We start from the raw sequence: 57,671 nt of genomic DNA, 5'->3' as shown, positions 1-57,671 counted from the left end.
CTTCTGTCACTTTCATCACCGGAATGTATAGCATCGAAACCGATGTCACTACGACCGAGTAAATGCTATTGAAAATAAACATCTTCCCCAGTTTCATCCAGCCTATGATCAAAATCGGGATGTTCAAAACAAACAGCCAGATTCCGGCATTGACGGGGGTCATCAAACTGAAAATCATGGCAATCCCTGTAATACCGCCTGATAAAATTTCATGCGGCAGCAATAACATATTAAACGCAAATCCAAGCAGCACCGATCCTGCGAAAATGACTAGCGCGCTGTAAAGTTTATCCATACATAATTCTCCGTTCTTTCTTTTGCTCATTGCCTAAAAAAGCCATAAAAAAAGATCGCGCATATTCCGCTTCGACCTTCCGTGGCTGTGGCACAATGTAACAAATTATAGAGGTTTGTGTAGCAGGAATGCAAGTTTTCTTGACGCATATTAAGCGACTCGTTTTTTCGTGTTTTTATTTTCGCCATATATAGAAGATCTATTGATTGGCGTTATACGCTAATACTAATAAGTAACTTTTCAGGTGCCTTCTTAGAACGAAAAAAGCATGAAAAAGCCCTCAAGATTAGTAATTCTTGAAGGCTTTGCCGCTATACTTATTTAAATACCTCAAACGTTATTCCTTATAAAGAGCCGCCCGTTCCCGGCGTCTTCTTGAAATTATCAGTCTTCCGGAAATTACCCATAACTTCCATCGTCTCGCTGATGCTGACAAAAGCGTTTGGGTCGACTGCTTTGATCAGCGGCCGGACATAAGCAAGTTCATAGCGTGAGATAACGCTGTAGAGCACTTTGACTTTATTGCCCGAATAAGCGCCTTCACCGTCCGTCACAGTAATGCCACGATACAGATTCTCAAGCAGTTTCTTTTTGACGTCGTCTCCTTTGCTCGTCACCACCATCAAGGCCAGCTTGATATGGCGTGTGTGGATCCGGTCAATGACCAATCCAGTGATGTAAATCGAAGCCATCGTATACATCGCAAGTTCCCATGAAAAGATGAAGCCCGATGCAAAAATAACAAGGCTGTTAAGAGCGAAGATTAAAAAGCCAAGCGGAATGTCGCGCTTCATCGTCAAAAGCAGGCCGATAATATCAAAACCACCGCCTGAACCGTAGAAACGGATGATGAAACCAGCACCAGCACCGACAAGAACTCCTCCAAATACAGATGATAGCAATACATCTTCCGTCACTTTCATGACCGGAATATACTGCATGGAAATCGATGTCACTGCCACCGAAAAAATGCTATTAAAGATAAACACCTTGCCTAATTTGAACCATCCCAGTATAAAGACCGGAACGTTTAGGACAAATAGCCAGATTCCGGTATTGACTGGTGTCAGCAAACCAAAAATCATCGCTAGCCCTGTGACGCCGCCTGATAAAATTTCATGCGGCAGTAAAAACATATTGAAGGCAAATCCAAGCAGCACCGATCCTGCAAAAATAATTATCAAACTATAAAGTTTGTCCATAAATCAGTCTCCATTCTTCAGTAAATTCAACATCAATGAAAATCAAAAAAGGCCATCTGTAATTCCGTTCGGCCTTTTAAAGTTCTGGCATAATGTTTCAAATTATAGGGGACAATATGGACGGAACGCAAGTTTTATTTCTCTAAATATAAGAACTTATTTTTATAGAACTATAATATTATGCTTATTGATTTTGTACAGCTACTTTACAGCAAAGCAAAAGCGTTTCCTCTTACTCTTATGAGCAGTGGAAACGCCTTTCCTTTATGCAGTCCCAAATCAGCGTCAAGGACAGCTTTTCAAATTTACATTTCCGCCTCTTTTACTTTAAACGGATTCTACTTTTCCTTTATCCAGTTCATAGACTTCAGATTCGTCATACTCTTTCACCCAGAAGTCTGCGTCTTTAAACCCCAATTTTAATGGATCGAAAACAGGGTCTTTCCCTTCTTTTTTCTGTTTTTCGTAGTCTCTCAATACTTTTAAAGCAGGCTTTGTAAGGAGTAAAATGGCAACAAAGTTCAGCCAAGCCATACTGCCCATCCCAAGGTCTCCTAATGCCCAAGCAAATTTGGCACTTGCCACACTGCCGTAGAAAGTCATAGCCAATAAGACAACTTTTAACACATGTTTTGGCCACGTTAAATCAGCTTTCGGATTCCGGCTTATGAAGACCAAACAGGTTTCTGCTTTATAGTAATAAGACATAGCAGTAGTGAAACAAAAGAAGAACAGCGCTATGGCCAGGAAAGCAGCACCGAATCCAGGTATCACAGATTCCACTGCCAATTGTGTATAGGCAGACGGTTCGGCATCTCCAAGGTTATTGACAATTGGAGCTCCGCCTTCCGGTTGAACATTATACATGCCAGTCAGCAGAATCATAAAGGCTGTAGCTGAACAGATGAGGATGGTATCAATATAAACTGAAAATGATTGAACAAGTCCCTGCTTGGCAGGATGAGATACTTCTGCAGCGCCTGCATCAAATGTTTCACTGCCGATTCCTGCAGCATTCGAGAATGCTCCCCGCTGAACCCCCCATGAGATGGCGGAACCAACAATTCCTCCAAACGCCGCATTGGCACCAAATGCACTTGAAATGATAAGTGAAATGACTTCAGGCAATTCGGTAATGTTTAAGACCAGAATAATCACAGCCATCAAGACATAGATGAATGCCATAATAGGTACGATAATTTCAGCGGCTTTAGCAATCCGTTTGACGCCTCCAAAAATAATGACTCCGAGAATTGCCACTACCATAATGCCTGTGATGTAGGGTTCAATTCCGAATGCATTTTCCATTGCGATCGCGATGGTATTAGCTTGCAGTCCCGGCCACAGCACGCCCATGACAATGAGTGTGATTGCTGCGAACACTACCGCAAACCATTTTGCTTTCAATCCTTTTTCTATGTAATAAGGTGTGCCTCCACGATATTCGCCATTTACTTTGCGTTTGTACACTTGCGTCAGTGTAATTTCAATAAACGAAGTGGCACCACCTAAAATCGCCATAACCCACATCCAAAAAACGGCTCCTGGTCCGCCAAATGCGATAGCAGTCGCTACACCAGCGATATTTCCGGTTCCGACCCTGCTTCCCAGTGACATTGAAAATGCTTGGAAAGAAGACACTCCCGCTTTCGATTTATCTCCTTTGAAAACCAGCTTCACCATATCCTTGAGAAGCCTTATTTGCAAGAAACGTGTTGCAATCGTATAAAACAACCCTACTATCAAAAAAAGGTAGACTAATGCCGAACTCCAAACGATTCCATTCATCCAATCTACAAAATTCTCCATGTGCCCTCCTTCGTATACCGGCTTTTCGGTGATACTTCATTAAATTTAGTGCCAATATAACTTCATCTCTAAACGCTCCTGTTCGGCGTTTTCCAATCCAACTATTTTGCTGTCGTTTGGCTGTTCAGCTGAATAGCATTTTTAAATCCGCCTCATGGAAAGTGGCGGAAATCCGATATTTCTTATGTATTAATGCTGCTGCGCATTATTCATTTCCACCAGTCAGTTCTTGCAACAGTTCTAAGATTAATTTTCTTATGTCGCCGCACAATATATTTCTCCTAGATTTATATCTGCAATAAGTATGGTCCTTCTAACCCCTCCCTATTAATTGATCTTAAAGCGTTTACTGTTTTATTTTCTAAAATACTTTTGGTATTTTAAAATATCTTTAAACAGTGAGTTCAAATCTACATATATTGATACAGTAATGTTCCCTTGCTAACAATTTATAAACGGAATTCTAAGAAGTTTTTGGAGAATCATAATTTAGTCATGCATGCAGTAATATTTTTTTGTGTATAAGGAACCATTCGAAGCCATGATTATCATAATGTTCCCCATTTATTTTACAAAGTATTTTGATTGAATGAAAAAAGCGGCAATCGTATTAAAAATCGGATAGATAAATTCATAATATTTTTATTTTTACAGAAACAAGTGTTTATCTGTATAATCATAAAGTGTAATCATTACTATTTAAAAGGAGTGTTAATAATGAAAAATTCATTAAGTAAAGGCATAGCCATCTTGTCAATCAGTTCCTTGCTGGCGGCTGGTTGTCAATCTGCAAAACTAGCTGAGGCTGAACAAGAAACCACATCTGCTTCAAGCATTTCTGCCAATTCCGCTGAAACACAGGAACAAGCAACGGAAAGCCATTCAGAGGAAAGCAGCCATGAGCACGAGCATGACCATGCCTCTGTTCATAGCCATGAGCTTGACGAAGCAACCCAGAAAATCTATGATGGATTTTTTGAAGACAGCCAAGTAAAAGACCGTCCTCTATCCGATTGGGCTGGGTATTGGCAGTCAGTATATCCATACTTAAAAAGCGGAGAACTTGATGAAGTGTTTGCCGATAAAGCTTCGCATTCAGACAAAATGACTGCTGAAGAATACAAAGAATATTACACCACTGGCTATAAGACAGACGTCGACCGAATCATTATTAAAGAAGATATTGTCACGTTCGTCCAAAACGGTGAAGAACTTTCAGGCAAGTATGTCTATGACGGCTATGAAATCCTTACATACGAAGCAGGCAATCGAGGCGTTCGCTTTACCTTTAAGTTAGAGGAAGAAACAACAGGTCTTCCAAAGTTCATCCAATTCAGTGACCATAGCATCTTTCCAACCGCAGCCTCCCATTACCACCTGTATTGGGGCAATGACCGCCAAGCTTTGCTGGATGAAGTCGTAAACTGGCCGACTTATTATCCTTCTACTATGGATGGGCATACGATTGCGCATGAGATGATGGCGCATTAATGCGGGAACTAGCCCTAGCTGGAATATGAATAAAAAAAGCCCATCAAGCAGGAAATCGTTTTACCTGCTTGATGGGCTTTTCGATTAAACTAATTTTTGCCCGCAATTCGGGCAGAACTTCGCACCTTCGTTTTTCTGGCCGCAATTCGGACAGAAATTCGGTGCTGCTGCATCGCCGTCCGCTGCTTGTGAGGTTTGAGTGCCTGCAGCGGCCTGATTTTCCGAACCGCTTCCTTTTTGATTGTCCATCATTTCTTTGGCGATATTCATCCCCATCATCATGCCGGCCATGTCGGACGCGGTATTGGAACCGGAAGATTTGCCCATCGCATCCGCAACGGAGATTTGCTGGTATTTCGAAATGTCGCCCACCATGCCGTGGGAAGCGCTTTTGTTGATCATATCCTGGATTTCCTGCGGATAGTTGAAGCTCATAACCTGGAAGCCGGTGATTTTCATGCCATCATCCATCAATTCCATATTCAAGTCATCTTGTATGCCAGCGCCAATTTCATGGGCGTTGGCCTGCAGATTGAACATATTCTTGCCTTCTTTGGTGATCCATTTCATCAGGAGCTGATCGAGAATTGCGGTAATCCGGATCTTTACTTCATCCACCAAATAGCTGTCCCGGATGCCCGCAATTTTATCGATCAATGCCATATAGTCATTCACTTTAAACTGGAAAGTGCCATTCGCCCGGATTGGCATGCCGCCTGGCAGCTGAGGCGCCGGAATATTGATGGGGTTTTTCGTGCCCCATCTTACGACGAACTCTTTGGTATTTACAAACAGCACTTCAACCCGCATGCCGGAGTTGAAACCGAAACGGAATCCTTTTAACGTCGATAAGAACGGCACAATTTCGGATTCGATGTCATACTCGCCGTCGTCTTCAAAAATCCCTTCGATTTTACCGTTATTCAGGAAAACGGCATCCTGTCCGGGACGGATGATCAGCTTACTGCCTTTTTTGATTTCCTGGTTGGTCCACTTCCAGAAAATCATATCTTCTCTGAATTCGTCCCATTCCACTACATCTGAAAATTGATTGCCGAAAAAGGCCATATTGTTCATTCCTTCCTTTAATTCGATTAGCGTTTAGAAATTGCGGCCGCCTCCGCTGAAGGAACGTCCGCCTCCAGTTGAACCGCCACCGCCGAAACCACCGCCGCCGCTATTGCTTTTCGGAATTCTGCGCCGCGATACGGTCTTATTCCGGAATTGGTCCCGTTGGCTTCTCACCCGCGTATTGTTGCCGTCAAAGTAAGTGCGGGCTGTTGTCGTGACACGTCCGCCTGCGTTTAAGACCATCGAGCCGACAATGACGCCGCCAAGCAGCAAAGATACCGCCGCCTGAAACCAGGTTTTCAAGAAAATGTTCTCTGGATTTACGCCTGGCCGGTATTCCATATAGCGGCTTGCTGTCGTCACTGTCTCACGGAACGCGCCGCCGTAATCGCCGCTCCGCATAAATGGCATGATGCGGTCGAGCACCATATCGACCCGTTGATTATCAAGCGACGTTTCCGCTGTCCCGAAACCGGCGAGGTAGACTTGCCGCGTCCCGATATCGATTGTCAGCAAGACTGCATTTTCCTGATTGTTTTCTACTGCCCATTGGTCAAAAAAATCGCCCATATATGTAGTAATAGGCAAACCACCCATGTTCGAAGTGGTCAAAAACAGAAAATCGGCTCCGTGTTTTTGGCTGTGCTCTGCTGCAAGGGTTTCAAGTTCCCTTATGTCCGCTTCACTTAGCAAGCCCGCGTTATCATAAACATGCTGGTCGGTCTGGGCTGAAACCACCAGTCCACCAGTTAATATTGTAAAAACCATCAACAGAAACAAAACCGGTGCTTTTAGATTCCATAATCTCACCAAAGAACACCTCCTATGACATACGAAATGGCTTTCATCACTGCGAAAGTGCCTGCAGCGATGGCAGTGAACCAGGCGGCTACTTTGCCTCCGCTGATCGGCGGCTTGCCGACCACTTTCCCGGTCTGTCCATTCATCGCAAAGGTGTGTTCCTTGTTTTCAAAGTCGTAGTACACCATCCACACAGGGAATAACGTATAGTAGACATTTTTTTTATTCGCCTGAATTTGTTTATTGGTATAACTGACGGTCGAGTAGCCCGAAATCGTGCCATTAATATACGCATCGATGTACGGCACGATTTTCGATTCCACTCTTGAGAATAAAACCTCATCGTCGTAATCGTATTTTTCCGCCAAATACCCGGCGAGATAGGGCATCTTAAAATCCTTAAGCTCCTGGTAATCATAAGGTTCTAGCTTGTCCATCAATTCATCGTCCATTTTTTCCGACGCATCCGCTGGCACTTTAAGGTAACTGAGATCGATTCCCCGGTACACATCGTAAAAGTCCGTCTCCGTGTAGATGGTATCGCCTCGCTGGTATTGATGCACGCGCGTCCCGATCGCCGCCACTTCAGCAGTTCCATCAATATCATAAAGCCAGAACGGCACATACATCCCAGTCATTTTCTTGATCCGGTCACCATTCATGAAGCCTCTCGGCGTCAACCGGCCGTTCCGCGTCCATTTCTTAAAAGCGGCGACAGCTTCTTCTTTAGTGATCGTGAAAGGAATGACTTTCGCGGGGGCGAACTCACCCGTAAGCCGGTCCGATAGCACAACCGGCGCGCCGCAGAAACTGCAATGGGTGGCTGTTGTACTGGCTTCTGTCAGAATTACGGCACCGCAGTTTTCGCAATGGTATTCTTTTGCTTCATCCATTTCAAACTTCTGCTGGATATTCTCTTCTGGAAACGTTTCAATATTATCTTGTCTTCCACAGCTGGGGCAGGACAATGTGCCCGAATCCGCGTCAAACGCCATATCCGATCCGCAATTGGGGCATTTATACTGAACAACCAATCCCGCTCTCTCCCTTCTGCATGCAGGAAATCATTTTCCTCTTCGTAGCCATTATTCGCCTTTACTAAGCTGGGATTTCAGCGCCTCCAGCTCATCGTCCACATTGATTCCACCTTTAAGCGATTCCAGTTCACTGTCCACATTCGTATCGGTCTCGTATTTCGCGGCCAAATCTTTGATATCGGTGCCTGAACTTTTATTCAGCTCTGACATGGCCATTGCTTCATCAAGCTGCTGGTTGATCTTCTCTTCCATTTTATCGAACGCGGAAATCCGCTCACCTGTGCTGCTCACAGAAGAATTCAAGTTGTTCATGCGTTTTTGCGTCTTCGCGACAGATGCTTTCCCTTTCAGTTCAGCACGGCGCGATTCCAGCTCCCCGATATCCGATTCCAGTTTGTCGTGCATTTGGCGCATCTGTGCGGTGTTGGTTGCTGCCAGTTCCACAGACGTCTGCATCGTCTTTTCCTTTTCCGTCAGTTCCGCTTTGCGTTGAAGGAACTTCCGGGCATCGTCTTCGTTTTGCGCTTCCAGCGCTTTCACTGCGTAGCGCTGCATATCGTCGATTTCTTTTTGCAGCTCCGCCAGTTCCCGGCGCTCCCGCTTCTCAGCCGCCATAATTGCAGCCGTCTCCGATTTCACTTTCCCAAAGTCGCTGTTCAAATCACGCAAATACTGGTCAATCATTTTCTCCGGATCCTCCGCTTGATCCAGCATTGCATGAATATTGCTTGCCATAATGTCTCTGAAGCGCTTTAAAATCTCCATCATCATTCTCCTTTTTTTCTGTATTTATCGGACTGCTCGGCAGTTCCTCTTATAAGGAGAGATTACCCTTAACTGCCGGTGAATAATCATGTGGGAATCTTAGCGCAGGTTCAGTCGACACTATAGTTTTTGCAGTCAGGAGAAGTTTTCAATTTGTACTATGTGAATTGTAGAACGTCGATAAAGATTTTAATGATACCGGCTTTTCGCCAGCGAAAGGCAAAAGGCATTGCCAATAAATCCATAGGATTATTGCCAATGCCTTATTACACATTTAACTTAAATCAATAAAAAAAGGTGCTTATTTAAAATATATTTAGCTTATAAATTTTTAAAATTCCTATCAGTTTTTGTTTCTATTCTTATCTCTTCTTAATTCAAACCAAACTTCAATTTTACTCTTCTCACAATATCCGCTTCCTTGCTTTGGATAAATTCATTGGCAATTTGTTTTACCATGCTGTTGATTTCTTTGTTCATTTCTTTCGTTATTTCTTTCTTCATAAGTAGCTGATCGATCACTTTGCCGTTCGGCATAAACTGTCTGCCGGTTAACTCATCAAGGGAAACACTATACAAGTCTGCCATCTTCATTAGAAGTTTAAGATTCGGCTCCGCACTTCCCGCTTCATATTTAACGTACACGGCTTTTGTGATTTTCAAATGCTGCGAAACGAGCTGTTGGGTCAACTTATTCTTTTCTCTGAATAATTTTAGGTTCTCAGCTAATTTTGGCATGGACCTTTCCCTTCTTTCTTAAATAATTTCTTTAATAATTCTATCACCATTAACAATTCTAAGGAAAATTATTAATTATTAAGACCTAACACTAATAATCCAATAGTAACATATTACCATTTAAGTTATAATCAAAATAACATTGATTTTTTAAAATTATTTTAGAGGAGGACCACCAAGTAATGATTAAAAATCTTTTAAATAAACTGCTCTCCAGCAGCACTGCTTCCAGTACTGCGAACACTCCACCGGTTGCCCAATCAAATAAAATATACCTCTTTGAATCGAATCAATACGAACTTGAAAAAGTCCTGGCATCACCTGATCTTCCAGGCAAGGCTCCAGGTTATGTATATTTTGTCCAGGAGTACATGAACGGATCTTTTAAAATTGGCAAAACCAAAAATGTTGAAAAGAGAATGAACGTTTTCGGCGTGAAACTCCCTTTTGAAAACAAACTTATCTATTTAATCAAAACCGGTAACCATCACCAAACAGAAGTCGCCTTTCACAGGCATTTCGCCGATCAGCGGTTAGAAGGCGAATGGTTTTCTTTGAGCAAAGATGATATTGCCTGGATCAAAGAAGGAAAATACACTTCTGAAATCAATGAAACGATTCAAATCCCAGAACCGCCAAAACCAGCCCCAACAATAAACGAAAATAAAGAAGATAAATTGCTAACTGCTAAACAAATCGAATTCGCTAAAACCTTGCTTGCCAAATTAGAAGACCAATATGAATTGGTTGCAGATTATTCTCTTCTGACTCAAAAAGACTTGAATCGATTGAGCGGTTATTTCCGTTTCAAGAATAAAGGAGCTTTGAATAACTTAGTGGCAGCAGGGGTTTTAAAAGAGAAGTAATTCTATGGACTTTTAATAGGACACCTCTAAAAAAAATACAAAAGGCCGACTTCTTCAAGTCGGCCTTTTCGCATATATCATCGCAATACCTTTTTTTCTTTCGCTTCTTTCAACCATTGTGGAAACTCATCCAGTAACTGATCGTATAATTCTTCATCAGTCACTTTATTTACATCTTCTAAATGAAAGAAGTTTGCGTTATCAATAAAACGCCCTTCCATTTAAATTTCCTTTTGGACTCGAGAACCGCCACTCAGGGTTCCGTCCTATGCCAGCACATCAAATCGCTTGATTTGTCAGCCCGAAACGCTGTATTTGTCGAAAGACTTCCCGATGATTCATTCCAGGAAGTAAAAGAAATTGTCTTTAGCCAAATTCTTTAAGAAAACAGCACAAAAAGCCCTCTTAAGATGATTCTTAAGAGGGCTTCTCACTTACTATGCTTTCAAAGATTCATACTGCCGAATCACTTCTTGAGTGATTTCGCTGTCTTCTTCCAGCCCGCTTACTTCTTTCAACACCGATGCAGGGCCGTTTTCCTGGATCATGCTTTGAATTTTCATTGCATCTTCATCTTCTGGATTGTCGAAAGCTAACGCAGCTGCAATCGCTTTGGCCAGATAGGTATAAGACAATCCAGCTTTTTGCGCTTGCGTCGCCGGCCGGATAAAGCGGTCATCCGGTCCTAGCTTGCGGATAGGTGCCCGTCCTACTCTTGTAACGCCGTCATTTAAAAACGAATTCTTGAAGCGCTCGATGTTTTTATTGATATAAGCCAAGTGTTCTTCTTCATCAAGGCCGTACTCTTTTATCAGATATGCGCCTGTTTCTTTCAGCGTTTCCCGCACTTGGTCTTCAATTTGCTTATCGGCCAAGGTTTGGTCAATTGTCGGCTTGCCGGCAAGATAACCAAGGTACGCAATCACGGCATGCCCTGTATTAACGGTAAAAAGCTTCCGTTCGATAAAAGGTGCAAGATTCTCGACAAGGGTCATGCCTGTTACCGGTGGAATTGTTTCGCTAGTTTCGACTACCCACTCGTAATAAGGTTCCACGAGTACATCGAGTGAACTGCTGTCTTGAATCGGCACGATCCGATCGACTGCGGAGTTGAAAAAATAAATTTTGCCTTCCAGCTTGTTCTTCGTTTCCTCGTCGAGATTGTCCAGAATATGCTTTTTCAAGATATCGGTTGCTCCAATTTGGTTTTCACAAGCGATGACATACAATTTTTCATCGGTAGCCTGAAGGCGTTCCGCAATGCCTCGGGCAATCAACGGTGCAATTCGCGGCAAGATATTCGGGCCAATTGCGGTGGTCAAATAAGTCGCTTTTTGGATAACTTCGATAACGCCGCCTTCATCTTTCATATTATTGACGCCTGAAACATTTTCAATTGTAATCGTTTCTTCTTGCGCTTGTGCCAGTTTTACGTTGTACTTTTGTTCTTCATTTAATTTATCGATAATCTGGTCTGCAACATCCACGAATGTCACATGATAACCGGATGCGGAAAATAACGCCCCGATAAACCCTCTGCCAATGTTTCCTGCTCCAAAATGAACGGTTTGTTTCAATGGGATCATTCCTTTATCAAATTATTTTGTAGGTAATCAAAAAATAAATCTTCCAGTTTGTTTCGGATCATGCTCTCATTGGAAGATGAAAAAATCATCATGGCTGCGTCGCTTTCGATCAAGCTTGAACTGATGAGGCTCAATATTTCCTGTTCTCTGGCACTCATGTCGAGCGGTGCCAGCATCAACAGCAGATTTCTCATCTGCACCCTTCCGCCGTCCATCCCTTTGACCGTGGACGGGGTATCCAAATGCACTATTTGAAACAAGAGCTCCCGAATAGATTCATCGCGGCAATGGTAAAGAGCCATATCGGTATTCGGAATCCCGAGCCCGCCTTTTGCTTCCCGCTCTTCTAATTGGCGCATGGCGACATCGGCACTGGCGACAAGCCCGTCCCGTTCTGCCTGCTCAAGCACTTCATTTAAAACCTTCCAGTGATCCTTGACCTGCTGTTTTCTAAACACCATAAAATTGGTTAAAATAGCATCCATGCTGGACTGCACATCTTTTATTTCCCGCAGGAGATTCTGTATGTTCGGCCGATTGTTCTCAAATCGGACTTCGTCCGGGTTTCCAAAATTCAAGTATTGCTTTTTCCTGGTGATTTTCTCTAAATTGTTCTGCAAGTAACTTTCGATGGATCCGATATCTTTGTCACTGAGCAATGGACTCACCATAATATAATCGACCTCTGTAATCGGCAGCCGAATCGTGGAAATCACCAAATCATAATCCTGAAAATGAGCTGTTTGAAAATCGTTGATCGATAAAATTTCTACCGAACTGATTTCCGTCAGCTCTTTTTGAATGCGGCTCGCCAGCATCTTGGAAGTTCCGATGCCTGTCGGGCAGACGACTACTGCATTGATTTGCACTCTTTCTTCGTTCATCAGCAAAGCCGAACCGAAATGCAGGACAATAAAAGCGACTTCATCTGCCGGAAACTCCAGCTTCTTGAATTCATTTTCCAGGCTCTGCTTTACTGCCATAAATAAGACTGGGTATTTTCTTTTGATTTCGTCGGTCAATGGATTAAAAGGTTCCAGGTTTTGCTTCAAGCGGAAAATGGATGGTCCCATATGCGCGAGCAAGCCTTGATACAGTGAAAAGTCATCGGTCAAATCGATATGCAACTGGGCTGACACATCATGAATGAGGTTTTTGATCAGCTTGCCAAGCAGCACACTGTCGTAATAGACCAAGTCAGCCGCCTGTACTTTTGACCCTTTTAAAATGACCGTCAAAAAATGCACGTCTTCCGTAGTCAGCGCTATGGCAAGCTGTTCGCTTAACTCTTCGCAAATCGCTTCCATCAATTGATGCTCTCCAGCCGATTCACTTGAAACCCCTTCACCTGGTTCCAGCAGGAATTGCTGTTCCGTCCGCTGCAGCGTCAAGCATATATACACCACTAATCCAATATAATCACTGTCCGCCAATCTTGTTTGTTCTTTATTGATTTTTTGGTTCACCAATCCATCGATCATGGCCAGATACTGCGGTGAAAAATAGCCGAGAATTTTCTCTTCCGGGTTTTTCCCTTGTTGCAGGAAATACAAACTTTCTATGAGTTCTTCGTAAAAATAAACAAGGAAGTAACTGGCCAGTGAATGCCTTTTATTGGCTTCCTGGCCGTCCACTTCTATCCCGACGCCTCTTCTCCTCGACAAAGTAACCGAAAACTTATGCAGCCATTCGGTCAAATCATCCAAGTACGACGTCAGCGTTGCAGTGCTGATCCCCACTTGTTTGGCTAGGACCTGCTTTTTGAAAGAAGAGCCTTCATGCAGCAAAATGATCAGCAAACTTAACTTCCGCTCTTCCGGCGTTTCGTCGGTCGGGCTGACACTGATCAAGCGCTGGATCAGCCGGTAGACTTGATCATCATTCCCTTCAATGAAGAGTCCTTCATTTGCTGTGCGCTTTACTTCTAAATCAAATTGCTTCAGCAGCTTCTCTACTGACTTCAAATCCCGCTGGATTGTTCTGGCACTGACATTCAGATAGGTAGATAGGGAGTGTACCGTATGCTTTCCAGATGTTCTGACAATCAACTCGATAATGGACTTTTCCCTAAATGTAATAAACATCTATTTCACTCATTTCACTTTTAAGATTCCTTCAAGAGCGAGAAATGCAAAATAGATATGTTGAACTAAAGAGCTTACCTTTAAATACCGCTTCGGCCGCTTTGGGCAGGACTTCCGCGATGAGCCGAGAAGAACACTCGACTCATCACTCCATCTCGCCCGTGGACGCGCCTGCACTTTATACGCTTTTTAGAAAAAAGAGGATTATTGATATAGCTTTTTGATGATAATTCTCTTAGATATGGAGCAAAACAGCGGAGACGCCTGCGGCAAGCCTATCTGTTTGGCAGAATATCGACAAGCAAAAACCCATTGGTTCAACATATAGGCAAAAAGGCAGGAAATCCTGCCTTTCTATTTGAAATATTTAGTTGCTGTTTATAATCTCTAATAATTCTTTAGCGGATTTTGCTTCCGCCAGCTGATCGACGTTGTCCTGTTCAGCACAAATGACTGCAATACCTGAAAGGATTTCCAAGTGAGTGCCGTCTTTGCCGGCGATGCCAAAGATCAATTTTGCATTTTCTCCATTAAAGTCTACTCCATTTGGAACCTGAACAACAGTAAAGCCTGATTTGTTGACCGATTTTTTGGCTTCTTCGGTGCCGTGGGGAATCGCAACATTGTTGCCCATATAAGTTGTCGTGATTTCTTCACGCTTCATCATTTCATCGACATAGGATTCTTCCACATAGCCAGCATTCACAAGTGCTTGTCCGGCAAAGCGGATCGCTTCTTCTTTATTGCTGAAGCTTTGGCCGATAAAGATGTTTTCTTCAAGCAGCAGCTGATCTTCTTGAGTTTCATGTGGTGCTTCTGTTGCTGCAGCTTCGCTTTCTTCCACCAGCTCCACTTGCTCGCCTATCACACCATTTTTCAGCCGATCGATCAATTTATCGTATTCCGGGCTTGATAGGAAGTTAGCCACTGAAATATGATAGGCGTTTGGCACTTTGCTTTGCGCCCGCGGAGTCAGTTCTTCCTGTGTGATGACGATTGGAGAATCGGAAGGAATGGTGCTGATTGCCGTATTCGTTACTTTAACATCCAGTCCTGCTTCTTTTACTTTCTTGCGCAGAAGAGAAGCGCCCATCGCACTCGATCCCATTCCGGCATCACAGGCAAAAATAATTTTTTCCACGTTTTCCGGGAATACACCTTTAGCCGTTGCTGCAGTCGCTCCTAACTCTCCAGCAATTGAGCTTTTCTTGCCTTTCATTTGTTCCATTTTCTTTGTCGCTTCGTTAATATCTTCATCTGTTTGTTTGCTCGATTTCAGAATGACAGCGGAAATCAGGAACGAAACGGCTGTTGCAACAAATACCGCTGCAAAGTTAGCCAAGTAAGCCATTCCTTCAGGCGGTGTTACTGCTGCAATCGCTAGAATGCTTCCTGGTGATGCAGGAGCCACCAAACCTCCGCCCATCAACACAAGTGTAAAGACGCCGCTCATACCACCTAAAATGACTGATACCAGCAACATCGGCTTCATCAGCACGTACGGGAAGTAAATTTCATGAATCCCGCCGAAGAAATGGATGATGGCCGCTCCTGGAGCTGATTGTTTCGCCATTCCTTTTCCAAACAGCATAAATGCAAGCAACACACCAAGACCTGGTCCTGGGTTTGATTCCAATAAGAACAGAACTGATTTCCCGGCTTGCTGAACTTGCTCCAATCCGATTGGCGACAAGACGCCATGGTTGATGGCGTTGTTCAAGAACAGAATTTTTGCCGGTTCGATTAAAATACTCGTTAACGGCAACAAGCCTGCTGCCAATAACCAGTCAACTCCTGAAACTAGCACTTCTGTAAATGCTTTTACAGCCGGGCCAACTCCGAGGAACGCCAGGATAGCAAGTCCGCCTCCCAAAATACCGGCAGAAAAGTTGTTGACCAGCATTTCAAATCCGGTCCGGACCTTACCTTCGATCAATTGATCAAATTTCTTAATGACAAACGCCCCGAGCGGCCCCATAATCATAGCCCCTAAAAACATTGGTGTATCCGGTGCCCCGATAATAACCCCCATCGTTGCAATCGTACCGACTACGCCGCCCCGCTGGTCATAGATTAGCCGGCCCCCTGTATACCCGATCAACAGCGGCAGCATATAGGTAACCATCGGACCGACCATTTTGCCGAGTTCTTCATTCGGGAAAAAGCCCGTTGGAATGAACAATGCCGTGATTAATCCCCAAGCGATAAATGCGCCGATGTTCGGCAGCACCATCGAACTCAAGAAGTTGCCGAACTTTTGTATGGAAACTTTAATTGCTGATTGATTCATCTCATTCATCCTTTCTATGAAAAAAGCCTTCGCTTTTTTAATCTTACTTAAATCATAGAGGATAAATGGAAGCGCATTCAATAACATTGAAAGTCAACTTTGTCGCCTGTGCCAGGACAACCCTTTCCTTTCTATATTTATATAGAAGAAAAAGCGGTGCCAGCAACTATAAGAGCTGCTGGCACCGCCTTATTAACCTTTCATTTTTAAATCGTTCTTCTTATACTCCTTAAAGCTTTTTGCAATGAATTTCTTGTTGCTCATCATCTCTTGCCATTTCTTATTTTCATTGCCTCTTTAATTAATTTAACTTGGTTTTGATAAATCAATTGCAGACGTTTAAGATTCATTTCTAAAACCAAAGGCGCTTCCAGCGATAAGGAGGGAAGGTTCTCCTCTATGTATTTATATAAGGCTTCTTTTTCTTTAAGCGTCGGAACGATCGGGGCTGACGGCAAAGACAATGGGCTTTTTTTAGCAGCTAGATCTTCTGCAGTTTTAAAGCCGATTCCAAAGAAATGATGCCGCTTTATTCTTTCTTCCTTACAGGTACCTGCCTCTTTTCCTTCTGAACTTAATACAAGCCGGTCAAACTCCACAACAAGTAAATCATATGGTTTTTTATTTCTTGTTTCATAATAAAGAATAACTTCCAGAACTCGTTGATTGGCTAACTCTTCTATTCCTTCATTTCCCTCATCCTGGGAGTGGGCAACTTTAAATACTCTTTGGTCATTTGCCAGGAACAACCTTCTTATGCCAGTCATCGGCTTCTCTCCTCTTTGCCTTTGTATTGTAGTTTTGACTGTCAGGAATGCCTTACTTATGCAATCTATTGGATTCGTTTTCGCATTCCAAATTACCTACAATTTTTTCACATTTTTTTATCCGTATACTTTCGTAGTTATATGTACCTTTTATAGTAGCATATCGCCATCATAATTATCATAGTTTTCTGCACATTCGAAATAATTAGTGCCATTTGCTTCTTCCTGTTAATACTAGATGCTACAAATGATACAACGCAAAAAAAGCCGCAGCTGAAAAACCGCTCTCCGTTGTTAGTCATCTCTAACTACGGAAGTTGCGCTTTTTAGCTGGGGCTTTTAAAATATGCATTTGCCGTAAACTTACTGGCCTTTCTTTAACAAAACGATCTTATTAACAATAAAGATGTGATTATTTTTTAATCGTTTCAGCTGGGGAACCAGCCATTTGGTTCAACATTCAGTCTCGTGTTAATTTGCTTTACCTCTTGGAAATCTTCCATGCCGTATTTCCCGAGGCTTCTGCCAATACCGCTTTGTTTATATCCGCCCCATGGGCCTTCCACATAAGTTGGATGGTAATCATTTATCCACGTAATGCCAGCGCGGATTTTCTTAATGACGCGCAGCGCTTTTGCTCCGTCATTTGAGAATACGCCGCCTGCAAGACCATAGTCTGTATCATTCGCCAATTGAATCGCTTCTTCTTCTGTACGGAATTTTTGAATGGTCACAACAGGGCCAAAGATTTCTTCGCGAACTATGCGCATGTCATTTGTAACGTCTGTGAAGACGGTAGGTTTGATGAAAAACCCTTTATCAAGGCCATCTTCAGTTAAGCGATAGCCGCCAGCCGCTAATGTGGCACCTTCCGCTTTGCCGATTTCGATGTAGTTTAAAATACTGTTCATTTGTGCTTCGCTGACAATTGCCCCTACATCATTGCCTTCTTCTAATCCAGGGCCGACTTTGATTTTATTGGCACGTTCCACGTAGCGTTCAACATATTTGTCGTAAATGCTTTCTTCCACTAAAATGCGGCTTCCCGACGAACATACTTGTCCGGCGCCCAAGAAGATTCCAAACAAACCGTAATCCACAGCTGTTTCAAAATCAGCATCTGCAAAAACGATATTAGGCGATTTGCCGCCCAGTTCAAGCGAAATTTTCTTCAGGTTGCCAGCTGCTGCCCGCATGATTTCGCGTCCCACTTCTGTGCTTCCAGTGAAAGATACAACATCTACGTCCATGCTTTCAGAAATGGTTTGGCCAATAATTGAACCACGGCCCAATACCATATTCGCAACCCCTTTAGGGACTCCAACTTCTTCGAGGATTTCAAACAGTTTCATTGCTGTAACCGGTGTTACTTCAGCAGGTTTGTACACGATAGAGTTTCCTGCTGCTAGTGCAGGCGCGATTTTCCAAACGCTCATAAGAAGTGGGAAGTTCCAGGGAACAATCAATCCTGCCACGCCTACTGGCTCTTTCACTACCATTGCCTGTACATTGTCAGGCACCTGATACGTTTCGCCTTCAGGATGCAGGATCAAGCCGGCATAATAACGGAAGCAAGTTGCAGCATCCGCGACATCAGCTGCTGCTTCATCTTTGCGTTTGCCGTTATCCATCGTCTCCAGAACCGTCAATTCTTCTGCCCGCTCATCGATTTTGTCTGCAATCGCATTGAGAATGGCTGCACGTTCATGCGTCGTTTTGCCGGACCAAAGACCGCTTTCAAATGATGCGCGCGCAGCGCGGATTGCTTCTTCCGTCTCTTCTTTGCTTGAACGCGGCGCATGGGCGATCACTTCCTGGTTTGCCGGATTGATGACCACACTCGTTTCGCCGGATTCAGCCAACCGCCATTCTCCGTTAATATAATTTTTCAATTCCAATACACTTGTTAATACTGTCATTTTATTTTCCCCCTTTATTATTTTGAGATTAAATTTTAATCGCGATTTTTCCGGATTTGGCGCGTGAACAGCAAGCGATAATAGAGTTTCGTTTTTGGCGGTCATCATCCGTCAAGAAGATATCACGGTGAAGAACTTCACCTTCTGCGACTTCTAATTCACAGCTGCCGCAGCCGCCTATTTTACAAGCGTACGGCGCGTCAATTCCTGCTTTTAACAGCGCATCCAACAAGGTTTCATTCTCTCCTACATGCAGCGTTGTTTCACTGTCGATCAGTTCGGCAATGAATGCATTTTTTGGTCCATTATCCTGGCCGCTGGAGAATAACTCGAAATGAATGGCTTTTGCCGGGTATCCATAGGATGCTGCTGCATCCCGGTATTCTTTTACCATGCTTACCGGTCCGCAGAAATAGACATGCGTGCCGATGCGGTGATCCAGCATGGAAGCCGGCGACATCTTTTGCGGGTTATCGCTGCGTGAAAAGTGGAAATGGCAACGGTCCCCGTACTGTTCTTTTAATTGTTCATAAAATGCACATTGTTCTGCCGTACGGGCAGTGTAATGGAGTTCGAAAGTCTGCCACTCCTCCAAATCTTTCGCCATTGTCAGAAACGGCGTGATGCCTATGCCTGCTGCATAGAACACATGGTGCTTCGCCTGGTAGCTCAATGCAAAATGATTTCTCGGGAAACTGATTTCGAGTTCTGTACCAACCTCGACTTCCGTATGCCAATAAAGGGATCCCCCTGTTGAATAATCATCTTGTCTGATCGCTATTTCGTAGAAATTCCGTTCTGTAGGCGGGCTTACAAGAGAATAAGCCCTTTCTAAAACCTCGCCATCTTTTTTCAGGAAGGTTTTTATATGAGCTCCTCCTGCAAATGCCGGCAACAGCAAATTATCGGTAGGAGCAAAGCGGAACCGCTTTACAAACTCTGTCTCTCGTGTAATTTGAACAACTTTTACTTGAATATTCCCTGCGACTCTCATCTCTATCAACTCCCCACTGTTTGTCGCTGTTCGACAGGTATAAAAGGATAACCAATATAACCTTTTCTAAACTTTGAAAAGAATGGCCCAACTTCTAAATGAGCGCTGCACTGGCATTGAACAGCTGACTCATTGACCGGAATTTCAGAAGTGCTGAAACACTTCATGCAGTAGATAAAGCGCTTTTTTTGACCGATAATGAGTGTTTGGATTTCCTCTTCTGATGCGCCTTCGTCAACAGCAGCAGAAAAAATCCGATAAGCCGTATCCCATTCGGCGATAATGCATAATTGGGTTCCCATTTTTTGAGAAACAATGAATTCACTGATTGTCTGGCTGGACGTGCTTTCTGAAATCAGAAGCGCAGTTGCAGGAATATTCCCCACTTTTTCCAACAAGTCTTCTGCTTGCCATTTTCCGCTTTCATCAAACAACACCGCAATTTTTGTGCGTCCTTGCAACAGTGAAAATTTATCGGCTAATGTAGGGGATTGATCAAATAATACCGGACGGCTGTACATAAAATCCTCTCCTTTATGCTCGGCTTTCTTGATTTGCTTTCATTTTTTCATCTTCTCTGCGCAAGTATTCAACCGTTTGCGGCAAGTAAGGCGCAATCCCTTTATACTCTGCCATCGGTTCTGGAATATCCTGCAAAACGCTATAAGTTAAATCAAACCATTCCTGGCGTAATTTCATGTCTTCCATTGGCAGGAACTGCGTATTCAAAACAAATAAAATCGCATTGCTTCTTGGCATCCGGTAAAACTTCTGCTCTTCTACCCGAAGGCGGACCAGTTCGCCGGCATTTTCAGCCGTGATTAAATCTCTCTCTGGCGCCCAAACATCCATTGTTTCGTAGTTAACGTCCCAGCGGTTAGCCATTAAGTTCCAATTGATGCGCGTCCAAGGTTCCCCCGCTTCAATCGAGTGCAAGAACTGGCGGACCCGATCTGCCAGCTGATCGCCTTTTCGCGATACGAATGGAACAGGGCCATGAATTTCATTAAAAGACATCCCTTTATTCCAATGAGCTGAAAACAAAGCGGCGTAAGACACTTGTCCAACTTCCAAGTAATAATTGTCATCGCGCTGCACCATCAAAACAAAATCGTTATGGAAATGGCGGCCAATATAATCCAAAGGCTCTAGCTCCAACGTGCTGGAGTCTCCAAAAACAAACGACTCTTCTTCTGCTAATATGTTGTTTTTGAACGTCCAGTTGGAGCCATCCTTCGTCACTTCAAAATGCTGTGGGTAACGGCTGACCGCCATGTCGACCAGCATTTCCAGCACTTCCCATTGCATTTCATGCGTATGTGGAAAAGATTGAAAACGGACATCCGGCTGTTCTTCTAACAGGCGTCTTTTGGCTCGGATCATCAACTCATACTCTGGAGTGATTTCCACGCAGTTTATATTTTGCAGTTTTTTCAAGTCGTTGGAATAGCGGTAATTCCCTGAAGTAAATGGAAACGGAAACGTCGTTAAATCGGTCGTTTTAAAATCCATGCTTTGTGTGAACATATTAAATTTCCCCTTTCGAGATTAAGGTACTTGCTGTTTCTTTAGTGTTTACAACAATAGTGCTGTTAACTTGATCAACTTCATATTTGAAAATATATTTAGCGGACACATAATACGAAATCAATGCTGCAAAATAAGTCGGGATTCCTGCTGACATGTATAAAAATAAGGAACTTGAGTTAAACGTAAGCGGATTATACAGCCCCCAGTAAACCAGGACACTGACGGCAATCGCGACAAGTGCGGATGGGTTTACCCCTTTCCAATACGTATAGGCGCCTTCTGTATCGTAAAGATGCCTTAAGGAAATCTTTTGCTTTTTAACAAAGAAGTAATCGGCGATAATAATTCCGCCAAGGCTTGCCATGATAAATGAAATGACTGCTATGAAAGACCCGAAAGCGTTATAGAAAGTAGCGCTTAATAATAGGAATACCGCAGGAATCGTAGTTGCCATTGAAAATAGCCATGTCTTTTTCGGGAACAAAGCTTTGAAGCTGACCGCTTGCGAATACATAAGGAAAATCGCTGCACCTACGTTGGCTACTGTCAGCATCACCAAACCGATAAATCCGGCGTATGGACCTGCGATTGGCATCATCCAGCTTGCCGGTGCCAGTGAACCTGCGATCAATGTTGAAAAAGCCGCGACAATCGATGCCAAAGAAACGATGACACCAAAACTATAGAAACCAGCTTTAAAAGCGTGCTTTTCATTTTTAGCAAGCCTGCTGTATTGCCCTAAATAAGGGAGCCACGAGAACCCTAAACCGATATTGATTTCAAGGGCGATGGCAAGTGAACGTGAATTGGTTTCAAATGGTTCAGTAGGAAGCAACGAGTTCAAGGCCGGAATATGTTGACCAAACAGGATAATCGCGACCAGCCCTACCAGAAAAATAATGAAAGCCGGAACTGCAAAAAGATTGAATCTCCGAATGGCTGCAGGGCCGCGCACCGTAATCATAAACGTGACTGCAAACAGGAATATGGCAAAAAACGGTGTACCGGTCCCGGGACTGGCAAAGAAAGAAGGCATACCCAGCCAGACAGCCACTTCAACCAAAGCCTCCCCTGCCATAAACAAAGCAATCGCAATATAGCCGAGAGTTAGAACCAAAAAGATGAAGAAAAATCCGTATGCGCCTTTATAACCCAGAGAACTGCGGAAGCCGACAAATGTATCGATCCCATACCTGGCGAAGAATAGAATAATGGGTGCGATCAAAAACATTGGAAAGGCATTTCCAAAGAGCGTGGCTGCCAAGGATTCGGATGACCCCAACATGGTTCCTGTATAAGCGCCGGTCAAGAGACCGAAAGCTGATAAACCAATGACAACTTGGACAAGCAGTAAATCCCCGAAATTGAAAATGCGCCCTTTTTTATCTGTGGGCAAAAATCCGAAAGCCACGTCATTTGTTACAGCCGATGTTTGTTTTGGCATAAAACCCCTCCTTCTTAACTGTCATTTTCTAGTATTGGTAAAACATTTTTTGCATGGTATTCTAGACTCTATATAACTGTAGCAACTAAGAGGATGGTAATCAGGCTCATAATGGCTATTACTCCCGTGGCATCTTTCCATTGGGTATGTTCTGTCTTGTCGTTTTCGCTATTTTCATAAACTTGGATTCTTTGTTCCAAGTCTTCATACATGCCTCGGATAAATGGGTCATCAGATTGAAGATTTTGTTCGTATTTGCTCTTCTCTTTCATAATTAACCTCCCATTTTAAAAATATTTAAATGTATATTAATTTATATAGCAATAAGCGTGCCAACTATGAAAGCGCTTTAATTCTTGCTTCACAAGAATGGTTTTCCGTAACTTCATTCATTAATGAAATATAAATTCAATTCTGAAATTTCGAATAGGAGCATTGCAAATGGAATGGAAATCTGTCTTACTTCAAATTTATGATTACTTGATTGTGGCCACCAAGGACGGCCATATTTGCTCAGCAGACGGGGAAGGCGCTGCCTTTCCGGATAATATTTCTGCATATAAAACAATAAATGAACTGGAAATCAAATTATTCACGGAAGGGGTTTATTCCCAAATAGAAGCAGGTTTAGAAAAACAGGTTTTCCGGCAAACCACCTGGATCGGGCTCGATGTCCTGACCACGGTCTTTAAGGATCAAAATCATTTCTACTTTGCTTATACACATCTGGTCCCTTCCTATATAGAGAAAGAAAAAACCGAATCGATTGATTTCAAATCTTCGTCTTTTATCGTGAACAGCCAAGCAATGCAGGAAGTCGCTTCTAAACTGCAGAAAGTTGCTGCAGTCGGAGTAACCGTCCTCTTGCTCGGGGAATCGGGGGTCGGAAAAGAAATGGCGGCAAAAACGATCCACCGAATAGGCAATCGCGCCGATAAACCATTTGTTTCCATAAACTGCGGAGCAATTCCTGAGAACTTACTGGAAAGTGAATTATTCGGGTTTGTAGATGGGGCTTTTACGGGAGCTAAAAGAGGCGGTGTCGAAGGGAAATTCCGCCAAGCGCATACTGGAATTCTGTTTTTGGATGAAGTCGGTGAATTATCGCTGTCACTGCAAGTGAAAATTTTACGGGCACTTGAAGAACGGGTCATTACGCCTATCGGCAGCAGTCAATCGTATCCAGTAGATATCCAAGTCGTTGCGGCCACCAACAGACCCCTTGAAGAAGCAGTGGCAAAAGGAGAATTCCGGGAAGATTTATATTACCGATTAAATGTAGTACCGGTAATGATTCCCCCTTTGCGGGACCGAGTGGAAGAAATCCCTTCCCTGATCCAGCATTTCATCCAGAAATTTAACGCACGTTACCATAAAGAAATCAGTTTTTCTCCAGATGCACTTGATTATTTATGTTTGCAGCCATGGCCTGGCAATATTCGAGAGCTGGAAAACATGGTGGACCGTCTGATTGTCCTCTCCAATGACTCCGTTATTACGAGCTCATTGATTGAACAAATCATTCCTCCGAAATTTCCATCCCGGGTCACCAGCCCTATGATTAGCCAATTGATGCCGCTCCAAGAAGCTGTGGAAATGGTGGAAGAAGAGCTGATTACAATGGCGATGGATCAATACAAGTCGGTCAAATTGGCTTCGAATATCCTGGGCATCAGCCAGCCCACCATGAGCCGGAAATACAAAAAAATCAGGGAAATGCAAAATAACGGAGTCGGCCAGCTCAGTAAGCGGAGAATTTTGGAAGAGCAGTTAAACAAACATTTGCGTTCTATCACCGTTGTCACAGCCGTGACCATTTCTCCCGAAGAAGTGCGAAATGCGATGAAAGATACAGCGAACGCAGCACTCCAAGCACCTCTTTCCCAGAAATTCACGGCAATCCATCAGCAAGAAGGCGGAATCAAATGGGTATATGTATTCCAGATGCAGCCGGATGGAAAAGTGCTCCATGTGGCAGCATCTAATGATTTTGTCATTGAACCCGGCGAAGAATATATCGGACCGCCTGAAATGATGAAAGTAATTTATGAGGCCTTTAAAGGTAAAAGCGGAGTCACGCCTTTATATGAAGATGAATACGGGGTATGGAAGAGCAGCGCCGCTCCACTTTACGATGAATTTGGCCAAATCATAGCAATAATCGGATTCGATTACAGTGAAGAATACGTCAACAGCGAATTGCAGCGGCTCAGCAAGCAGTTGAATATCACTCTATAAGCTTTGGCTAATAGAAGACTTGTGCAGAAAAAAGAAGGTAAAAGTATTGATGGCATATCCACCCATCAATCTTTTACCTTCTTTTCATGTATATTCTTATAAATTCATCGGCTTAACTGTAGGGTACCCTCTTCGCTGAATTGCTGATCAACAGTTCTTCTCTGTATTTCGCCACTGTTCTTCGGGAAATATGGACATTCTCCTCTTTCAATATAGCGGCCAATTTTTGGTCGGAATATGGTTTCCTGCTATCTTCCGACTCAATAATTTCTTTAATCCTTGCTTTAATATGGGAAGTGGACTCTGTTTGGCCCTCCGTATTCAGGAAACCTTTGGCGAAAAGCGTTTGCAGCTTAAAAACTCCAAAAGGTGTTTGGATGTATTTGCTGTTGACCGCTCGGCTAATCGTGGATTCATGGACTTCCAACAGTTCCGCAACATCTTTTAAACGCATAGGTTTTAAAGCCGCTAGCCCTTTTTCGAAAAAACTTGTCTGCACTTCTACAAGCAGTCTCGCCAGCCGATAAAGTGTTTGATCTCTTTGTTCCAAACCTTGGATCAAGATGCTAGCATCTTTTAAATTCGTTTTTAAATACTTTTTTGTCTCATCATCGCATTCTTTCATCATGTGCGCGTAATATTCATTGATCGATATTGTTGGTATATGCTTTCTATTAACGCTTACCACCCATTCGCCCCCCACTTCATCCACAATGATATCCGGGATGACATACTCCACCGCGCTTGAAGCCACTTCCTGCAGCGGCTTTGGTTTGAGCGTTCTGATGAAATCAACAGCAGCTTGTACTTCCGCTTTAGGCACTTTGCATAAAACTGCAATTTTTTTCAAGGCACCTTGCGCCAAATCATCAAGATGATGGGCAACAATTCGATAAGGCAAACAAGTTTCGGAGTAGGTTTCTACCATTTGGATCAACAGACATTCCTTCAAGCTTCTTGCGCCAATGCCAGCCGGTTCAAAGGTATGAAGAATCCGCAGGACTTTTTCCGCTGACTCGATTTCCACACCAAACTTGTCAGCCGCAGTGTCCAAGGCAACATCCAAATATCCCGACTCATCTAAGTTATTAATATAGAAAAGAAGGACTCTTTTTTCGATATCACTCAAATCGACATTAGACGGAATTTGTTCCACCAAGTACTTTTCTATATCCTCAACATCCTGGCTTACCGGTCTTTTGGTATGTAAATAATCCTCGCTTATATGTTTAACCGAAGTGGCTGAACCCGAATGATTCTTCAAAAGAGCCATCTTCTCTATTTTTTTAAAGTCCACTTGATGATCTTGGTATTCAATATTCAATAAAGGATTTTCCGACACTTTCTCTGCTAAACTTGCTTGCAGTTCCACTGCCGACATTTGGAGAACCTGCAGCGATTGTTGCATTTCCTGCGTCATTTTTAATGCTAAACTCTGTTTGATATTAACTTCTAGCTGCATGAACATTACCACCTTTTAAAACATTGTTAATTGTATGATAATACACATCAGCAACTTTTACTGCAATTTATTAAAAATATGTTTTTAAATCCATTCTGTTATAACAGTAAAGGCCGTGAAGAAGCCGAAGACGTTTTGATTGCTGGTCGATTTCATTTCGCTCCAGGGCGGACGCTTTCCGAGGGGTGCGGCCCTAAGCCTCCTCGCTCGCTGGCAAAGACCGTGTGCTCCTGCATCGCTGCGCTAGCTTCGTCGCAAATGAACGGGGCAAACTGCTTTTGCCCCATTCATTCCCTGCGGGGTCTCAGGGCTCACACTATTCCCACAGGAAAGGCATCAGCCAACCATAGTTGGGTGGTGCCTTTGCGACGAAGCGCCTGGCGCTGCAACGCCCTTTCATGTTTCGAAGCTAGCGCAGCGATGCAGAAACAGGAGCGTAAGCGACGAAGCGGCTTGGCGCTCGCCCGCGGCTGAAACCCTATGCTCCTGCAGCGCTGCGCGCTTCGTCGCAAAGACATGGCCTCACAGACCTCGGCCAATGTCTTCGCAGCTGGTTGGCGGAATATCGGTTAAGTAAGATGTATAATCTTTAGCTTTCTCAACAAACCGAAAACAGATAATCCGCAAAGGGATTATCTGTTTTTATTTGCCTGTATTAAGTTCTAGCGGTGATTGCGCTTCAGCTATGAAAGACTGCTTTACAGAAGTTCATATACTCTTAAAGTGCAGCTACCGCTTCGTTCAGGTTTTCTTCAATTGCTACATATTGATAGCCATGCGCTTCAGCTACCGCTTTATAAGTGACTTTCCCATCGACAACGTTGATGCCTTTGGCAAGTGCTTTGTTCGCTAATGCAGCTTGTTTATAGCCTTTATTGGCAATCTGCACGCCGTATGGAATAGTGACATTCGTCAACGCCATTGTTGATGTACGCGCTACCGCTCCTGGCATATTCGCTACGGAATAATGGACAACGCCATGTTTGATGTATGTTGGATCGCTGTGCGTCGTAATATGGTCAACCGTTTCAATCGAACCGCCTTGATCAATTGCCACGTCCACAATAACGGCTCCTGGCTGCATGGTTTTCACCATTTCTTCCGATACGAGCATTGGCGCCCGAGAACCCGGGATCAACACTGCGCCGACAAGCAAGTCAGCTTCTTTTACAGCATTGGCAATATTGAAAGGGTTGGAAGCCAAAGTCTTCAATCTTCCGCCGAACTGGTCATCCAGCTGACGGAGCCGGTCAATATTGACATCAAGAATTGTCACATTCGCTCCTAAGCCGACAGCCATTTTCGCAGCATTGGTTCCAACGATGCCGCCGCCGATGATGACTACATTACCTGGCGCTACGCCGGGAACTCCGCCTAAAAGGACGCCTCTGCCCCCTTTTGGATTCTCAAGGAATTGTGCGCCGATTTGAACAGACATCCGCCCGGCCACTTCGCTCATTGGTGTTAGAAGCGGAAGCGCTCCACTGTCAAGTTGGATCGTCTCATAAGCAATAGCCGTCACTTTGTTGTCGATCAACGCTTTAGTCAGTTCCGGTTCCGGAGCCAAGTGCAAGTACGTATAAAGAATCTGGCCTTCACGGAAATACTGATACTCCTCAGCTACCGGTTCTTTTACTTTGATTACCATTTCAGCTGACCATGCCTCTTCTGCTGTTCCAACAATTTTTGCCCCTGCGTTTTGATATTCTTCATCCGTAAAACCGCTTCCTGATCCTGCGGTTGTTTGGATCCAGATTTCATGGCCGTTCTTTTTAAAAGCGGTTACGCCTGCTGGTGTTATTCCCACACGGTTTTCGTTGTTTTTAATTTCTTTTGGCACTCCAATTATCATTACGTCCACTCCCAATTAATAATTTTGATTGAACACGACAAGCTTAAGTTCGGTCATTTCTTCAATAGCGTATTTAACGCCTTCACGCCCAACTCCGCTTTCTTTCACCCCGCCGTAAGGCATGTGATCGACACGGAACGTCGGAATATCATTCACCATTACGCCGCCGACATGCAGCTTTTTCGTCGCCATTAACGCCGTATGGATGTTTTCAGTGTAAATCCCTGCCTGTAAGCCGTAGCGGGAATTGTTGACTTGGTCGATCGCTTCTTGCACGGACGCGACTTTGTTGATGACAATAATCGGCGCAAACACTTCCTGGCAGGAAACTTTCAGTTCGGCATCGACACCGGTTAGAATGGTTGGACGCAGCATGTTTCCTTCTGCCACGCCGCCTGCCGCTATGTTCGCTCCGCCTTGTTTCGCTTCTTCAACCCATGCAAGCGCACGTTCTACATCTTTCGGGCTGATCAATGCAGAGACATCTGTTGATGGATCTTGTGGATCACCGAGTTTCAGCTTATTCGTGGCTGCGACCATTTTTTCGACGAATTCTTCATACAAGTCTTCGTGGACATAAGCGCGCTGCAGTGAAATGCAAACTTGGCCCTGAAACGCAAAAGCTCCGGCCACACAGCGGGCAATAATTTTATCCAGGTCGATTCCCCGGTCAATGATGACAGCCGCATTGGAACCCAGTTCCAGCGTTACCCGCTTTAATCCGGCTTTATTGCGAATGCCGATGCCGACTGCCGGACTTCCGGTAAATGAAATTTTCTTCACTCGGTCATCTTTGACGAGCACTTCGCCGATAACTGCCCCACTGCCTGTAACGACATTCAATGCACCTGCTGGCAAACCGGCTTCCTGGAACACCTCTGCTAAAAACAAGGACGACAAAGGAGTTTGGCCCGCCGGCTTTAGGACAACTGTGTTTCCAGAAGCGATTGCTGGACCCACTTTATGGGCTACCAAGTTCATCGGAAAGTTGAAAGGTGTAATCGCCCCAATCACTCCGAGAGGTTCACGGACCGTATACGCGATCCGGTTTTCCCCTCCTGGAGCCGCATCCATCGGAATGGTCTCGCCGTGAATGCGTTTTGCTTCTTCGGCTGCAAATTTATAAGTGGCAATCGTCCGGCTCACTTCTGCCTGTGCTGTTTTGATTGGCTTGGCTGCTTCACTGGCAATAATGGCGGCCGCTTCATCTGCACGTTCCTCAAAGATTCTTGCTACGTTCTCTAAAATTGCGGCGCGTTCATGCGCAGCCATTTCAGCCATGATGTCCGTTGCCTTAAATGCTGCATTGATTGCCTTGTCCACGTCTTCTGCAGTCGCAGAAGGAACCTGAGCAATTTCTTCATTGCTATAAGGTGAATAAAGAGGTTTATACGTTTCCGTCCCAACCCATTCCCCGTTGATGAATAATTGTTTTTTCGCTGCAATCGTTTCTGTCTGTGCCATATATTCCGCCTCCTTATACTTTTACGAGATTCTTGCCAACAACTGTAAACACTTCGTCAAGGATGTTAATCATCGCGTCCACTTCTGTTTGGCTGATGACTAACGGTGGAGCGAACACAAGTGTATCTTGCCCATCAAATACGACCGAACGGAAAATCAGGCCTCTATTAGCGGCCTCGGCAACGAGCTGCGGCACTAATGGTGATTCAAATCTTTCGTTTGTCTGTTTGTCTTTGACTACTTCGATTGCCCCTATCAAACCAAGAGCTCTCACTTCTCCGATAATGTCATGGCGTTGTTGAAGCTTTTTGAATCCTGCAAGCATGGCTTCACCCATTTGCTTGGAATTGGCGATTAAATTTTCCTGTTCAATGATTTCGATATTCTTCAAAGCGACTGCACAAGCCATTGCATGGCCGCTATATGTGTAGCCGTGTAAAAGTGTCCCAGTCGAAAGCTCAGCAAATTCTTTGTGAAGAGTCTCGGAGATCATCACGCCGCCTAATTGCGCATATCCGCTTGTAACGCCTTTTGCAAAACACATCATGTCCGGAACCACATCATAATGTTCGATGCCAAAGTAAGTTCCTGTACGCCCAAATCCTGTAATCACTTCATCAGTGATGAACAAAATGCCATGCTCATCGCAGATTCTGCGAACTTCTTGGAAGTATCCTTCAGGAACAATGTGGACGCCGCCTGCACCTTGTACCGGTTCAGCTATAAAAGCGGCAATGGTGTGCGCACCTTCACGTTCAATGACTTCCAGCAACGAGTCAGTTGAGAAGTTTTCGGCATAATGGAAGTCAGGTGCGATTGACGTGTTGAAATCCCGGAACGGTTTTAATCCCGTCGCACTTGTCGCTCCCATCGAAACGCCGTGATAGGACTTGGTGCGTGAAATGATTTTCTGGCGATTTGGCTGTCCTTTCAGTATCCAGTAATGGCGCGCCAGTTTATAGGCCGTGTCGTTCGCTTCAGATCCGCCTGAAGTGAAAAACGTCGCTGACAAGTTTCCGGGCGCAATTTCCGCAAGTTTTGCCGCTAAACGGATTGCGGGTTCATTGCTGAATGTGGCAAAGCAAGAGCTGAATGCCAGCTTCTTCATTTGCGCAGCAGCGACTTCACTGATTTCTTCGCGGCCGTGGCCAATATTGACATTCCAAAGTGACGACATGCCATCGATCAATTTCTTTCCGCTCATGTCAGTTAAGTAAATGCCTTGCCCTTCTGTAAAGATGAAAGAAGGCCCTTTTTCTTGCTGCTGCCCGATTGGCGAAGTAGGGTGTAAAAAGTGTTTTTTATCTAATTCCATTAATTCCTGGATTGTATTTTCTGTATTCATTAATAACATCTCCCTTTGATATCAATAATTTTTGTACTTATTATTTATATAGCAAGTTCCGTGCCAACTCTTTTTTGCAGAGATGGATAGAATATTTTCAATTTATTGATTCATATTTGAATTAAAATGTTATATTTGATTCATATTTGAATTATTCATTGAAATTGATTTATTTTTGAATCAATGTTGAATGATTTTTAGAGGAGCGATTGCATGCAGATTGATTTATTGCAAACAGAATTGGACAAGATTATCGAAACGTCGAATAATAACATCACCATTACGGATCAAGACGGCATCATTTTGCGTTCAAATCCCAATCACTGGTCCATCTATGGAATTGAACCGGATCAGTATATCGGGAAATCCGTTTATCAATTGCAAGAAGAAGGAATTTTATCCCCTTCCATTCACGCAATGGTCCTTGAAAGCAAGAAACCGGTTCAGATTCTGCAGAAGACCAATACTGGGCGAACCGTCATGGCTACTGGATTTCCTGTATTCAGCAATAGCGGCGAAATCATCCGGGCCATCAGCTACAGCCAAGACCAAACCGAAATATTCAATTTACAGGAACAATATAAAGATCTGGAAAAGAAATTGGTCAGCTATCAGAATGAAGTGGAGGAACTGAGAGGAAAAGAGTCGGATTACCACGGCATCTTGTATCGAAGTTCTTCCATCGAACAAATTGTACGAACGATTTACAGGGTCTCTAAAACAGATGCTTCTGTCCTTTTGCTCGGGCCTTCAGGCGTAGGAAAAAGCACATTCGCCCGCATGCTGCATGCCCAAAGCAGCCGAAAAAACGATCCTTTCATAGAAGTGGACTGCAGCACGATCCCTGAAACCCTATTTGAATCGGAAATGTTCGGCTATGAATCCGGCTCGTTTACCGGAGCCAGCAAGCAAGGCAAACAAGGGTTGATCGAGCAGGCTGAACAAGGAACTCTCTTTTTAGATGAAATCGGAGAATTGCCTTTAGCGATGCAAGCGAAGCTGCTGCGTGTGCTGCAAGAAAAAAAGGTGATGCGGATCGGGGGAAAAAAAGAAAGACAGGTGGATTTCCGGTTAATTACGGCAACGAATAAAAATATTGAAGAAATGGTCGAAAAAGAGGCATTTCGCTTGGACTTATTTTATCGCATCAATATCATCCCGCTTCAGATTCCTCCATTAAAGGAACGAAGAGAAGACATCCCTATTTTAGTCCAGCATTATGTACAAACGATCAACGAAAAATACAGCATGTCCAAAAAACTTCATGCCGTGACTTATGATATTTTGACCCAATACAATTGGCCAGGAAATGTGCGTGAGTTAGAAAATGTCATAGAGCGCGTCATACTGACAGCTGATGAAGAAACGATCCACCCTGAACATTTGCCCATCAATTTTAAAAATATCAGTCTTCCTGTTGAAGCTCATGCAACTCCAGAAATCGAACATGGCGTTTTTGATGATGCAGATTGGAAAACCGCCATTGAAAAAACTGAAAAATCCCTGCTGCTTAGAGCTCTGGAACGCTGTAAAACGACTTATGAAATGGCCGATTTTCTCAGCCTCAGCCAGCCGTCTGTGGTCCGGAAGCTGAAACAATACTCGATTGTCCGGAAAGGGTAAAACCGCACAGAAAAGCCATAGAGATATTCATCTCTACAGCCGCAAACGGTTTTAATTTTTATCAGCTTTTTGAAAATACGATTCACTACGCCTGAAATACGACCAGTAGTGAAGGAAATACGATTTAAAAGGTTTTATTCCATAAAAAAAAGCCCTTGAAGGGGCTTTTTCTTCACTATTTGCCATCGGTCTCCCTTGCCGGCGGATTTTCCGTTGCCTTCTTTGAATATTCTTTTGCGGCTTCCATTTCATCTTCGACATCTTCGTAATCAGTCGCTTCATTGTCGCTGTCTAAAGCTTGTTTTGTTTTATTGATTGCTTGGTCGATTCCCGATTCGGTTGAGCCCAATTGTTTTTTTGACATTCGTCCTGCTGTTCCTTTTCTAGCCATTGCCAATCCCTCCCGTTTAAAAATAATTAACTACAGTTTACCCATTGCGGCTAATACTAATCCTATTTAAATCAGCTTCAGGATTCACTTGTCCCGCAGAAAGAAGCAACAACAGCTGCCATAGCTTTCGCACTGATCAGCAGGCTCTTCTCGTCAATCTCGAATTTCGGATGATGATGCGGATACCAGTCTTTGCCTTCAGGTTTGGCGCCCACGTAGAAAAAGCAGCCTGGCTTTTCCTGCAGGTAATATGCGAAATCCTCGGACGGCGGCTGAGGCGCAACTTCCTTGACGGCATCCACTTCTGGAATCGCCGCTTGGATCAGCGCTTGGCGGACGCGTTCCGTCATTTCCGGATCGTTATAAAGTACAGGATAATCATTTACGTATTCAAGCGTTGTTTCAACACCGAAAGACTCTTCCAGTCCTTTGGCAAAATGGCGTACTTCCGCTTCCACCAGTTCACGGGATTCCTTCGACATCGTCCGTACGTCTCCTTCTAGAGCTACGGCGTCTTTAATAATGTTAAATTGCCCTTTCCCATCGAATGAGCCGATCGTGACAACCGCGGTATCGAAAGGATTGATCCGACGGCTGACAATGGTCTGGCAATTCATCACAAACGAACTTGCGGCAACTATGGCGTCATTCGCCATATGCGGAGAAGAGCCATGGCCTCCTTTTCCTTGGACAAGCAGCTTGAAGCGGGCTCTACCGGTTTGGGTATTGCCGCTTCTGTAAAAGATCTGGCCGGTATCCATCGTTGACATGACGTGAATTCCGAAGACGGCATCCACTCCTTCGAGAACGCCCGCTTTGACCATACCAATCGCTCCGCCCGGCGGCATTTCCTCAGCCGGCTGGTGAATGATTTTAACCGTCCCGGCCAATTGCTCTTTCATTTCTGCCAAAGTTTCAGCCAAAACCAGCATATAGGCGGTGTGTCCATCATGGCCGCATGCGTGCATGACCCCTTCGTTTTTGGAAGCGAACGGCAGCTCTGTTTCTTCCTGGATCGGCAAAGCATCAAAATCGGCACGGATTGCGATGGTCTTTCCGGGCTTTGTGCCGTTGATCGTCACGACAATCCCCCGGTGTCCTCCTACATTAGTATCGACCGTATCCACCGGCAGCTCTTTATAGAAATTTTCGATATAAGCGGATGTCTTTTCCTCTTCGAATGAAAGTTCCGGATGCTCGTGGAGATGCCGGCGTATCTCAATGATCCGCTGTTCTTTTTCTTTTAATTTATTCATCAATTCTGCAGTTAACATCAGAAAACCTCCTTTCCCTGATTCTACCCGTATCTTAATAAAAAAATGCTTTCCGCCTGCGATTTCCTCTTAAAGTCGCAGATGGTTGGAATGCAGCTTCCGATACTTCTTTATAATGGGCAGAATTTCTTGTTGCCAAGTCCTGGTTCATGGTCCAAACTTTGGACAAGTTCCACTCGTCTAAGTAATGTGTGGCATCATTACCTAAAAAAGCGGGCATCCCTTTGAAAGTTAAAGGGATGCCCGCTTTTAATGATCTTTTAGACGCCTTCTGTCAATTCGTTTTCACGATTCATTTTTTCTTGTTTGACTTTCAATTGCGTCATTTCATCTTCTGTCAAAAACTGTACTTTATAACCGACGAGTGCCATGATGATTCCGATGATTGGAACTGCATAATTGAGTACCGCATAAGGAGCATATGCAAAAGGATGGACTGCCAATGTCGCTAGGATAAAGACTCCGCATGTGTTCCACGGAACAAGAGGTGACGTTAAAGTTCCGCCATCTTCAAGAGCACGTGATAAGTTTTTCGAATGCAGCCCTTTTTCCTGATATGCTCTGGCATACATTCTGCCTGGCAGAAGAATCGAAATGTATTGTTCTGAAGCCGTGGCATTTGTGAAGAATGCCGAAACGATGGTTGCAGCGATCAAGCTGCCAGCCGATTTCGCCACTTTCAAAATTTGTTTAACAATGGCTTTCAGCATGCCGGTATGCTCTAGGATTCCCCCAAAGACCATCGCGAAAATGGTTAAGGAAACCGTAAACATCATCGCTTCAATACCGCCGCGGTTAAATAAATTATCAACCATATCGTTTCCTGATGTAATCACAAAACCGTCATGGAGCGTGTTGACCGCATCTCCAATATTTCCGCCTTGAACAAGAATCTGGCACATAAAGCCGAGGAATACCCCCGCCATCAACGCAGGCAACGCCGGTACTTTTAGCATTACCATGATGACAATCGCTAAAGGTACAAGCAATAGCCAAGGCGAAATGACGAAACTGCTGTTGAGTGCTGCCAAAATATTTTGGATATTTTCTTTATCAATCTCGGCTCCGCCGAATTGACGGCCAAGGAAAAAATAGACGATCAAAGCAAGGACAAGACCCGGTATCGTCGTATATGTCATATGCTTAATATGGTCGAATAGATTTGTTCCCGTAATGCCGGCCGCCATATTGGTGGTATCAGACAGCGGTGACATCTTATCGCCGAAGTACGCACCTGAGATAACCGCACCTGCCACCATTGCCGCCGGAATTCCCATACTTATGCCAATTCCCATGCCCGCTACACCGATCGTTCCCATTGTTGACCAGGAACTGCCGATTGCGAGTGAAACAATTCCACAAATGATGCAGATGGTCATCAGAAACAAAGAAGGTGTGATGATTTGTAACCCGTAATAGATCATAGTTGCAATTACGCCTCCACCAATCCAAGAAGCAATAATCATCCCCACAACAATGATGATTACCACTGCCGGAAGAGCCAGACGGATTCCTTTATAAGCCCCTTCTTCGATGTCTTCCCATTTATAGCCGAGTCGCCAAGCGATAAACGCAGCAACCACTGCCCCTACTGCTAAAGGCACATGCGGACTGCCTTCGAATACGATAACGGTAATAGCCATTAACGCAATCATGACAATCAGTGGAATAAGTGCTAATAAAAATGGAGTTTCAATCTCTCGTTGCTTTGTTTTAATCTCTTGCTGCTCCGTTTGCATCTTATGCAACCCCTTACATTTAAAGTATTACTTTATATTACATTAAAACTCAAAATAATCTAGAAAAAGTTTTGATATTAACTGTTTATTTCCTAAGTTGGTGAAATTTTTAAGAAATTACTTGTTTGGTTGAAAGCTGGGAAGCATATTTAAGGACGGTTTGCTATCGGGTCCGATGCTCCAGAATATAAATTGCAGCGGCTAAGTAAAGCCTTGAGGCAGAGAATAAAAATGGCTAGCCGATGAAGGCTAGCCATTTTTTAATTAATTTTGCAGAATCCCTTTCAGGTTTCAAGAGGCTTTTCTTTTTTCACTTTCTGCTGTTCTGTATCATAGGGCGGTGAATCTTCAGCTAGTTCTGATGCCGGTAACCCATCGCTTTCGTATTTTGATACTTTATGAGTATCAGGAACGAATAAGCTCAATACCAGCGAGACGGCTAATCCGGCCATCATGAAACCTCCAAAGACCCAAGGAGATGATCCGTAATTATCACCCATTACCGCCCAAAGCATAGGGCCGAATCCGACGATCGCTGCAGCCATTTGATAGCCAAAAGAAAGACCGGTATAACGCACTTTGGCAGGGAATAATTCTGAGAACAAAGTTCCTTGTGTAGCAAAGATCGATGCCCAAATCACACCTAGCATTCCAGCTTGCATATAGTAAAGCCACGTCGCACTTTGTTCGATAAGGAAAAAGTAAGGAACAGCTAAAATGAACATCAGTACCAAACCGGTAGTGTAAATGATTTTCCGGCCAATGAAATCCGAAATATATCCGATTGCCGGAATCGTAAGGATCATTGTTGCACAGCCGATGGTTAAAGCTGTCAATGCCACTTCATTGGAATAATCCAAATACGTGGTGGCATAGACTAGAACGAACGACATAAGGAATACGTTGAAAAATCCATCGCCCAGTTTAAGGCCGATTACATGGAAAAGGCTTTTGCGGTGATAGCGGAATGTTTCAGCAATAGGCACTTTTGCGATTTCCCCGCTATCTTTCTGCTTTTGGAAAGCGTCTGTTTCAGGCACCCCGCCACGGATCCACAACGCCAAAACAATCAGGACGGCACTGAATAGAAATGGAATCCGCCAGCCCCATGCCAGGAACTGAGCATCTGTTGTCAAATATGCGATAAAAGTCAAACTGAACGATCCAGCGACCAGTCCAAGTGGAACACCTAATTGCGGAATTGAGCCAAAGAGGCCCCTCTTTCCTTTTGGAGCGGATTCGGTTGCCAATAAAACCGCTCCTCCCCATTCGCCTCCAAGTGAAATCCCTTGGATTAATCTTAAAAACACCAGCAAGATAGGGGCAAGCAATCCAATTTGCCCGTACGTCGGCAACAATCCGATTAGAAACGAACTTCCTCCCATACCGATAAGCGTCAGCATTAATGCAGATTTCCTTCCTATCCTGTCGCCGTAATGGCCAAAGATCAGGCTTCCCACCGGTCTAGCTGCATAACCGATCCCAAACGTTGCGAAAGCTAAAAGAACCGAGATAGCCGGGTCCTGATTTGAGAAAAAGAGCGTTGTAAACACTAAGCCTGTAGCGGTGCCATATAAATAAAAGTCATACCATTCAATAACAGATCCTGAAAGACTGGCCAGCAAAACGCGTCTGTTTTTCTTCATCATATGCATCTCCTTTTTTGTGGACTTACTTTGTTGTTGAATTTTTCAGGATTGCTGACTGGATATTTGAGAATCCATTTTCCGCAATATATGCTTTTGGATTTTCCCAACTGAAGTTCTTGGGAAATCTTCTACAAATTCAATCATGTCCGGAACTTTGAACTTCGCCAGCCGCGTTCTGCAATGTTCAATGAGTTCTTCTTCTGCAACTTCAGCGTGTTCCTGGAGAATGACGAATGCTTTGATCGCTTCATCTCTTATCTCATCAGGGATGCTGACAACCGCCACTTCGTATACTCCTGGATAATCCGCTATGACGCTTTCAACTTCATTTGCTGCCACATTCTCTCCTGCCCGCTTGAACATGTCTTTGATGCGGTCCACAAAATAAAAATATCCATCTTCCCCGACCATTCCATTGTCTCCGGTATGCAGCCAGCCATCCTTCAATGTTTCCGCGGTGGCAACCGGATTCTTGAAATACGCTTTCATCAAAGTTCTTCCAGGTATTCCTTTAACAATAATCTGGCCTGGTTCTCCTTGCTTTGTTTCATTTCCTTCGGCGTCAATAATTTTTACTTCGTATCCTATTGTCGGCCTTCCGATGCTCATGTTTTTGCGGACGCCGTCTAACGGATTCATCAAAGGAACTCCGACAGTTTCAGTCATTCCATACATTTGCAGCAAGGGGACATTATATTTTTCTTCAAACTCGTTTAATTGTTCTTCTGTTACAGATTGGGCAAACCAGATGACGCGCAACGAATGCTCTCGGAAAGAATGTTTGTATTTCTGCGCCATAATCATGCGAATCGGTGCTGCAAATAAAGAACCGACTGTAGCCCCTAACTTTTCAGCCTGTACAAAATAGCGGGAAGCGCTGAATTTTTCTGTGATCGCGATGCTTCCCCCAACAACCAAAGCTGACATAGTGGAATAATATTGGGCATTTCCATGGAATAACGGCAGCACGATCAATTGCCTGTCATCAGGCGTCAGCCGAATGGATTTCGACATCACTTCGCCGGTATAGAGATAATTTGCATGGGTCACTTGGACGCCTTTTGGCTTTGACGTAGTGCCTGACGTATAGAGCATAGCCGCAACATCCTCGGTATCGATTGAAATATCAGGAGCGCTTGCTTCCGAGCTTTCCATCAACTTCGCCATATCTTTTTTGGCAAATTGGCTGCTTTTGGTCCGTGCCAGCACGATTTCTTCCAAATGCGGCAATTGTTCAGCAGTTTCTGTAAACTTGTCCAAATAATCTTCTTCTGTAATAAGCAGGACAGACTCTGAATGATTCAGTATATATTCCATTTCATCCCTTGTAGACAAAATATTTGTCGGAACCATAATGGCTCCTATATTTGCCAGCGCAAACCACGAAGTCATAAATTCCAGGCAATTAGGGAGATGCAAAGTTACATGCTTTCCTTTGGAAACCCCTAACCGGAGAAACGCATTACTTAAACGATTGACAGATTCTGAAAATTCCCGATAAGTCATTTCTGAAATTTCGTGCTCTAAATCCTCAAAAAGCAAAATGGTTTTGTCGGGATAACGTTCCGTCTGTTCCCTCAATACATCTTTCAAGGTTCTATTGCCGATAATATCCATATGTCAACTCTCCTTCTTCCCTTAAAGCTTGCCGACATTTGTAGAGAGCGCTTTTATAAATTCTTAAAAAGCAGGCTCTAGATTAATTTCACAAACTACAGTCTTTGAAATTAGTATAGAGAGCCCTTTCTCATTCGTCAATCTATTTTTCGGAATCTTCAAAACTATTGTTCAATACCTCTTTGTTCTATTCCGCTAATAAGATTAGCTCCATGAAAATATGTATAATAGATGATATCCCCCATAAACCAGCTGAAAGCCAGTACTGCACCTGACAAAGGAGGACTTGAGTATGTCATCGCCTACATCCAGACAGATAAAATCTCAGCAAACAAAAAAGAAAATTTTAGAAACCGCCTTAAAACTTTTTAGCGCAAAAGGCTTTAATGATGTAACAGTTGATGAAATAGTAGAAGCCAGCAAAACTTCAAAAGGCGCCTTCTATGTCCATTTCAAATCCAAATATGAAATATTCATTGAAAAATTCAGAGAAATCGATGAGTTTTACGCAAACTTTATAAGTTCAATGCCGGGGGATTTAACAGCCAGTGAAAAGATTTTATTGCTGGCAAAATCCCAAATGACTTACTTTAGAGATGATTTAGGAAAAGATTTAATGCGGACCGTCTATGTCAGCGCATTGATTCCCAACCAGCCTAAATCACTGTCAGATACCGACCGGCTTCTTTTTAAAATCATCCATTCACTCGTTGAAGAAGGCCAGGCTTCAGGAGAATTCTCTGCAGATATCCCCACCAATGAAATCACTATGCTGATCACTCGTTGTATGCGCGGGACTTTATATGACTGGCTGATATTCGGGGAAGACTTCGATTTGGTTGAAGAAGCGCAGAAGTTCATTAAAACACTTTTATTAGAAAATATTGCTGCCAAAACAAAAAGCCTTTAAAGCATTTTTCAATGCTTTAAAGGCTTACCACTTTCTATGTATTTAAAAATGATTTCTTGGCAATCGTTTTATCATATATAGTGATACTTTTTCATCCGCTGATTAAAGCTCACTAATCTTTTTATGCCCAAATCTTTTAACTTCTCGCTATTTTCAGCTGTATAATTTCCAAGATCGTCCGGATAATGGCTATCGGATGACAAAGTGAATTCGACTCCCCGCTCCGCTAAAGTTTTTAAAAAGGATGGTCCCGGGCACATTTCCTTCACCGGATACCGGTAATACAGCCCAGCATTCACTTCGGTGGCAGTTTTTGTTTCGACGAGCGCATCCGCTATGGCTTCGTGCCATTTTTGATTGAACGCCACATCTTCCACCTGATAGTTAAAGACTTTTAAATTATCCAAATGCGCTACAAAATCAAATAACTCTGACCGGATGGCGCTTTCCACAGTGGCATAAAATTGATTGTATAAATCCTTTAGATCAAACTTCTGGAAAGCATAGGCGGTTTGAGGGTTATCGAATCCCCATCCGTCTATAAAGTGAACGGATCCGATAACGAAATCCCAAGGATATTCTCCTAACAGTTCCACCAGCTCCGCTTCGCAGCCTTTAAAATAATCCGCTTCGATGCCGAGCTTCAATTCAATTCCTTGCAGTTTCCATTTTTCTTTTTCCCTTACGATTGCGTCAACAAAATCATCCATTTTCTCCGTCATGACCTGGTCCAGCCAGTCTGATTGAACTTTCCCGATGGGATGAGAATGATCGAGAATCATATTTTTTTCAAAATAACTCCGTGTTTCTTTAAAGCGATATAAATGGTCAACGATGCCGACTTCCTTCAAGCCTAACTGCTTCGCTTTTTCCAAATACAAGTCCAGCCAGAAACTGCTAAAGCAACCGTATGCCATCCGGTCTTGTAACTGCTTGACTTGCCAGATCATAAATTCCTTCGAGCCTTTCTTCAAATCACTTGGCGTTTCGAAGGACGCAAAGGTCTTAGAAGTGCGTTCCAGCCAGTTCAATGTATAGGGTCCTTCTTCCAAATGAACGTGATAATCCATCTTCATCATTCTATTCCTCCTTCAACTACCGTCCATAGCTGCTCGTATTCCGGCCAGTCTTTTGGGCATGGCCCATCACAGAGGACTTCGCTTAGTTCATCCATGCCGCAAATGCTGTAAAACGATTGCTGCCCGATTTTAGAAGCATCTGCCATCAAGATCCGGCTGCCGCTCCGCTCCAGCATTTTTGACGAAACCAGCGATTCGTCCATGTCAAAGTCAAAGACGGTTCCATCTTTTATGCCGCCGCAAGATAAAAAGGCTTTATCCAGATTCATTTTATTTAGCCATTCGATAGTTATGGAACCGGCCACTGAAGCTTGTGCCGGGTTTGTAATGCCTCCCAGCAAAATCACTTTTCCGGTTATCCGCCCTTCTTCCAATGCGAGGTTAAAACGCTCAGCAGCAGCGAGTGAATTGGTGACTACGGTCAGGTTATGCAAGCCGTCTAAATAATCTGCCAGGTATACCGTCGTACTGCCAGTGTCCACTCCGATGGTATCGCCATCTATAATCCGGCTGGCAGCAACTTTGGCAATTTGCCGTTTTGCTTCTTTCTGCATATCCATTTTCCGTTTGAATTGCGGTTCAACCCGAAGATTAACAAAATGGACAGCTCCACCGTGTACACGGGTCAATAATTTTCGCTCTTCCAATTCTCCCAGATCTCTCCGGATAGTTTCCGGTGCGACTTCCAATTGTTCGGCAATGTCCCCAACAGATATTCTCTGTTTTTCCAGCAACTGATTGAGTATATAATGGAATCTTTCGAGTTTAGAAAAAGTCATGTTAAATCAATCACATCTTCCGGCGCGACATAACATTCGTATTCCTTTCCAACTTCAATCGAATACCCGCGGTGATGCAGCTGTTCTACAGAAAACTCCCGCTTTCCTGACTGGAATACGGTGCGAATGACGTTTCCGCTCATCACTGATTTTTGGGCGACCGCTTTTAGACGGTAGTCCGCAGCATTTCCTTCAAACGAAATCGCTTCTGGACGAATCGCCAGTTTGTCTCCTATTTTCGCTACTGTTTCTCCTAGCAGCCCTTCCAGTTCCATTTTTTCGAAGACATTGTAATGGCCGATGAAGTTTGCAATAAACTCTGTTTTGGGCTTGGTATAGATTTCAGTGGGCGTTCCCCATTGGGCAATTTCCCCTTTATTCATGACAAAAATCTTATCCGATACAGCCATTGCTTCTTCCTGGTCATGCGTTACGAGAATCATCGTAATTCCCATTTTCTTTTGGATGGAACGCAAATCCGCCTGCAGTTTTTTTCGGATTTGGGCATCCAGCGCGCTAAGCGGCTCATCCAGCAGCAGCACTTTCGGTTTGACGATCAAAGCCCGCGCCAATGCCACCCGCTGCTGCTGGCCTCCGGATAATTCATGAGGGTAGGCAGCTCCTTTATCGGACAGATGGACAATCTCCAAGATTTCCCGCACTTTTGTTTCTATTTCTCCTGCAGGCATTTTATTGATTTTCAAGCCAAAGGCCACATTTTCATAAACCGTCATATTGGGGAACAACGCATAGGATTGGAACACCATGCCGATTTCACGTTTTTTAGTCGGCACTTTTTCCATGTTTTTGTTTTCGATTTTTACTTTGCCCGATGTGGCTTCCGTTAACCCGGCAATGATGCGCAAAATGGTGCTTTTGCCGCAGCCACTCGGGCCAAGAAGCGTAACGAATTCTCCTTTTTCAATCGACATATCAATGGAAGAAAGAACGGTGGAGGCACCGTAGGTTTTTTCAAGGTTTTCTATTTGGACATAACTCATGACTTCACCAGGCCTTTCGATTGTTTTGTCAATATGGAGATCGCCAAAGTCAGAATCCCCATCAACACAAGATATACAAAGACAACTGCACTCGCCACATGGCCACTGGTGCTCAGTTTTTCCATCAAATAGATTTGAACGGTTTCAAATCTTGAGCCGACGACCAGGTTGATGAGCACAAACTCCCCGAATAAAATCGAGAACGACAATAAAGCACCGACGAATAGCCCTGGATATACTGCTGGCAGCAAGACTTTCGAAAAAGCCTGCAGCTTTGAAGCACCCAATAGCTCCGCTGCATCCAATAATTGTTTAGCGTTAATGTTTCTAAGGCTGTTGCGTGTTCCTTGGTAAATATAAGGAAAAATGCTAATGACATAAGCGCCTAACACCGCCAAAATCATCGGCACTCCAAATTGGGAGTATGTACGGATCAAGCCAACCGCTAAAATGACGCCCGGGAAAGCATAGACCAGGACAACAATGGTTTGCATCCATTTTTCATATTTCGGAAAATACAGCACCACGACGAATATCGCCGGAACAATGAATAGGAAGGCAAGAAGGACTGCGCCTCCAGACAACAAAACCGAACGTCCGAATGCTTGAATGAAGTCGGCATCCTGGAACAGCACTTTCAGCCATTGGAAGGTTAGCCCTTCCGGAAATACTGTACTGTTCCATTTCGTTGCAAAAGCATAAAGCGCCGTGGCAATAATGGGCAATACCAAGTAAAGAACTAGAAAAAACAAGAATAGGTCAGGGAGCCCCTTTTTCTTCATCATAGATTCCTCCTCGTTTTCTTAATGCTCCATTCACTCAGGATCATCGCTGAAATCATCGTTGCCCCGAGCAGCACGGCTATGGCACTGGCAAGTTCCGGTTGGGCAAAAATATCTCCGGACAGCAAAGTTCCGATTCGGATAGCTGCTAGATTGAAGCTGCTGCCGGTGAGGGCATAAGCCGACGCATACGCACCCATCGCGTTGGCAAACAATATGCTGAATGTCCCGACGATTCCCGGAAGCATGACCGGAATTCCGATTTTCATCCAGAACTGAATCGTATTGGCTCCGAGCAAGGCAGCGGCATCTTTCCACTGCTGCTGGATTCCGTAGTAAATCGGATATAGGAGCATGAGTGAAAGCGGCAATTGGAAATAGATATAGATGAGCAACAAACCGCTCCAGCTATACAAAGAAAAAGAAGAAAATGCATCAATCCCCCATTTTTCAAACATTAAAGTAAACAGGCCGCTATTCCCAAGCAGGACAATAAATGCAAACGCCAAGGGAATACCTGAAAAATTCGAAGTTAAATTGATCATGACCAAGATCCGTTCTCTTACCGGATCCGAGAAGCGCATCATTGCGTAAACCGCAAACAGCGTCACGACAAGCGCGACCAAAGCAGAAACGGCTGACAGCGTAATGCTGTTTTTAAACCCTTGTAAAATATAACTGCTTGTCAAAGTCGTTTTATACTGATTCATGGTGAAGCCGTCGCTGTCAGTAAAACTTGAAATGAACATATTAACCAAAGGCAAGGCAAAGAACATGAGCATGAGAATGATGAACGGAATGAGCAAGAGCAAAGACTTTCTTTTCGGTGTCAAAATATCACTGCTTCCATTAAAGAATACAGAAAGGCAAAAGCCTTTCTGCTGCATATCAATTTGTAGCTTATCTTAGTTTTCCAAGCAAACCCTGATTTCCGAAATCAACGGCACCCTTCGAGCGTTAAAGAAACCATGGCTTCTGACGGTTCAATTTCCAGCAACCGGCAGACCAGCGGGGCAATCTCCAACTGGGAGACAAGCTCATCCGATACCGCGGCTGCCACTTTGTCAGATAGCACAAACAGCGGGACGTGACGATCTTCAGCTGTGTTTCCGCCGTGGTTGCCGTCTGCCGTCATTCCGTGGTCAGCAGTGACGATAACGTCGTATCCCCGTTCCATGCATAATGGAAGAAAGACTGAAAGCAAGGCGTCGACTGAAAGCACGCGATTCCGGTATTCTTTTGAATCCGCTGTAAACTTGTGGCCATCATCATCCACATTCATTGGATGGATATAGAGAAAATCGGGTTTTTTTTGCTTCAGTAACCACGAAGCTTCCGCAAAGAGGTGGCTATCCGGGTAATGGTCTTCGAAATAAAATAAGCCGTTTTCAATCGGCAGTCCTGTATCCAGTTGAATCCGATCTTCCATGACATTGAACGGCGCTGAATTATACAACTCACTCACCCAATGATAAGCGGCGGCGGCGGTCTTTTTTCCGCTGCTTTTTGCCAAATGGAACAAGCTTTGCTGAGTCGATAGCCGCACCGTCCGGTTGCTGTTGATGCCATGGACAATAGGTGGTGTACCTGTCAGAATGGTCTCGTATAATGGGCGGGACAGGGCGGGAACTTCTGAACGCACTTGATAACGCGCAGCCACGCCGCTTTCCACTAAATGCTGCATATAGCCCATATGGCTGCAAGCTGTATCAAACCGGAGGGCATCTACGACGATTAGAACGACTCGATTAGTTGCCATGGATCAATACCTGCTCCTGCCACATTTGCGGGATTTTTTTTGTTGCTTCTTCCCAAGCAGCCTGGTCTTCGACCGGTTTTGCTTTTTCATACATTTCATCCGGCAGCAGCATCGCTTTCACTTCCGGTGAAAGTTCTATATTTTCACGGATTGGACGGGCATAGCCTTTCGCCAAGTTTTCTTGCCCTTCATCAGACAGGATATACTCTCTTGCTAACATCGCCGCATGTGGATGTTGAGCATATTTATTGATTACAGTGGCATACCCGGAAGTAACCGACCCTTCTTCAGGAATGACAACATCGAATCGGGATTCGTCAATTTGGTTGCTGTAACCCAATGCATTGAAATCCCACATGATGGCCACATCAATTTCCCCTTTTTCAAGGTTTGCTACCGTCGGATCTCCCTGCAGACGTCCCTGCTCAGCCAGTTCAGCGAAAAAGTCGATGCCCGGCTGCAGGTTATTTTCATCGCCGCCAAAAGCCATCGCCGCTCCTAAAATGGCAAATTGCGCCTGGTTCGCCGTTAAGGCATCGCCAATGCTTACAACATAATCGCCATTTTTAATGTCTTCCCATGATTTCGGCGGATTTTTAACATTGCTGGTATCCGTCAGAAAAGCCATAGTGCCTGTATATCCGACTACCCAATGGCCTTCATCATCTTTCGCCCATTCCGGAATATCATCCCAATAACTTGTTTTATAAGCTTGAGTCAATCCTTTTTCTTCCGCAATTGGTCCGAAAGCAATTCCAACATCACCGATATCCGCAGAGGCATTGTCTTTTTCCGCTTCGAATTTTGCCAACTCTTCCGCACTCGACATATCTGTATCAGTGTGGTCTATGTTAAACTCGGTTTCTATTTCATTCCAAGTCTCTTCCCAGTTAGCCCATGTGTCGGGCATGCCTACTGAATTCACTTCACCTTCCGCTTTCGCTTTTTCCACTACTTCATCCTTCGACAAAGAATTGCCATCTACTTGAGCACTCACATCTTTACTATTATCAGAACATGCCGCCAGCAAACTGACAGCCATAATTCCCAGCATGCTTCGTTTTAAAATCTGTTTAAAGACCATTTTTAGAACCTCCGTTTGTTTTTGTTTGTTTTGATTTGGTTACAGTGATAATCATATTAAACAAACATTGAGCCAGTATGGAGCCTTCGATAACTCTTGATAAAGATTGTTGAGGAATTATGGAGAATATAAAGATGTTCTTTATTATTGAAATATAGTAAAAAAAGAGTTGACTTCTTTTCGGATTTCAGAGGGGATGGTTAAGTCTCCGGGGATTCCAAAGCGAGGCAAAAGGAGATACAAGAGGATAATCCTATAATTCAACTTAACTAAAATAAAAAGTTAATCCTCCATATAACAGCGGATGGGGTGTGGCATGAAAGTGGGTTTCTATAATTTTAAAGAGCCTCTCCGACAGATGCCGGAGAGGCTCTTCACTTTCTATATAACAGAAATTACAGGAAAACTTTATTCCCTTTCAATTCTTCGATGTCTGCTTCTGAAAATCCAAGTTCCTGCAAAATTTCTTCATTGTGCTGGCCAAGAGTCGGCGCCGGTTTATTGATTTGGCCTGGCGTTTCAGAGAATTTCGCCGGGAATCCCAGAGTTTTCACAGTGCCTGCAACAGGATGTTCAAACTGCTGGATCATTTGGCGGAAATTGATATGCGGGTCCGCCAATGTTTGATTATAAGAATAGATCGGGCCGCACGGAATGCCGCTTTTGTCCAATAATTGAAGCCAGTGTTCAGCTGAATGTTCAGCAAACACGGTTTCGATTTCTTGTTCCAGCTCTTCCGAATGATCATTCCGTTTGCTGTTTGTTTCATATCTTGGGTCTTCCAGCCATTCAGGTTTTTCAACGACTTCCAGACAGAATTTCTCCCACAATTTTTGATTGCCGGCACCTACCAGAATCGAACCATCTTTGGTTTCGTATCCTTGGTAAGGGGCAGAAACCCGGTGAGCCGTGCCATTGCGGGAAGCAACTTCGCCTTTTCCAAAATAAGCCGCCGCTTCCCATACTGTCCAAGCCAATCCGGAATCGACCAGCGATACATCGATGTATTGCCCTTCCCCGGTTTTCAGCTGATGGATATAAGCTGCCATGATTGACTGGATTGCCGTTTGGGCAGCTGCGATATCGTTGATGGCGATTCCCACTTTTACCGGCTTGCCTTGCTTTTCGCCGGTCATGTCGATAAAGCCACCGAGTCCTTGGGCCATAATGTCATAGCCGCCTTTTTGGCTGTAGGGACCGGTCTGTCCATATCCGGAAATCGAGCAATAAATAAGCGCAGGATTAACGGCTTTCAATGCCTCGTATCCGATTCCCAGCTTATCCGCCACACCTGGCCGGTAATTTTCAATCACCACATCAGCCGTCCGGATCAATTCCTTGAAAACAGCCAGTCCTTCCGGCGCTTTCAGATCCAGGCACATGCCGCGTTTGTTGCGGTTGACCATCATATACATATAGCTTTCTTCGTTTATATAAGGGCCCATTTTACGGGTGTCGTCCCCGCCAGCCGCTTTTTCAACTTTAATGACGTCAGCACCCATATCGCCGAGAACCATTGTGCAATAAGGCCCCGCCAATACTTGCGTCAAATCCACCACGCGCAGACCCTGCAAAGCTTGTTTCACCGTTAACCTCTCCTTACTCTCTGATCAATTTAATAGAAGCGAATTTTGATATATCCGGAATGCCAGCTAATGCCAGCGACACTTTCGTTTCTTCTATAAAGTTTTCCAGTACTTGTTCGACGCCAGCCTGCCCAGCAACAGCCAGCCCATAAATATAAGGCCGGCCGAGCAGCACGGCATCTGCACCAAGCGCCAAAGCCTTTACAAGATCTGTGCCTCTTCGGATGCCGCTGTCCAACAAGAGCGGGATTCTTCCGTTAACCGCTTCGGCAATCAGCGGCAATGCATCAAGTGATGCCGCTACACCGTCCAATTGGCGGCCTCCGTGATTAGAGACGATGATGCCATCAATCCCTGCTTCTATAGCCAGTATGGCATCATCCGGATGGAGGATGCCTTTCAGCAAGACGGGCAACGTGGTCGCTTGTTTGATGTCTTCGATTTTTTTCCAATCGAATGATGGATGATGGATATTCTCCAAAATGCCTTGGATAATGCCTGCATCACTCGTATCAGTCAATGATTCCATAAAAACACGGTCATTGAGGTAATTTGCTTTCCCTATGCCTTCACGCAGCGGGGAAAAGTTGTTTCGCAGATCTTCTTCCCGCCAGCCGAGCATGACCGTATCCACGGTCACCACAATGGCTTCATATCCAGCTTGTTCAGCGCGTTTCAGCATACTGTATGAAACGGCTTCGTTATTCGACCAATACAGCTGGAACCATCTTGGGTTAGTTCCTGCCGCTTCTGCGATGTCTTCCAGTGAATAGCTGGAGACGGTGCTGGCGATAAAAGGCACATTCCATTTTGCGGCTGCGCGGACAGAAGCGAGATCTCCGTCTTCATGGGCAAGTCTCTGCATGCCGATCGGTGCCAGCAAAAAAGGATGGGCGTACTTATGTCCAAATAAAGTGATTGAAGTATCAATTGAAGAAACATCATTCAGCATGCGGGGCAAGATGGCCCATTTCGAGAAAGCGGAACGGTTCCGGCGCAGCGTTTCTTCTGCTCCAGCACCTGAACGGATATGCCCGAACTCATGTGCTTTCATTTTCTGCTCTGCGCTTTGTTCCCAGTCTTCATGCGTCAGCGGAGAATCATTTTGAGAGGCGATGTTTTTTAAAAACGCATCCCCTTCTAATCTGCTGCTCATCAGAATCGCTCCTTTATCAAGTGAAATTCGGTTGTCTTTTCTCCAGGAAAGCTTGAATGCCTTCTTTATAATCATCGGACTCGAAAGAATCCAAAATCAGCGAAGCCATTTGTTCATCTTCTGATTGTGCTCCGTCAATGATGGCTTGAATCACTTTTTTATTGCCATGCATCGCTGTTGAAGACACAGCAGCCAGTTCCTGGGCAAAACTCCATGCCGCCTCATTGGCCGCATCTCCTTCGTGCAGCTGCTGCACGATACCAAGTTCTTCCGCTTCTTCCGCTTTGATCAGTTTCCCGGTATACAGGAGCTCTTTTGTTTTAACCGGGCCGATCACGTTCAACAAGCGTTTTGTGCTCCGCAGATTATAGATGATGCCAAGGCGTGCCGCTGTAATGCCGAATTTGCTGTCAGTTGACGCAATGCGGAAATCACAGGACATCGCCAATTCCAATCCACCGCCGATTGCCAGTTTCCGGATTAATGCGATGGTCGGCTTCGGAAAACGGTAAAGCTGCTCAATCGCTGCCAGGGCATGGTCGTTATAGTTTTTCGCTTTTTGCTGAGACAAACGATTGTCCATGAATTCCTTGATATCCGCCCCTGCTGAAAAAGCCCGGTTATCGACGCCTCTAAGAATCAGCACTTTAATAGAAGAATCTTCAGCCGCTTCAGTCAGCAATGACGGCAATTGCTTGAACATGTCGAGTGAAAATGCATTGCGCTGGTCCGCGCGGTTGATCACCAGTGTCGCGATCGCTCCGTCTTTCTCCAGATACAAGTCGTTTTGCATTGAAATAATCTCCTCTGTTTAATCTTTTTTTAAGCGTGCCGAGAAATAGTTTCCAAGACTTTGAACGCCTTGAACCAGAATGATTAAGATAAAAACGGTAGCATACATGACATCGACTTCATAGCGCAGATGGCCATAACGGTAAGCCAAGTCACCCAAGCCGCCTGCTCCGACAAGCCCGGCCATCGCTGTAGCGCCGATTAGCCCGACTGTAGCAATCGTCAACCCAAGGACAATCGACGGGCGCGCTTCGCGCAATAAAACATTCCAGATAATATGTCTTGTTTTGATGCCCATCGCTTCATAAGCTTCACGGACACCGCTGTCCACTTCCAATAAAGAAGACTCCATTAACCGGGCTATATACGGCGCGGTATAAATGACTAAAGGCACGATAACGCCTTGGACGCCAATCGTTGTACCGACAAGCAGCTTCGTAAATGGCAAGATGAAAAACAACAGAATAATGAACGGAATTGAACGGATTATGTTGACAAGCAGATTCAGGATTTGATATACCCATTTGTTTTCCCAAGCTTGCCCGCGCCGCGTCAATACAAGCAAAATCCCTAAAGGTATTCCCAGTACAGCGGAAATCGCCAGTGAAATCAACACCATTTGAGCTGTTTCAAGAACTGCGGTCCCAATCACCGGCAGCCATTGTTCAATGAATGTATTAAATCTTTCCATATTGATCATCCCATTCCTCAATCACTACACCCTTGGATTTTAAAAACTCCAACGAGCGGCCAACTTCTTCTTTTGCTCCTGCAATATGCACATCCAGGTTTCCAATGACCCCATTTTTCAATTCCATGATGTTCGCCGTTAAAATATTCGGCTTTACATCAAATTCTTTTGCCATAGCAGCAAGAACCGGATCTCCTGTAGCTTCTCCGCGGAACGTCAGACGCAGCACTGAACCGCTTTTCTTCAGGTTGGCGACAAACTCCTTCGACAATTTCCGCTGCGAAATCGTATTCAGGAAACTCCGTGTCGTTTTATGCTGTGGTTTTGAAAACAAATCGATTACCGGACCGTCTTCCACAATTTCACCACCGTCCATCACATAGACATGGTCGCATATTTTCTGAATAACATGCATTTCATGGGTGATCAGCAAGATAGTGATGCCGAATTCCGCATTAATCTTCAGCAGCAAATCCAGAATCGATTCGGTGGTTTCAGGATCAAGTGCGCTCGTCGCTTCATCGCTGAGCAAGACATCCGGCTCTTGTGCAAGGGCACGGGCAATGGCGACACGCTGTTTTTGTCCGCCTGATAATTGGGCCGGGTAAGCGTTTTTCTTTTCCGTTAAGCCCACAATCTCCAGATACTTTTCCACTCGCTTTGGAATTTCCGCAGCTTCCACTCCGATCAGCTTTAAAGGAATGGAGATATTCTCTTCGACTGTAGCGGTGCGAAGCAAATTGAACCCTTGGAAAATCATGCCGATATTTTTGCGTTCTTCCAACAGCTCGCTTTTCGACAGCTCCGTAAACTCCCGGTCATTCAGCCGCACTTTTCCAGCGGTTGGAGCTTCCAGTAAATTGACGCAGCGGATCAACGTGCTTTTCCCGGCTCCGCTATAGCCGATGACGCCATGGATTTCCCCTTTTTTCACATGCAGCGATACATCGCTCACTGCCCGGATAACTCCTTTTTTCGATTTAAATTCTTTTGAAACATTCTCTAGTTGAATCATGCTCGTTACACTTCCTTCTAAATAGGAAAGGCCCGTGGCATAAATGCCACGCGGCTCTCCGAATTTTACCAGATTGGCAATACAGACCCATCGAATTCTTCTTCGATAAAGGCTTTGACTTTATCAGACTGATAAGCCGCGTTCAGCTTTTCAAGTACAGCGTCGTCTTTGTTTTCTTCTCTTACCACAATATGGTTGACGTATGGAGAATCGCTTGATTCCAATAAAATCGAATCTTCAAGTGTATTTAATCCTGCTTCAATCGCCCAGTTTGTGTTGATGGCTGCTGCGTCCAGTTCGCTTAACTGCTTCGGAATCTGCGCTGCTTCCAACTCGATAAACTCAAGTTCCTGCGGGTTTTCTTCTACATCGAAAACCGATGCCGTTTCTTCCGTTCCTTCTTTCAGCGTGATGATTCCCGCTTCTTCCAGGATGAACAAGGCACGAGCGCCGTTCGTTGGATCGTTCGGCAAACCGAATGTTGAGCCTTTCGGCAATTTTTCAATGGAGTCATATTCGTTTGAATAAACGCCCATTGGGTTTAGAATCGTTGTAGCGCCAGGCACCAGAGTCGTTCCATGATCTTCATTGAACGCTTCCAGGAATGGTTTATGCTGGTAGCTATTGACGTCCAAATCGCCTTCAGAAAGCGCCGTGTTCGGCAACACATAATCGGTAAAGACTTTCAGCTCAATTTCCAGTCCGTCTTCTTTAGCGACTTCCGATACCACTTCCATGATTTGCTCATGGGGGCCAGAAGTAACACCCACCACTAATTTTTCTTCGCTCAATTCAGTGGACTCGGCATTGCCGCTGCATCCTGCCAATAAACCTGCTGCAAAAGTTAAAGCTGTAAAGACGCCTAGTTTTCTCATTTTAATATCCCCCAATAGTTTTTTAAGCTCGAAATACGAAAAAGCCTCTCTTTCCATAAAGAAAGAGAGGCACAAATTTATCGTAAATTCATCCTCTCTTATCTTTCAGAACTTTTCAGTTCTGCTGGATGTAGCACCTTTCCATGTGATTAACATGGATGGTTGCCGAGCTTCATAGGGCCAGTCCCTCCGCTACTCTTGATAAGAGATTAGTTGCTTATTCAATTGCGAAACCTTATTGATAAATTTAGCGCATTAACACATCAAAGTCAACGTTTTCTTAATATTATTTTTTCTTCAAATTGTATATTAATTATCTTCGGCGTTTTACTTCAACCAAAACCTTTGATGAACTGGCAGTTAGCGGACAAGCAATCGGATTCAAATTTCACAATTCTTTACATCTTCTTTGCAATAGATTATCAATGCTTTGAGATACTGTTGTTAACAAGCAAAAGAAGGTGTTGGAGCACAGGAGCAAAAGGCAGAAAAAAAGAGGCTATCTCCAAAGCCAGCAAAAGCCGGCTTCTCAGATACCTCTTCTATCGTTCAGTTATTTAATGGGTTCGACCGGTTCGACAGCCGGTTCTTCAACCGGTCCTACAGCCGGTTTGTTCAAATAATTATAGTCGGCTGGATTAATGGGCTTGAATCCATCAGGTGTATAGAATCTCAGCAAGTCGCCGTTGACTACCCGGTCTGACAGCTGCAATTCATAATTCCCATACTGCTGGAGTTTTTGCGCTTGTTCCAGTTGATTTTCTTCGATCGGCATACCTGTTTTCGGATCATAGAAATTGTCGCCGATTGAATAGATCTCCGGGCTGGCATAATCACCATTTCTGAAAGTCACCAGTTCTTCATGTTCATCGGACAATAGATCTGTACCGAACTGGATATAATTCTGTGTTTCAACTCCAAGCAAATGCATCACAGTCGGCAGAAGGTCAATTTGGCCGCCATACGTATGGTTGATGCCGCCTTCCATGCCTGGCACGTGAATGAACAGCGGAACCCGCTGCAGCTTGGTATTTTCAACTGGAGTGATTTCTTTCGAAAGCACTTGTTCCATCGCTTTATTGTGATTGTCGGAAATTCCGTAATGGTCGCCGTACATCACAATCATTGTGTTGTCCGCTAAACCGGATTGTTCCAGATCCGCAAAAAACTGCTGAATCGCTTCATCCGCGTAGCGCGCCGTCTGGAAGTAATTATCGACACTTGCATCACCCGTCGTGCCTTTTCCGATTGTCGTCAACTCTTGGTCGATTTTATAAGGGAAATGGTGTGACACCGTGATGAATTTCGAATAAAAAGGCTCCGGCAATGTGGCCAGCATATCTGCCGACTGTTCAAAGAACGGCTTATCCATGACGCCGTATTCTGCCATATCTGCTTCAGTCAAGCCGGTATAAGACTCAATATCAAAGAAATGGTCATAGCCAAAGGATTTATAGATTTCAGAGCGATTCCAGAATGTTCCATTATTGCCGTGGAATACAGCTGATGTATATCCTTTATCCTTTAAAATGGCAGGAGCTGACTGGTACGTATTGTCGCTTTTCGTAATAAAAGCCGATCCTTTGGACAAACCGAATAGCGAGTTTTCCAGCAGGAATTCCGCATCCGCTGTTTTACCTTGAGCGGTTTGATGGAAGAAATTATCGAAATACAGTGTGTTTTGATCTTTAATCATTGAATTTAAAAACGGAGTCACTTCTTCCCCGTTCAATTTATAGTCCATCAAAAATGTTTGCATCGATTCCAGATGCAGGTAAACAACATTCATCCCTTCAGCTGCACCGAAATACGCTTCGTTTGGAGCTGCATGATTGGCTTTTGTGTAGTTCAATACTTCTGTGACTTCGTCGCTGTCAGCCAATACTCGTTGAGAAGAGGATTTAAGCGTTTCAACGGAGTCGTAAAGAGCGTAATTATACATGCCTAAATACTTCACAATATAACTTCTGTCAAAACCGCGGGTCAATAATTCCGGCCGGTCTGCTTCTGCCAAGCCAAGATTAAAGAACGAAACGGCCAATGCGATGGTGATGACCGGAAGGACAGTTTTGGTTTTGAAGTTGCGGGACTCTTTCTTGACTCTTTTCGAAAATACTAAATATGCCAGTAAAACAACATCCACAAAGAAAAGTAAATCGGTTGGCTGTATCAGTGTAGCGATGCTGCCGCCCAAATCGCCGAAATTCTGTGTTTGGAACATTGTCGGCAACGTGATGAAATCACTGAAAAATCGGTAGTACACCACGTTCGCATACAAAAAGACAGACATGAGGATATAGATTACTAGGAGTGATATGTATTTTCGCGTTCCTTTAAAAAAGAGCGACAAGCTTAAAAGCAACAGCGCGGATCCGAGTGGGTTGATGAACAGCAGGAACTCCTGGAGGAATCCGTCGACATCTAATTTAAATTGTGTTTTTTGGGATACATAGGTCTTCATCCATAGCATAACAACAGCTAATAGAAAAAGAGGTACATACTTGTTATAAGTTTTAGTATTCGCAGTTTTGTTTTTCTCCATATTGCACCTTCTCATTATTAAACTTCACGGGAACTGTTCGGACATTGAACTAAAAAAGCTTGAAGTCAGATAACCTCAAGCGAGAACTTCTTACAAAGAATGACAAACTCCATTTTACTAAAATACTAATAAAAATGACAGTTTAAAGTTTTCCGCTCTCACAGCTACTGTTTCAAAAGAAATAAAACCCTCTATATTTTAGGAACGATTCGCCTTGCTTAAGGTTCCCAAAGCTTGGTTTTTCATTTCCAGTGCGGGCGGTTATTTTCCCCGCTGGCTTTCGCATATTTCGCTGTGAGATAAATAACCCGTTCCGGCTCGATTGTTAGCCATTCTCAGCGTCTAATGAAATAATATTATTAATTCGTATAAGCAACTTTGACTAGTCTTATAACGAAGCTGTTGTTTTATTAAAAAGTGATTAATGTTTGATTAAAATTTCCCTATCTTTCTAGTTTACCACAAATAGGGAAGTTCTTCCAAACTATTTAAATGAAATTGTTCCATATCATATTCTTCTCCTAACAAAAACAAGCAGCTACTGAAGCAGGAGACAAATTATCCTGCAGCAGCAGCTGCATCAAATACTTGAGCCAGATGTACTTACAGCCGGAAGCCAATAAACCTTTCCTACTTTAAAGAGCCCGTTGTTTCCAATCTTCCAGCACCGCTTTTTCTTTCTCTGGATCCAAGCCTGCTTGGCGCTTTGTTACGGTTCGCGCAGCTTCCCAGGCGAGCGTGTCGCGAACCGTTTCGCTGACCGGCCGGAACGTCAGCCCGGCTTTCAGCGCTTTTCGAATGTCGACCGTGAGGAAACCGGCCATCTTTTCCCGGTCCGGTATCCATAGCGGCATGTCCGTCCAGCCTTCGACTCCATGACCCAATAAAAAGTTTTCATCAACCCAGCACAATTCCGCATCGCTTTCGGCAACCGCCTTGCAGACTTCCAAAAACTTCTTCATCGTCAACTTTTTTTCAGGCCCTGTCGCATTAAAGGTTCCGGTAGTCTGCGCTTCCACCAGTTTGACGATCCACTCGGCCAAGTCCCGGACATCGATGAATTGCACTTCTTTGTGTCTTCGTCCCGGCGCCAGCACTTCCCCGCCTTTTGCAATGCGAGTTACCCAGTAATTGAAGCGGTCCGTGAAATCATGTGGCCCAACAATAAGCCCCGGCCGGATGATCAAACTGCGAGCAGGAAATGCCCGCTCCACTTCCTGCTCGCATAAAACCTTCAATTCCCCGTAACGTTCGCTGATTGCTTTACTGGCTTCCATTTTCTTCAGCTCTTCTACTTTTTCCGGTGCCAGCTGCCCGACCGCATGATTTTCATCAATTCCCGGTTCTTCCAATTCTGCATAAACTGAGGCAGTTGAGATGAAAGTATAATGCCCGGCTGCATCATTGAGCAGCTCGGCTGATTCCCGGACAGTCCACGGAACATAACCGCATGTATCAATCACTGCATCCCACGAACGCCCTTCCAGCGCCTTTAAATCCCCGTCCCGGTCTCCAATCAGCTTCTCTGTCTCCGGAAACAACTCCGGATTCGCTTTCCCGCGATTAAACAACGTCACTTCATGCCCTTTCTGAAGCGCTGTTTCAGCCAGAAAACGGCCCAAAAAACGAGTGCCTCCAAGAATCAAGATTTTCATATCCATTCCCCTTTCTTTTTTCAAAAAGGTTTATTAAAAAATCGAATCACAGTCATTTCTTCTGCAGCCATCAGCTTATAATATTCTACTGCGGCAGCGGACATTCCTTTTTTTCCATAGAAGCAACATTTTTAGATATACTTGAGTTATTACCTATATAAACAAACCCAAGGAGGAAAACACATGACAAAGACAAACAGCAGCAAAAACGAATTGACACCAGAACAACGCGAAGAACTGCTCAGCACATTGAAAGACCGTTTCGAGAACAACATCACTCGCCATGAATGGATGGAATGGGATAAGATTCAAGCCAAGCTGGAGGCGAATCCTGCCAAGCTGTGGTCGCTCTATGAGATGGAACGGACGGGCGGGGAACCTGATGTTGTCGATTACAATAAAGCGGAAGATGAATATATTTTCTATGATTGTTCAGAGGAAAGCCCGAAAGGCCGCAGAAGCGTTTGTTATGACCCGGAAGCGCTGGAGGCGAGAAAGAAAAACAAACCTGAAAACAGCGCAATCGGCATGGCAGCAGACATGGGCATTGAGCTATTGTCGGAAGAACAGTACCGGGCGCTGCAAAAATTGGGGAATTTCGATTTGAAGACTTCCAGTTGGG

The 57,671-nt window shown here is 44.2% G+C and carries 48 protein-coding genes, 1 pseudogene and 1 riboswitch (2 of these 50 cut by a window edge); of the genes and pseudogenes, 6 read left to right on the top strand and 43 right to left on the bottom strand.

Annotated features, from left to right (window positions below; translation table 11 throughout):
* The 3 genes from QWY16_RS04270 to QWY16_RS04260 all read right to left on the bottom strand — a co-directional run.
* A protein-coding gene (locus QWY16_RS04270; RefSeq protein WP_300991659.1) for a YitT family protein crosses the window boundary here: on the bottom strand, window positions 1-295 show its 5' end (the start). The gene continues 563 nt to the left of window position 1, outside the view; 295 of the gene's 858 nt are visible here — the first part of the coding sequence; it begins with the start codon at window positions 293-295; its stop codon lies beyond the left edge, outside the window.
* 344 nt (window positions 296-639) lie between these two features.
* On the bottom strand, window positions 640-1,497 hold the full coding sequence (locus QWY16_RS04265; protein WP_300991658.1) for a YitT family protein: 858 nt from the start codon (window positions 1,495-1,497) through the stop codon (window positions 640-642).
* 327 nt (window positions 1,498-1,824) lie between these two features.
* Complete coding sequence (locus QWY16_RS04260; RefSeq protein WP_300991657.1) at window positions 1,825-3,306, bottom strand: alanine/glycine:cation symporter family protein; 1,482 nt, start codon at window positions 3,304-3,306, stop codon at window positions 1,825-1,827.
* Window positions 3,307-4,023: 717 nt separating this feature from the next.
* Between QWY16_RS04260 and QWY16_RS04255 the strand changes: the two genes are divergently transcribed.
* A complete protein-coding gene (locus QWY16_RS04255) occupies window positions 4,024-4,797 on the top strand; it encodes a metal-binding protein ZinT (RefSeq protein ID WP_300991656.1) in 774 nt (257 codons plus the stop codon).
* 84 nt (window positions 4,798-4,881) lie between these two features.
* Here the strand turns inward: QWY16_RS04255 and QWY16_RS04250 are convergent, their stop codons facing one another.
* The 5 genes from QWY16_RS04250 to QWY16_RS04230 all read right to left on the bottom strand — a co-directional run bounded on the left by QWY16_RS04250 (window position 4,882) and on the right by QWY16_RS04230 (window position 9,209).
* Entirely contained in the window at window positions 4,882-5,865 is a 984-nt protein-coding gene (locus tag QWY16_RS04250; RefSeq protein WP_300993276.1) for an SPFH domain-containing protein, read from the bottom strand.
* A 33-nt stretch (window positions 5,866-5,898) separates the two neighbouring features.
* Complete coding sequence (locus QWY16_RS04245) at window positions 5,899-6,678, bottom strand: TPM domain-containing protein (RefSeq protein WP_300991655.1); 780 nt, start codon at window positions 6,676-6,678, stop codon at window positions 5,899-5,901.
* A complete protein-coding gene (locus QWY16_RS04240; RefSeq protein ID WP_300991654.1) occupies window positions 6,675-7,703 on the bottom strand; it encodes a TFIIB-type zinc ribbon-containing protein in 1,029 nt (342 codons plus the stop codon). The genes QWY16_RS04245 and QWY16_RS04240 overlap by 4 nt, the downstream gene beginning before the upstream one ends.
* Before the next feature lie 51 nt (window positions 7,704-7,754).
* The gene (locus QWY16_RS04235) at window positions 7,755-8,471 is read right to left on the bottom strand and encodes a PspA/IM30 family protein (protein WP_300993274.1); all 717 of its coding nucleotides are present in this window, start codon (window positions 8,469-8,471) and stop codon (window positions 7,755-7,757) included.
* Window positions 8,472-8,843: 372 nt separating this feature from the next.
* The gene (locus tag QWY16_RS04230; RefSeq protein ID WP_300991653.1) at window positions 8,844-9,209 is read right to left on the bottom strand and encodes a helix-turn-helix domain-containing protein; all 366 of its coding nucleotides are present in this window, start codon (window positions 9,207-9,209) and stop codon (window positions 8,844-8,846) included.
* 182 nt (window positions 9,210-9,391) lie between these two features.
* Between QWY16_RS04230 and QWY16_RS04225 the strand changes: the two genes are divergently transcribed.
* Complete coding sequence (locus tag QWY16_RS04225) at window positions 9,392-10,075, top strand: GIY-YIG nuclease family protein (protein WP_300991652.1); 684 nt, start codon at window positions 9,392-9,394, stop codon at window positions 10,073-10,075.
* A gap of 77 nt (window positions 10,076-10,152) precedes the next feature.
* Here the strand turns inward: QWY16_RS04225 and QWY16_RS04220 are convergent.
* From QWY16_RS04220 to QWY16_RS04170, 11 genes and pseudogenes are all read right to left on the bottom strand, one after another.
* A pseudogene (locus QWY16_RS04220) lies at window positions 10,153-10,296 on the bottom strand (VWA domain-containing protein); the annotation flags it as partial.
* A gap of 216 nt (window positions 10,297-10,512) precedes the next feature.
* Complete coding sequence (locus tag QWY16_RS04215) at window positions 10,513-11,652, bottom strand: mannitol-1-phosphate 5-dehydrogenase (RefSeq protein ID WP_300991651.1); 1,140 nt, start codon at window positions 11,650-11,652, stop codon at window positions 10,513-10,515.
* 5 nt (window positions 11,653-11,657) lie between these two features.
* Window positions 11,658-13,745 carry a BglG family transcription antiterminator gene (locus QWY16_RS04210; RefSeq protein WP_300991650.1) on the bottom strand — a complete coding sequence of 696 codons (2,088 nt, stop codon included), beginning with the start codon at window positions 13,743-13,745 and terminating at the stop codon, window positions 11,658-11,660.
* A 367-nt stretch (window positions 13,746-14,112) separates the two neighbouring features.
* Window positions 14,113-16,035: a PTS mannitol transporter subunit IICBA gene (locus QWY16_RS04205; protein WP_300991649.1), complete on the bottom strand. Its 1,923-nt coding sequence runs from the start codon at window positions 16,033-16,035 to the stop codon at window positions 14,113-14,115.
* A 263-nt stretch (window positions 16,036-16,298) separates the two neighbouring features.
* A complete protein-coding gene (locus QWY16_RS04200; RefSeq protein ID WP_300991647.1) occupies window positions 16,299-16,802 on the bottom strand; it encodes a hypothetical protein in 504 nt (167 codons plus the stop codon).
* A 428-nt stretch (window positions 16,803-17,230) separates the two neighbouring features.
* On the bottom strand, window positions 17,231-18,721 hold the full coding sequence (locus tag QWY16_RS04195; RefSeq protein ID WP_300991645.1) for an aldehyde dehydrogenase family protein: 1,491 nt from the start codon (window positions 18,719-18,721) through the stop codon (window positions 17,231-17,233).
* A gap of 28 nt (window positions 18,722-18,749) precedes the next feature.
* The gene (locus QWY16_RS04190) at window positions 18,750-19,715 is read right to left on the bottom strand and encodes a PDR/VanB family oxidoreductase (protein WP_300991643.1); all 966 of its coding nucleotides are present in this window, start codon (window positions 19,713-19,715) and stop codon (window positions 18,750-18,752) included.
* A 5-nt stretch (window positions 19,716-19,720) separates the two neighbouring features.
* The gene (locus QWY16_RS04185; RefSeq protein ID WP_300991642.1) at window positions 19,721-20,236 is read right to left on the bottom strand and encodes a hypothetical protein; all 516 of its coding nucleotides are present in this window, start codon (window positions 20,234-20,236) and stop codon (window positions 19,721-19,723) included.
* A 13-nt stretch (window positions 20,237-20,249) separates the two neighbouring features.
* Window positions 20,250-21,242, bottom strand: coding sequence for a heme-dependent oxidative N-demethylase family protein (locus QWY16_RS04180; protein WP_300991641.1), 993 nt, complete (start codon window positions 21,240-21,242; stop codon window positions 20,250-20,252).
* A gap of 1 nt (window position 21,243) precedes the next feature.
* The gene (locus QWY16_RS04175) at window positions 21,244-22,689 is read right to left on the bottom strand and encodes a purine-cytosine permease family protein (protein WP_300991639.1); all 1,446 of its coding nucleotides are present in this window, start codon (window positions 22,687-22,689) and stop codon (window positions 21,244-21,246) included.
* A gap of 68 nt (window positions 22,690-22,757) precedes the next feature.
* Complete coding sequence (locus tag QWY16_RS04170; RefSeq protein ID WP_300991638.1) at window positions 22,758-22,961, bottom strand: hypothetical protein; 204 nt, start codon at window positions 22,959-22,961, stop codon at window positions 22,758-22,760.
* 169 nt (window positions 22,962-23,130) lie between these two features.
* On the opposite strand from QWY16_RS04170, the gene QWY16_RS04165 reads away from it, so the two are divergent.
* Window positions 23,131-24,927, top strand: a complete 1,797-nt coding sequence (locus QWY16_RS04165; protein WP_300991637.1) for a sigma 54-interacting transcriptional regulator — start codon at window positions 23,131-23,133, stop codon at window positions 24,925-24,927.
* Between the two features lie 112 nt (window positions 24,928-25,039).
* Here the strand turns inward: QWY16_RS04165 and rpoN are convergent, their stop codons facing one another.
* The 4 genes from rpoN to QWY16_RS04145 all read right to left on the bottom strand — a co-directional run bounded on the left by rpoN (window position 25,040) and on the right by QWY16_RS04145 (window position 31,059).
* On the bottom strand, window positions 25,040-26,389 hold the full coding sequence (rpoN, locus tag QWY16_RS04160; RefSeq protein ID WP_300991636.1) for an RNA polymerase factor sigma-54: 1,350 nt from the start codon (window positions 26,387-26,389) through the stop codon (window positions 25,040-25,042).
* Between the two features lie 718 nt (window positions 26,390-27,107).
* Window positions 27,108-28,241 (bottom strand): alanine dehydrogenase, encoded by a 1,134-nt coding sequence (gene ald / locus QWY16_RS04155; RefSeq protein ID WP_300991635.1) that lies wholly within the window; start codon window positions 28,239-28,241, stop codon window positions 27,108-27,110.
* 15 nt (window positions 28,242-28,256) lie between these two features.
* A complete protein-coding gene (locus tag QWY16_RS04150) occupies window positions 28,257-29,705 on the bottom strand; it encodes an aldehyde dehydrogenase family protein (RefSeq protein ID WP_300991634.1) in 1,449 nt (482 codons plus the stop codon).
* A gap of 13 nt (window positions 29,706-29,718) precedes the next feature.
* Window positions 29,719-31,059: an aminotransferase family protein gene (locus tag QWY16_RS04145; protein ID WP_436837162.1), complete on the bottom strand. Its 1,341-nt coding sequence runs from the start codon at window positions 31,057-31,059 to the stop codon at window positions 29,719-29,721.
* 204 nt (window positions 31,060-31,263) lie between these two features.
* Between QWY16_RS04145 and QWY16_RS04140 the strand changes: the two genes are divergently transcribed.
* Window positions 31,264-32,673 (top strand): sigma-54 interaction domain-containing protein, encoded by a 1,410-nt coding sequence (locus QWY16_RS04140; protein ID WP_300991630.1) that lies wholly within the window; start codon window positions 31,264-31,266, stop codon window positions 32,671-32,673.
* 175 nt (window positions 32,674-32,848) lie between these two features.
* Here the strand turns inward: QWY16_RS04140 and QWY16_RS04135 are convergent, their stop codons facing one another.
* From QWY16_RS04135 to QWY16_RS04115, 5 genes are all read right to left on the bottom strand, one after another.
* Window positions 32,849-33,064 carry a hypothetical protein gene (locus tag QWY16_RS04135; RefSeq protein ID WP_300991629.1) on the bottom strand — a complete coding sequence of 72 codons (216 nt, stop codon included), beginning with the start codon at window positions 33,062-33,064 and terminating at the stop codon, window positions 32,849-32,851.
* 77 nt (window positions 33,065-33,141) lie between these two features.
* Window positions 33,142-34,338, bottom strand: a complete 1,197-nt coding sequence (locus QWY16_RS04130) for a M20 family metallopeptidase (protein WP_300991628.1) — start codon at window positions 34,336-34,338, stop codon at window positions 33,142-33,144.
* 260 nt (window positions 34,339-34,598) lie between these two features.
* The gene (gene nhaC, locus QWY16_RS04125; protein WP_300991626.1) at window positions 34,599-36,077 is read right to left on the bottom strand and encodes a Na+/H+ antiporter NhaC; all 1,479 of its coding nucleotides are present in this window, start codon (window positions 36,075-36,077) and stop codon (window positions 34,599-34,601) included.
* Between the two features lie 284 nt (window positions 36,078-36,361).
* The gene (locus QWY16_RS04120) at window positions 36,362-37,726 is read right to left on the bottom strand and encodes an MFS transporter (RefSeq protein WP_300991624.1); all 1,365 of its coding nucleotides are present in this window, start codon (window positions 37,724-37,726) and stop codon (window positions 36,362-36,364) included.
* A gap of 42 nt (window positions 37,727-37,768) precedes the next feature.
* Window positions 37,769-39,343 (bottom strand): AMP-binding protein, encoded by a 1,575-nt coding sequence (locus QWY16_RS04115; RefSeq protein ID WP_300991623.1) that lies wholly within the window; start codon window positions 39,341-39,343, stop codon window positions 37,769-37,771.
* Window positions 39,344-39,635: 292 nt separating this feature from the next.
* Between QWY16_RS04115 and QWY16_RS04110 the strand changes: the two genes are divergently transcribed.
* Entirely contained in the window at window positions 39,636-40,253 is a 618-nt protein-coding gene (locus QWY16_RS04110) for a TetR/AcrR family transcriptional regulator (protein WP_300991622.1), read from the top strand.
* Window positions 40,254-40,324: 71 nt separating this feature from the next.
* On the opposite strand, the gene QWY16_RS04105 is transcribed toward QWY16_RS04110, so the two are convergent.
* The 15 genes from QWY16_RS04105 to QWY16_RS04035 all read right to left on the bottom strand — a co-directional run bounded on the left by QWY16_RS04105 (window position 40,325) and on the right by QWY16_RS04035 (window position 57,049).
* On the bottom strand, window positions 40,325-41,329 hold the full coding sequence (locus QWY16_RS04105) for a histidinol phosphate phosphatase domain-containing protein (protein WP_300993273.1): 1,005 nt from the start codon (window positions 41,327-41,329) through the stop codon (window positions 40,325-40,327).
* On the bottom strand, window positions 41,329-42,111 hold the full coding sequence (locus QWY16_RS04100) for a DeoR/GlpR family DNA-binding transcription regulator (RefSeq protein WP_300991621.1): 783 nt from the start codon (window positions 42,109-42,111) through the stop codon (window positions 41,329-41,331). The genes QWY16_RS04105 and QWY16_RS04100 overlap by 1 nt, the downstream gene beginning before the upstream one ends.
* Window positions 42,108-43,112 (bottom strand): ABC transporter ATP-binding protein, encoded by a 1,005-nt coding sequence (locus QWY16_RS04095; protein ID WP_300991620.1) that lies wholly within the window; start codon window positions 43,110-43,112, stop codon window positions 42,108-42,110. Before QWY16_RS04095 ends, QWY16_RS04100 begins: the two co-directional genes overlap by 4 nt.
* Window positions 43,109-43,894: an ABC transporter permease gene (locus tag QWY16_RS04090; RefSeq protein WP_300993270.1), complete on the bottom strand. Its 786-nt coding sequence runs from the start codon at window positions 43,892-43,894 to the stop codon at window positions 43,109-43,111. The genes QWY16_RS04095 and QWY16_RS04090 overlap by 4 nt, the downstream gene beginning before the upstream one ends.
* The gene (locus QWY16_RS04085) at window positions 43,894-44,670 is read right to left on the bottom strand and encodes an ABC transporter permease (RefSeq protein ID WP_300993268.1); all 777 of its coding nucleotides are present in this window, start codon (window positions 44,668-44,670) and stop codon (window positions 43,894-43,896) included. Before QWY16_RS04085 ends, QWY16_RS04090 begins: the two co-directional genes overlap by 1 nt.
* 161 nt (window positions 44,671-44,831) lie before the next feature.
* A complete protein-coding gene (locus QWY16_RS04080; protein WP_300991619.1) occupies window positions 44,832-45,653 on the bottom strand; it encodes an alkaline phosphatase family protein in 822 nt (273 codons plus the stop codon).
* On the bottom strand, window positions 45,643-46,737 hold the full coding sequence (locus QWY16_RS04075) for an ABC transporter substrate-binding protein (RefSeq protein WP_300991618.1): 1,095 nt from the start codon (window positions 46,735-46,737) through the stop codon (window positions 45,643-45,645). The genes QWY16_RS04080 and QWY16_RS04075 overlap by 11 nt, the downstream gene beginning before the upstream one ends.
* 395 nt (window positions 46,738-47,132) lie before the next feature.
* On the bottom strand, window positions 47,133-48,323 hold the full coding sequence (locus QWY16_RS04070) for a CaiB/BaiF CoA transferase family protein (RefSeq protein WP_300991616.1): 1,191 nt from the start codon (window positions 48,321-48,323) through the stop codon (window positions 47,133-47,135).
* Window positions 48,324-48,336: 13 nt separating this feature from the next.
* The gene (locus tag QWY16_RS04065) at window positions 48,337-49,479 is read right to left on the bottom strand and encodes an alpha-hydroxy acid oxidase (protein ID WP_300991615.1); all 1,143 of its coding nucleotides are present in this window, start codon (window positions 49,477-49,479) and stop codon (window positions 48,337-48,339) included.
* Between the two features lie 16 nt (window positions 49,480-49,495).
* On the bottom strand, window positions 49,496-50,272 hold the full coding sequence (locus QWY16_RS04060; RefSeq protein ID WP_300991613.1) for an enoyl-CoA hydratase/isomerase family protein: 777 nt from the start codon (window positions 50,270-50,272) through the stop codon (window positions 49,496-49,498).
* An 18-nt stretch (window positions 50,273-50,290) separates the two neighbouring features.
* A complete protein-coding gene (locus QWY16_RS04055) occupies window positions 50,291-50,962 on the bottom strand; it encodes a methionine ABC transporter permease (RefSeq protein ID WP_300991610.1) in 672 nt (223 codons plus the stop codon).
* Window positions 50,949-51,977 (bottom strand): methionine ABC transporter ATP-binding protein, encoded by a 1,029-nt coding sequence (locus QWY16_RS04050; protein WP_300991609.1) that lies wholly within the window; start codon window positions 51,975-51,977, stop codon window positions 50,949-50,951. The genes QWY16_RS04055 and QWY16_RS04050 overlap by 14 nt, the downstream gene beginning before the upstream one ends.
* Window positions 51,978-52,042: 65 nt before the next feature.
* Entirely contained in the window at window positions 52,043-52,852 is an 810-nt protein-coding gene (locus tag QWY16_RS04045) for a MetQ/NlpA family ABC transporter substrate-binding protein (protein ID WP_300991608.1), read from the bottom strand.
* A 95-nt stretch (window positions 52,853-52,947) separates the two neighbouring features.
* Window positions 52,948-53,060: riboswitch (SAM riboswitch) on the bottom strand.
* Between the two features lie 345 nt (window positions 53,061-53,405).
* Window positions 53,406-55,394, bottom strand: coding sequence for a lipoteichoic acid synthase (ltaS, locus tag QWY16_RS04040; RefSeq protein WP_300991607.1), 1,989 nt, complete (start codon window positions 55,392-55,394; stop codon window positions 53,406-53,408).
* 635 nt (window positions 55,395-56,029) lie between these two features.
* Complete coding sequence (locus tag QWY16_RS04035; RefSeq protein WP_300991606.1) at window positions 56,030-57,049, bottom strand: SDR family oxidoreductase; 1,020 nt, start codon at window positions 57,047-57,049, stop codon at window positions 56,030-56,032.
* A 183-nt stretch (window positions 57,050-57,232) separates the two neighbouring features.
* Between QWY16_RS04035 and QWY16_RS04030 the strand changes: the two genes are divergently transcribed.
* A protein-coding gene (locus QWY16_RS04030) for a DUF4256 domain-containing protein (RefSeq protein WP_300991605.1) crosses the window boundary here: on the top strand, window positions 57,233-57,671 show its 5' portion. 137 nt of this gene lie beyond the right edge of the window; 439 of the gene's 576 nt are visible here — the first part of the coding sequence; it begins with the start codon at window positions 57,233-57,235; its stop codon lies off the right edge, out of view.

Origin of the sequence: Planococcus shenhongbingii, assembly GCF_030413635.1 — a bacterium.
Classification (GTDB): Bacteria; Bacillota; Bacilli; order Bacillales_A; family Planococcaceae; genus Planococcus; species Planococcus shenhongbingii.
Note: the sequence above shows the minus strand (reverse complement) of the source record. Positions and strands in the feature narration are given on the sequence as shown.

Coding starts and splice junctions, on each gene's coding strand:
- QWY16_RS04265 (WP_300991658.1), bottom strand. CDS start 1,497: ATGGACAAACTTTATAGTTTGATAATTATTTTTGCAGGATCGGTGCTG.
- QWY16_RS04260 (WP_300991657.1), bottom strand. CDS start 3,306: ATGGAGAATTTTGTAGATTGGATGAATGGAATCGTTTGGAGTTCGGCA.
- QWY16_RS04255 (WP_300991656.1), top strand. CDS start 4,024: ATGAAAAATTCATTAAGTAAAGGCATAGCCATCTTGTCAATCAGTTCC.
- QWY16_RS04250 (WP_300993276.1), bottom strand. CDS start 5,865: ATGGCCTTTTTCGGCAATCAATTTTCAGATGTAGTGGAATGGGACGAA.
- QWY16_RS04235 (WP_300993274.1), bottom strand. CDS start 8,471: ATGGAGATTTTAAAGCGCTTCAGAGACATTATGGCAAGCAATATTCAT.
- QWY16_RS04230 (WP_300991653.1), bottom strand. CDS start 9,209: ATGCCAAAATTAGCTGAGAACCTAAAATTATTCAGAGAAAAGAATAAG.
- QWY16_RS04225 (WP_300991652.1), top strand. CDS start 9,392: ATGATTAAAAATCTTTTAAATAAACTGCTCTCCAGCAGCACTGCTTCC.
- QWY16_RS04210 (WP_300991650.1), bottom strand. CDS start 13,745: ATGTTTATTACATTTAGGGAAAAGTCCATTATCGAGTTGATTGTCAGA.
- QWY16_RS04205 (WP_300991649.1), bottom strand. CDS start 16,035: ATGAATCAATCAGCAATTAAAGTTTCCATACAAAAGTTCGGCAACTTC.
- QWY16_RS04200 (WP_300991647.1), bottom strand. CDS start 16,802: ATGACTGGCATAAGAAGGTTGTTCCTGGCAAATGACCAAAGAGTATTT.
- QWY16_RS04195 (WP_300991645.1), bottom strand. CDS start 18,721: ATGACAGTATTAACAAGTGTATTGGAATTGAAAAATTATATTAACGGA.
- QWY16_RS04190 (WP_300991643.1), bottom strand. CDS start 19,715: ATGAGAGTCGCAGGGAATATTCAAGTAAAAGTTGTTCAAATTACACGA.
- QWY16_RS04185 (WP_300991642.1), bottom strand. CDS start 20,236: ATGTACAGCCGTCCGGTATTATTTGATCAATCCCCTACATTAGCCGAT.
- QWY16_RS04180 (WP_300991641.1), bottom strand. CDS start 21,242: ATGTTCACACAAAGCATGGATTTTAAAACGACCGATTTAACGACGTTT.
- QWY16_RS04175 (WP_300991639.1), bottom strand. CDS start 22,689: ATGCCAAAACAAACATCGGCTGTAACAAATGACGTGGCTTTCGGATTT.
- QWY16_RS04170 (WP_300991638.1), bottom strand. CDS start 22,961: ATGAAAGAGAAGAGCAAATACGAACAAAATCTTCAATCTGATGACCCA.
- QWY16_RS04165 (WP_300991637.1), top strand. CDS start 23,131: ATGGAATGGAAATCTGTCTTACTTCAAATTTATGATTACTTGATTGTG.
- rpoN (WP_300991636.1), bottom strand. CDS start 26,389: ATGCAGCTAGAAGTTAATATCAAACAGAGTTTAGCATTAAAAATGACG.
- ald (WP_300991635.1), bottom strand. CDS start 28,241: ATGATAATTGGAGTGCCAAAAGAAATTAAAAACAACGAAAACCGTGTG.
- QWY16_RS04150 (WP_300991634.1), bottom strand. CDS start 29,705: ATGGCACAGACAGAAACGATTGCAGCGAAAAAACAATTATTCATCAAC.
- QWY16_RS04145 (WP_436837162.1), bottom strand. CDS start 31,059: ATGTTATTAATGAATACAGAAAATACAATCCAGGAATTAATGGAATTA.
- QWY16_RS04140 (WP_300991630.1), top strand. CDS start 31,264: ATGCAGATTGATTTATTGCAAACAGAATTGGACAAGATTATCGAAACG.
- QWY16_RS04135 (WP_300991629.1), bottom strand. CDS start 33,064: ATGGCTAGAAAAGGAACAGCAGGACGAATGTCAAAAAAACAATTGGGC.
- QWY16_RS04130 (WP_300991628.1), bottom strand. CDS start 34,338: ATGTTAACTGCAGAATTGATGAATAAATTAAAAGAAAAAGAACAGCGG.
- nhaC (WP_300991626.1), bottom strand. CDS start 36,077: ATGCAAACGGAGCAGCAAGAGATTAAAACAAAGCAACGAGAGATTGAA.
- QWY16_RS04120 (WP_300991624.1), bottom strand. CDS start 37,726: ATGATGAAGAAAAACAGACGCGTTTTGCTGGCCAGTCTTTCAGGATCT.
- QWY16_RS04115 (WP_300991623.1), bottom strand. CDS start 39,343: ATGGATATTATCGGCAATAGAACCTTGAAAGATGTATTGAGGGAACAG.
- QWY16_RS04110 (WP_300991622.1), top strand. CDS start 39,636: ATGTCATCGCCTACATCCAGACAGATAAAATCTCAGCAAACAAAAAAG.
- QWY16_RS04105 (WP_300993273.1), bottom strand. CDS start 41,329: ATGAAGATGGATTATCACGTTCATTTGGAAGAAGGACCCTATACATTG.
- QWY16_RS04100 (WP_300991621.1), bottom strand. CDS start 42,111: ATGACTTTTTCTAAACTCGAAAGATTCCATTATATACTCAATCAGTTG.
- QWY16_RS04095 (WP_300991620.1), bottom strand. CDS start 43,112: ATGAGTTATGTCCAAATAGAAAACCTTGAAAAAACCTACGGTGCCTCC.
- QWY16_RS04090 (WP_300993270.1), bottom strand. CDS start 43,894: ATGAAGAAAAAGGGGCTCCCTGACCTATTCTTGTTTTTTCTAGTTCTT.
- QWY16_RS04085 (WP_300993268.1), bottom strand. CDS start 44,670: ATGTTCTTTGCCTTGCCTTTGGTTAATATGTTCATTTCAAGTTTTACT.
- QWY16_RS04080 (WP_300991619.1), bottom strand. CDS start 45,653: ATGGCAACTAATCGAGTCGTTCTAATCGTCGTAGATGCCCTCCGGTTT.
- QWY16_RS04075 (WP_300991618.1), bottom strand. CDS start 46,737: ATGGTCTTTAAACAGATTTTAAAACGAAGCATGCTGGGAATTATGGCT.
- QWY16_RS04065 (WP_300991615.1), bottom strand. CDS start 49,479: ATGAGCAGCAGATTAGAAGGGGATGCGTTTTTAAAAAACATCGCCTCT.
- QWY16_RS04060 (WP_300991613.1), bottom strand. CDS start 50,272: ATGCAAAACGACTTGTATCTGGAGAAAGACGGAGCGATCGCGACACTG.
- QWY16_RS04055 (WP_300991610.1), bottom strand. CDS start 50,962: ATGGAAAGATTTAATACATTCATTGAACAATGGCTGCCGGTGATTGGG.
- QWY16_RS04050 (WP_300991609.1), bottom strand. CDS start 51,977: ATGATTCAACTAGAGAATGTTTCAAAAGAATTTAAATCGAAAAAAGGA.
- QWY16_RS04045 (WP_300991608.1), bottom strand. CDS start 52,852: ATGAGAAAACTAGGCGTCTTTACAGCTTTAACTTTTGCAGCAGGTTTA.
- ltaS (WP_300991607.1), bottom strand. CDS start 55,394: ATGGAGAAAAACAAAACTGCGAATACTAAAACTTATAACAAGTATGTA.
- QWY16_RS04035 (WP_300991606.1), bottom strand. CDS start 57,049: ATGAAAATCTTGATTCTTGGAGGCACTCGTTTTTTGGGCCGTTTTCTG.